Raw genomic sequence first — 56,790 nt, 5'->3', positions numbered from 1 at the left:
GCCACAGGCGAATCAGGCGTGACGGCTGGTCACTCCCCCATCCACGACGAGTTGCGTACCGGTGATGAACGACGCCTTCGGTGACATCAGGAACGCCACGGCTGCCCCGATCTCGTCGGGCTGCCCGAGCCGGCCCAGCGGCGCGGCCTGCTCGAAGCTCGCACGGATCTCCTCGACGTCCAACGCGATCTGCAGCATCGGGGTGTGGATGAAGCCGGGGCACACGGCATTGACACGAATTCCCAACGGGCCCAACTGCGCAGCCATCGACCGCGTCATACCGAGCAAGCCCGCCTTGGAGGCGCAGTAAGCCGGGATGAACGGGTTGGCGGCCAGACCCTCGATGCTGGAGATTCCGACAACTGCGGGCGATCCACCGTCTTTCGCGGAGCTCTCCAGGTGAGGTAACAGCAGCTGCACCAACAGCGCCTGCGCGCGCAGATTCACGTCGAGCACCGCGTCCCAGGAATCCTCGGTGTAGGCACCCACCGGTTCGGGGAGCACGCGGCCCGCGGCATGCACCAGGCCGTCGATACCGCCGAGCGCCTGGGCCGCCTCCTCGACTGCCGCCGACAGAGCAGCGGTGTCGCACACGTCGATCACGGCCGAGGGCATACCCAGGCCGTCGGCCACATCGCGGACCTCGGGGGCTATGTCCCACAACGCAACCCGCCGACCGTCTGCGATCAGCGCCTCCGCGCTGGCCCGGCCGATCCCCGACGCTGCACCTGTCACCACCACACCTGTCATGCCGGACAGGTTAGGGGCTGGACGGCGATCCGGGGCGATTTTGGTTATACCGGCTAACCGACGAGATCGGCCAGCGCCTGCGCGGTCTGCAGATCCTCGTACGCGGCCGAATATCGCTGCGCCAGCGCCAGTGCGATGTCGGGCCGCTGCCACAGCTCGCCTGCGCTGGCGGTGGCCAGCCAGGTCATCAGGCCGTGGGCCACCGAGGCCCGGTAGCGCAGCCAGATCTCATCAGGCGATGGCAGTTCGTCGGCGGGCAGGCCCAGCTCGTCGCGGTACTCCTCGAGCAACTGGCGTTCGGACACCCGGCGGTCTTCCGTGGTCAACGCGCCCTGCAGGAAGTAGCCGAGATCCAGGGAGAAGTTGCCGTGGCGGGCCACCTGCCAATCGAGGAACCCGACGTTCCCGTCGGGCAACAGGTAGGTGTTTCCGACGTGCGGATCGCCGTGCAGCAGGGTCTGGGCGGTGCCCGGCACGGTGAGGGTCTGGATGAAGGGCTTCCAAATCCCTTCCACCAGATGGTCGATCGTCAGTGCGTGAACCGATGCCGGGGCATCGTCACCCAGCCGCTCGAGCGCAGCGGGCAAGGGCGCCCACTGCATACCGTCCCACGGCACGAACGGCTCAAGCCACTCCAGACCGGGACGGCGCACGCGCTCGCCCCAGAACGCACCGTGCAGCCGGGCCAGACCGCGCACGCCGTGCGCGGCCTGTTCCACCGTCAGCGGGCGGGTGGCATCGCGCGGATCGGCGGCACGGGCGGTGAGGTCTTCCATGATCAACATGAAGTCTTCGTCACCCTCGTCGACCGGCGCGGCGTACACCGTCGGATGTTCCAGCGGGAGGTCGACTTTCGAGTTGAACAACCTGGGCTCGTGCAGCAGCCCGCTGGTGTACTTGATCATCTCCTTGTGGCCGGGGTCGACGGCCTTGGCGAACACCGTGGCAGGCCCGGTCGGCCCCGGCTTGTACGTGACCGACAGGCGCGCCCGGCGGTTGGTGCCGTCGTCACGCATGTCGATGGTCACGCGGTCCACCACCACATCCGGGTGATGATCGGCCAACGCTGCCGTCAACCACTCGGGCGTGACCTGGGCCCAGTCCTTGGGGACGGTCAGCGCAGCCGTCATGCGGTTGCCTCGCAGGCTCGACTTCCGCTTGTCCAGCTACGGTTCGCTCCGCAAGTGCCGCTCACGGGATCAACGCCGGCATCGAATCCCACCCGCGGACAGTCGAAGTCGGCGACAGCACGGCGCTGTCGAGATCGACTTCCCACTCCGGGAAGCGCTTGAGCATCTCCTCCAGCGCGATCCGGCCTTCGAGTCGCGCGAGCGCCGAGCCCAGGCAGTAGTGGGTGCCGACGCTGAACGCCAGGTGCTGGTGCTGCTCGCGGTGGATGTCGAAGACCTCGCCGTCGGGTGGGAACTGACGGCTGTCACGGACGGCCGCACCGATCAGCATCATCATCACGCTGCCCTCGGGGACCGTCTGGCCGTGGAGCTCGACGTCGCGGGTGACGTAACGGGCCACATGCGGGGCCGGCGGCTCGAACCGCAGCAGTTCCTCGATGGCCTGCGGGATGAGCGCGGGGTTCTCGACCAGCTGGCGCCGCTGGTCCGGATGTTCGGCGAGCACCTTTGCCGCCCAACCGATCAGCCGCGTGGTGGTCTCGTTGCCCGCGCCCGCCACCACGTTGATGTAGATGAGCAGTTCCTCGCGGGTGAGCTTGCGGGTGACACCGTGTTCGTCGGTGAATTCGACATTGAGCAGATCCGTCATGATGTCGTCGGACGGATTGTCCTTGCGCCAGTCGATGTAGGTCTCGAAGATCGAGCCGTCGACCAGGCCATCCTGGGCTGCCTTCATCGGCTTGCCGGCCTCGGTCCGCAACTGATCGTTGCCGTGGTCGCGGATCATCTCCTGGTCATCCTCGGGGATGCCCAGCAGCGCGCTGATCACGCGCATCGGCATGATCGCGCCGAAATCCTTGATGAAGTCGACCTTGCCCGCGCCCACCAGCGGATCCAGGGACTGTGCGCAGAATTCCCGGATCTTGGGCTCCAGCGCATTGATCTTGCGCGGGGTGAACATCCGGGCCAACAGCTTGCGATGCACGGTGTGGATCGGTGGATCCTCGAAAATCAGGGCACCCGAAGGGATGTCGATGTTGGCCTTGATCAGTTCGATGATCGCACCGCGAGCCGAACTGAAGGTCTCGTGGTCGACCAGGCCCTTGTTGACGTCGGCGAAACGGCTCAACGCGTAGAAGTCGTGCTGCTCGTTGTAGTACAGCGGCGCCTCGTCGCGGAGCCGGGCGAACGTCGGATACGGGTTGGCGTTGATCTCGACGTCATAGGGATCGAAATACACGTCATTGGTGGTGCTCACACTCACGGCGGTCCGCCTCTCTGAGGGCTGCGGAGAGTTACTTACCCGCGTAAGTTACACGTCGGGGCCACCCCCGGACAAGGTCCGTACGGGTTACGGTATGCCGTTCGCGTGTGGTGCTCAGGTGCTGTCGCGCACGATGAGCCCGGCAGGGTCGTTGTCCTCGACGTCGGCGACCGTGGGGTATCCGAGTTCGGCCATCATGGCCGGCACCGCGGCATCGACGATGGTCTTGGCGTCGAATACGACAGAGGTCAACGGCGGGGAACTCACCGCACCCAGCGGTATCGCGTCAACTCCCATGACCGCGAGATCGTCAGGGCAGCGCAAGCCGGCCCGCCGTATCCCGTGCAGGACCACGAACGCCGTCTCATCGCTTTGCGCACACACCGCCGTCACCCCCGCGGACACCCATCTCGACACGACAGCGGCCGCATCGGACCCGTCGGTGGCGATGCTGTCGACCTTGATTTCGGGCAGGCCTTGCGCGTCGGCGGCAACCCGAAGACCCGACAACCAGTAGTCGCCGAGCGGCCGCAGCACCTCGGCGCCGGAATAGGCGAAGCCCAGGCGCGTGTGTCCCCGCGACATCAGATGCTCCACCCGCATCGCCCCGACCGTCAGATGCAGAGACCCGAGTGCGCGTAGCTTCTCGCTGCCCAGGTAGATCTGCGGGATCCTCGCCGCTTCGACTGCCGCCGCAGCGGCCCCGGTGAGCGGGAACACGCCGGCAACGGCCACCGGGTTCAGGTTCGCAACCGCGTCGACGATGTTCTGACCGTCGTCGGTCTCAAGCTGCATCGACAGAACGATCCCGTGTCGGCCGAGCGCGGTGGTGAGCCGACTGCCGACCTCCAGGGGCAGTTCGCCGAGATCGGTGCGCGGCACGATATAGAGCACCACACCGCTGGCGCCGACCGCGAGGTTGCGGGCCGCCAGGTTGGGCCGGTAACCGAGTTCGGCCGCAGCCTTGCGCACCGCCGCCTGGGTCTGCTCCGAGATACGTTGCCCCTGAACATTGTTCAGCACATAGCTGACGGTCGCCGTGGAGACGTTGGCCAGCCTGGCAACGTCGGCTTTCGTCGGGCGGACCCCGGCCTTCGATCCTGCCGGGCGTCCCCTTGTCGTGCTCACGATGTCATCGTGGCACGTTGCTGCCCGGTTGGGTCGCCCACACCCGAAAGTGGTCGCCCCGCACTCTCGCGCAAGGTCAGCACGGCGACCAGCGACACGATGGCCGCGGCAACGAGATACAGCGCGGGCGCCAGGTTGTTGCCGGTCGCTGCGGTGAGCCAGGTGACCACATATGGGGTGGTGCCACCGAACAAAGCCACCGCGATGTTGTAGCCGATCGAGAAACCGCTGTAGCGCACGCGGGTGGCGAACAGTTCGACGCCGGCGGTCACCGCAGTCGCCACGTAGACCGATTCGATCGCGGCCAGCACACAGTGCCCGGCGATCGCCGCCGCTACCGATCCCGAATTCATCAGCAGGAAAAGCGGATACGCACACACTGCAAACCCCACCGAGCCCGCGATCAAGAGCGGCCTGCGCCCGATCCGGTCCGACAGCGCGGCCAACGGCAGGATCAGGATCAGCGCCACCAGGCTGGCCAGGGTGATGGAGACGAACGCCTGGGTCTTGCTGAAGTGCAGCGCCTTGATGAAGTAGGTCGGCAGGAAGGTGAAGACGACGTAGTAGCCGACGTTGAACACGATGAACAGGCCGATGACTTGCAGGATCGCCCGGCGGGCGCTGCCGATCGCTTCGCGCAGCGGCGACGTGGCCACCCGATCGGCCTCGTCGAGTTTGGCGAATTCGGGCGTGTCGTCGAGCCGCAGCCTGATGTAGAGACCGACCAGGCCGAGTGGCGCGGCCACCAGGAACGGGATACGCCAACCGTAGGTCTCCATCGCCTCCGGCGGCAGAAATGCCTGCAACACCGTGACGGTGACCGAGCCCAACAGGAAGCCCAGCACCCCCGACCAGGCGATGAACGTGACGGTGAAGCCGCGCCACCGGTTGGTCGCGTACTCAGCGAGATATACTGCGCCGCCGCCATATTCACCGCCCGCCGAGAACCCTTGCAGGCACCGCAGCAGGAGCAGCAGCAACGGCGCGGCCACGCCGATCGTGCCGTAGGTGGGCAACAGGCCGATGCCCAGCGTGGCAGCCGACATCAACAGGATCACCACGGCGAGTACGCGCTGCCGCCCCAGCCGGTCCCCCAACGGACCAAAGACGAAGCCGCCGAGCGGACGCATGAAGAACGCAGCCGCGAAGATCGCGAAAGTATTGAGCAGTGCCGCTGTTTCGTTGCCCGACGGGAAGAAGTTGGCGGCGATGTAGGTCGCCAGGAATCCGTAGATGGCGAAGTCGAACCATTCCACCGCGTTACCGATGGACGCGCCGGTGATCGCCTTGCGCACGGTGGCGTCGACGCGTGGGGTGCGGGTACTTCTCTCCGGTGCCGTCAACAGAAAACTCGCCTCTCGGATCGCGAGAGGCGAGTTTAGCTGTTGGGTTATGCGCTTAAGCCCCTTTCCGGGGCCTGGGCATCAGACCTCGGCGAGTGCGTCCGCGGTGAGCAGCGCCTGGGCCACCCCGGACACGATCGAAGCCAACCGAATGGCCTCGAAGATCGTCGTGCGGGACACCTCGGCGTCCCGCAGTACGGTCTCGTGCGCCGACAGGCAGTGCGAGCAACCGTTGATCGCCGACACCGCCAGCGACCACAGCTCGAAATCCTCCTTGGGCACACCGGGGTTGGCGATGATGTTCATCCGCAGGCCTGCCCGCAGGTCGTCGTAGCGACCGTCGAGCTGCCCCTTGGTGCGGTAGAAGACGTTGTTCATCCCCATGATCGCCGCAGCGCCGAGGGCGCCGTTGTAGGCCTCCGCGCTCAGCACGTCGAGGGCGTCCTCGGAGATCTCCTTCAGCAGCCGCTCCGACTTGGTCGCCGCGGCGGTGGCCACCAGGGCGCCCCACAGCTGCTGCTCGTTGAGCTCGGTCGACTTCACGATGCTGCCGAAGTTGAGCTTGAGGTCCTTCGCGTACTCCGGAAGGGCTTCCTTGATGTTGTCGATGCTCATCGTCAGACCGCCTCGGACAACAGCTCACCGGCGTTGAGCGTCGGGTCGCCCTTCTTCCAGTTGCATGCGCACAGCTCGTCGGACTGCAGGGCGTCGAGCACTCGCAGCACCTCGTCGACGTTGCGGCCCACTGAGCCGGCGGTCACCGAGACGAACTGGATCTCGTTGTTGGGATCGACGATGAAGGTGGCGCGGTCGGCCACTCCGTCGGCGTTCAGCACGCCGGCCGCCTCGGTGAGCTCACGCTTGAGGTCCGACACCATCGGGAACGGCAACTTCTTCAGATCCTCGTGCTGCGCGCGCCACTGGAAGTGGACGAACTCGTTGTCCACCGACACTCCGATCACCTTGGCGTCGCGATCCTCGAAGTCCTCGTTCAGCTTGCCGAACGCGGCGATCTCGGTCGGGCACACGAAGGTGAAGTCCTTGGGCCAGAAGAAGATGATCCGCCACTTGCCCTCGTCGTCCTTGTTGGTGACGCGGGTGAAATAGTCATCGGGCTGCTTGGCGTCGACCTTGGACAGATCTCCGCCAACCACGGCCGTCAGGTCGTATTCCGGGAACTGAGAACCAATCGACAAAAGTGCCATCGCAACCTATCCAATCTCGCATGTTTTTTCTGGAATGATTCCAGATTTACAACTCGATTCTGGCCGCGGCTGATACTTATAGCAACTCCGTCAGGCGTGATTATCCACACAAACGACATCAGTGTGAGTCGGGCATCACGGAGTCGACGGATACCGCCAGATCGGCCCGCGCCGCGGTGCCTGCCACCAGCCGCGCATTGGGCTCGTCGACCTCGGCAACCCAACGACGTGCCTCGTCGGCCCGCTTGCCGAAAGTGATGTGCCGGGCCACCAGACGCGCGACGCGCACATCGTCTTGTATTGCGCAGTACCAGATTTCATCGATCTCGTGGGCTACCGACGACCACCCGGGGTCGTCCAGCAACAGGTAATTTCCCTCGGTGAGCACCACGGCCGCATCCGGGAGCACCGGGATCGCGCCGGCGATCGGCTGCTCGATCTCACGCTCGAAGCCGGGGGCGTAGACCAGCTCGGTGCCCGCGCGGATGCGGCGCAACAACGCCGCATAGCCGGCAACGTCGAAGGTGTCGGGCGCACCCTTGCGGCCGAGCCGGCCCAACCGGCGCAGTTCCACATCGGCGAGATGGAATCCGTCCATCGGCACGTGGGCCACCGCGCCTGCGCCGAGTCGCTCCCGCGCGGCCGCGACCAATGCGTCCGTCAATGTGGATTTGCCCGCGCCCGGCGCCCCCGTGATCCCGATGACGGACGTGCCCGGCATCGCCGCGCGGGCCAGCACCCGGGCCAGCAGATCGTCGAACGTGCACATAACGGGTGCCATTGTCGCGCAGGTCATCGACGGCCCGTGCCGCGCAACCGCACGAGCAGGTAGAACTGGCTGAGGCGGATCGCACGGAAGGCGGCTCAATTGGCGAGGCTTCGCTGGTGGTTCGGTCTGGTCTGTTGTGCGGCACTGCTGGCCGGCTGCGGGAACGCCACGGTGATCGAGGGCCGGGCGACCTCGATGCTGTTCCTGCCGGACCGCGTCGGCGGCCTCCCGGTGACCGACGGCCACAGCGGCATCCGGCCCGATGCCCCCGGACCCACCCGCCGGGCCGAGAACACCGACGGCGGCCAGATCGACGACCTGGCCCTGCTCGCCGTCGACGACATCGAGGACTTCTGGTCGCAGAACTACACCGGCGGCTCTCTGCCGGGGACCTTCACCCCGGTGTCCCGGCTCGTCTCGTTCAACTCCGACCTGTCCCCCGGCCTCCAGATCTGCGGGGAGGACACCGTCGGGCTGACCAACGCCTTCTACTGCCTCAAGAGCGACGTGATGGCCTGGGACCGCGGCGTGGCGATTCCCGTTGCGGCACAGTATTTCGGCCAGATGGGCGTGGTCGGGGTGATGGCCCATGAGTACGGCCATGCCGTCCAGCAACAGGCACGGCTGATCAACGAGAGCACGCCCGTACTGGTGGCAGAACAGCAAGCCGACTGCCTGGCCGGGGTCTACCTGCGCTGGGTGGCCGCGGGCAAGTCCCCGCGCTTCGAGTTGAGCACCGGCGACGGACTCAACCACGTGCTGGGCGGTCTGATCTACATCCGCGATCCGCTGATGACCCGGGTCGACGCCACGCTCACCGGCAACGAACACGGGTCGGCGCTCGACCGGGTCAGCGCCTTCCAGATCGGCTTCAGCGGCAACGTCGACCAATGCGCGGCCATCGACTCCGACGAGATCAAGAAGCGCCGCGGTGATCTGCCCAAGTTCCTCGACTTCTTCGGCGGAGCGCAGGGCGGCAACAGCACGATCACCGAGAATCTGCTCGACAACACGATGCAGTCGCTTCGAAGTGTCTACGCACCCGCCAACCCGCCGTCCTTGAGCACCGAGCCTGCCGCATGTCCTGACGCCGGGCCGTCGCCACCGGCGTCCTACTGTCCGGCGACCAACACCATCGTGGTGGATCTGGACGGGCTGAAAGCCTTGGGAGAGGCCAGGAACGAGAACGACGAGCAGGAGCTCCTACAGGGCGACAACTCGGCGATCTCCGTCCTTACGTCGCGCTACGCGCTGGCCGTGCAACACGAGAAAGGCCTGGCGCTCGACACTCCGGTGGCCGCCATGCGCACCGGCTGCCTCACCGGCGTCGGGCAGGCCAGGATGGCCGAGCCCGGTCTGCCGATCACGCTGTCAGCCGGTGACACCGACGAGGCGATCAGCAGCCTGCTCACCAACGGTCTGGCCGCCAGCGACGTCAACGGCCGGGTGCTGCCCGCCGGGTTCACGCGCATCCTCGCCTACCGGTCCGGCCTGCAAGGCGATGACGCGCAGTGCTACCAACGGTTCGCGTGAGCCGATGAGCCGAATCGAGGAGAGCCGATGAGCGGTCCCGAGCAACCGTGGTGGGCACGGCCGGGCGGCGCACCCCTGCCGGGCGGCACGCCGGCACCGGGACCTCGCCATCCGCAGTGGCCCGCGCGGACGTCACCACCCGGGCGACAGCCCCCGCCACCGCAGCACCAGGCACGACCGGCGACACCTCCGCCACCGCGCACACCGCAGCCGCCTTCGCGACCCACACCCACACCCACGTTCTCCGACCGGCGGTTGTATGTGGGTGCCGCCGTCGCCGTCGTGGCACTCGCCGTGATCGGCACCGGCGTGTGGGCGTGGAGCCGCTCGGACGCCACGGGCACCCGGCTCGACGTCCGTCAGGCCGAGGCCGGGGTGGCGCAGATCCTGTCCGATCCCATCAACGGCTACGGGGCCAACCGCGTCGTCGCGGTCGCGTGCAACGACGGGAAGAATCCGGTGGTGCGGACGGGAGCGACGTTCACGTGCGCGGTCGAGATCAACGACACACTGCGCAGGGTGATCGTGGAATTCACGGACAATAACGGGACTTATGCAGTTGACGGGCCCCGATAGAGAGACGCACGCCACATTTTCGGTACCCCGTGACAACCCACACGCGACCACGCTGCCAGGCTTTATTAGAGCCGCTATTAGTCTTACCGGTTATGGGTCGGGATCCCGCTGCAACCAGTGCTGTTGATTCGTCGGCGTCGAACATCGAGAACTACGTTCGCGACGACGGCACGATCGTCGTGCCCGACGGCGTCACACTGACGTCGTTCCTGGATCGCAACCGGTTCATCTACGGGGACGAGCCGTCATACCGCTTCCTCGACTACTCGACCGATCCGGATGGCCGTGCCGTCGAGCTCAGCTGGAACGCCCTGTGGGCGCAGGTGTGCGCTGTCGGCGCCCGACTGCAACAGGTCACCAAGCCCCGCGACCGCGTGGCGATCCTGGCTCCGCAGGGGGTCGAATACGTCGCGGCCTTCTTCGCGGCGGTGCACGCCGGCAACATTGCCGTCCCGCTGTTCGCGCCGGCCCTGGCCGGTCACACCGAGCGGCTGGCCGCCGTGCTGGCCGACGCCAGGCCCACCGTGGTGCTCACCACGACCGCAGCGGCCGAATCGGTCCGCACCTTCATCAAGACCCTGCCGGCCGCCGAGCGGCCCCGCATGATCGCCGTCGACGCCGTCCCCGACACCCTGGCCGAGATGTACGTCAGCCCCGAGGTCGATTCCGACGACATCGCTTACCTGCAATACACATCGGGGTCGACCCGGACCCCGGCCGGTGTGGAGATCACCCACCGCAACGTGTGTACCAACGTCATCCAGATGATCCTGGCCGGCGACCTGGACACCGGCATCCGCAGTGTCAGCTGGCTGCCGCTGTACCACGACATGGGCCTGATCATGATCATGTTCCCGGCGCTGTGCGGCGGCCACATCAGCCTGATGGACCCGATGGCGTTCGTCCGCCGCCCATACCGCTGGATCAAGCGGCTCGCTGAAGAGGCTGCCCACGGTCGCACCTTCGCCGCTGCCCCGAACTTCGCCTTCGAGCTGGCCGCCGAACGCGGCCTGCCGCCGCAGGGCGAGACCCTGGACATGACCAACGTGGTCACGCTCCTCAACGGCTCCGAGCCGGTGACCATGGGCGCCGTCGAGAAGTTCACCTCGGCGTTCGCCCCGTACGGGCTGCCCGCCACCGCGATCAAGCCGTCGTACGGCATGGCGGAGGCCACGCTGTCGGTGGCGAGCATCGCTCCGAGTGCGGCCGCCGGCGCGGTGTATCTCGACCGCGACCAGCTGAGCGCCGGGCGCGCCGTCACGGTCGCGCCGACCGACGAGGGTGCCGTGGCACACGTGTCGTGCGGCCAGCCGATCCCGAACCAGTGGGCGGTCATCGCCAGCCCCGACGGCGACGAGGTGGCCGACGGCACCGTCGGCGAGATCTGGCTGCACGGCAACAATGTCGGACAGGGGTACTTCGGCCGCGCCGACGAGACCGAGCGGGTGTTCGCCAACAAGCTGCAGACCCGGCTGACGACCGGTAGCCACGCCGAGGAGGTGCCCGACAACGGCCATTGGCTGGCCACCGGCGATCTCGGGGTCTACCTCGACGGCGAGCTGTACCTCACCGGCCGGATCAAGGACATGATCCTGATCGACGGGCGCAACCACTACCCGACCGACATCGAGACCACGGTCAGCGCGGCGTCACCCGCCGTGCGCTCCGGCTACGTCGCGGCCTTCTCCGTGGTCGGGGACCGCGGCGAGGAACTGGTGGTCGTCGCCGAACGGGCCGCGGGTGCGGGCCGGGCCGAGCCCGAACCGATCGTCGATGCGATACGCGCGGCCGTGTCACGGCACCACCAGATCCGGGTGGCCGACGTTCGGATGGTCGCCGCCGGCGTGATCCCCCGCACGACGAGCGGCAAGCTGGCCCGAAATGCTTGTCGCGTCGAGTATCTGAGCGGGAAGTTCAACAAGTAGGCGGCCGGTAGTTCGGCGACGGTCGACTCCGCCGAACTCCCCGCTCGGCTGCCTGCTCGCCGAAATCGACACCACGGTTGTTGCGAGCGACGCTCAGCAACCATGGCGTAGATCTCGGCGACGCGTGCGTTCTCGCGTCAGTCGAGTGATTCCCAGAACTGAGAAAGCGCAGCCGCACCTTCAGCCGGGTCTTGCACCATCCACCAGTGGTCCAAGCCGTCGAGCACGACCGTGGCGGCACCGGCCCGGTCGGCCGCGCGGCGCCGAATTTCCTCCGTCCCGACGTACGAATCCGCCGTCGCCAGCAGCGAGAGACCGGGGCGAGCAGCCGCCCGCTCCAACCCACCGCCGGTTTTGGCCATGTCGCCGGGATCCCCGGCCGAGCGGTACAAGCGCAGGGTCGCCTGCCCCATCTCCGGCCCCTGAGCTTGTGCCATCGACGCAGCAATGTCCTTCGGCAGCAAGGCGGCCCAGAGGGCCGTCCGGTCCTGGACCGTGCCACCCAGCATGTTCTCGACGAGACGCTCGCCCTTGCCGGGCGTCCGCCACGCCTGGGCCGTGTCAGGCCAGACGTAGTCGGGGTCGAATACTCCGACGATGTCACTTGCCCAACTGCGCACGAGGTCAGCTCGATGCATCATCACGTTGACCACATGCACACCGCCCCAGTCGTGCCCGACAAGGTCGACCGGTTCGTCGATGGCCTCGAGCTCGCGTTCCAGCCAGTCGCGGTAGGCCACGTACGTTGCCGAAAACCCGTCGGGCAACGGAGCCCCGAACCCTGGCGGCGACAACCGCACGACATCGTGGCGTCCGAGTGCGTCGACCAACGGGCCCCAAATCGCGTCAGACTCCGGATTGCCGTGCACGAGAACGATTGTCATGACGACATCGTGACACGGCCGACGCCGGTCTCAGCCTGCTGCCCACTCCTTGGCCGCGTCGAGCTCGCCCAGCCCGAAGACCTTCAGCTCCCCCGGAATCATCCACGCGAACGCGTGCATGGCGTGGGCGACCCACTCCATGTCGGATACCACGGCGATCCGTTTGAAGGCGGCGTGATGGCGCAACAGCACACCGAGGCCGAGCTTCAAATCCTCGACGAGCCCGCCACTTCCGAACCCCTCATAGTCCGGGGAGATGACCTCGACGATCCGGATCTCACCGGTCTCCAGCAATTCGTCCATCGTCGGCCGGAATTCGCGCAGATCGTCACCGCGCACTCGACCCGACACTCGGATACCGAACACACCCTCGGGCATGTCGGGAAGGACGTCGATCATCGGTTCTCCTCCCGTCTCACACCTCGAGTCTGCACCCGACCGACAGTGCCTTGACTCAGGATCGCGAAGACTCCCAGAGACCGGATATCTCCGACGGCACGTTCTCAGGTTTGACGGCGCTCCTCGTCCACCCGCCGTGGGTACCCGGAGCGATCCGGTAGACACCGCCGTCGCCCGAATACACCCACAGCTGTTGGGGTTCGGTGGGCAGCCAGGTGATCATCACACCGTCGCGTGGGCTGTAGGACGAATGGTCGTGGAAGACCTCTTTTCCGGCATTGTCCCGCACCACCGCGACCCAGGGCTTCACCCCGTTCTCCTCGGTACCCTCCTCCGCGAAGGCGGTGTAGGTGCCCGAAGGAGACGTCTGAGAGTGGCCGGGGGTGATGGTCTGCCCGGACGCTTCGTCGCCCTTACCGCAACCCGACGCGATTACCACCACTGCCGCGATCAACGCGACAATCCGCTTACTCACCTGTGTCCGATCCCCTTCCGCGCCACCCGCGCGTCGTACGCCTCCGCCGCGCCTCGGCGAGATGGAACGATACGGCGTCACCGGCGGGGTTGCGCGTGCCCGTCGCCGAGTGGTGCCGCACACTTTTGCGATGACGACGCAGCAGCGCCTCGACAGATGGGAAGCACGCGCCGAGTGGCCGCTGGCCTCGGTGGCGGCGGTGTTCCTCGCCGCATATTCGGTGGAGGTGCTGGTTCAGCCGCACGGGCTGGCGGCCCGGGCCGTCGAACTGGCGACCTGGCTCACCTGGGCGGTGTTCACCGCGGACTATGCGGCCCGGCTGTACCTGTCCGACGACCGCAAGCACTGGTTCCGGACCCACCTTGTGGATCTGGCGATCGTGCTGCTGCCGCTTTTGCGGCCACTGCGGCTGCTCCGCCTCGTGGTGCTGATCGGGGTGATCCAGAAAGCCGTCGGCCATGCGATCCGCGGCAAGGTCATCCTCTACACGATCTCGGGTGCGGTACTGCTGGTGTACGTCGCGTCGCTGGCTGTGCTGCAGGCCGAGCGTGGGCACCCCGACGCCCACATCACCGATTTCGGCCAGGCGATCTGGTGGGCGATCACCACCATCACCACGGTCGGCTATGGCGACATGTATCCGGTCACCACCACCGGACGAGTCATCGCCGCGCTGTTGATGATCGGCGGGATCAGCCTGGTCGGTTCGATCACGGCGACGATCGCTTCGTGGATCGTGCAGACCGTCGCGGTTGACGACGCTGCCACTGCGGCCGTCACGGCGGCGCACATCAATGACCTGCGGGCCGAGATCGCGTCGCTACGTGCGGAGTTGCGGGCGCCGGTCGCCGAGGGTTCGGTAACCGAGCATCGACCGTGATCACCACGTGAGTTGACGAGTGCGGGCGGTGGGACTCGAACCCACACGTTCTTTCGAACACCGGCACCTAAAGCCGGCGCGTCAGCCAATTGCGCCACGCCCGCGTGGAGCGCGCTCAGCCTACCGCAGGCGACCCGGGCCACCTCGACACATTCGTCGGCCTCAAGAGCCGCGCCGTACCATGGACGAATGTCCACTACACGGCGTAGGAGACCAGCGCTCATCGCACTGGTCTGTCTCGGCGCCGCGGGCTGCCTGGCGTTGGCCTGGTGGCAGTGGACCCGCTACGAATCGGCCTCGGGCACCTTCCAGAACCTCGGCTACGCCCTGCAGTGGCCGATGTTCGCCGGGTTCTGCTTCTACGCCTACTACAAGTTCGTGCGCTACGAGGACGCCCCACCGGAGCGGCCCAGCGACGAGCTCACCGAGATCCCCGCAGGCTTGTTGCCGGAGCGTCCCAAGGCCGCGGCCGCGGATGCCGGCGATCAAGAACTGTCCGAATACAACGCCTACCTTGCCGAGCTGGCCAAGTCCGACGCAGAGCCCGAGAAGAAAGACAGGACCGATAGATGACCGCACCAGAACCGGGCGCCGAGGTCACGCCGGTTGTTTCGACTCCCAAGGAGGCCATCCGCAAGGCCCTGCTGGGCTACCGCGTGCTGGCGTGGACGACGGGCCTCTGGCTCATCGCACTGTGCTACGAGATGGTGCTCAAGTACATCGTCCAGGTGGACAACCCGCCGAGCTGGATCGGCATCGTGCACGGCTGGGTGTACTTCATCTACCTGCTGTTCACAGCCAACCTCGCGGTGAAGGTCCGCTGGCCCATCGGCAAGACGATCGGGGTGCTGCTCGCGGGCACGATCCCGCTCCTTGGCATCATCGTCGAGCACTTCAACACGCTGGATCTCAAGAAGCGCTTCGAGCTGTAACCGCGGGCCGTCGAGGCCATCACCTCTTTGTCACGTTGGAGTGACGCCGGCGCTCCACAGCCACTCCAGCGTGACAATCGCTGCGCCGCGGCCAGTTCCGCGCACGCCGACGTGACACTCGACCTCGAGCGGTGCGCCAGCGTGACAAACCGCCGCCGGTGAGAGCCCTACGACCCCGCCAACTCGCGCAGCGCAGGCACCAACAACGCCAGCGCGCGGCCGCGATGCGACGCCGCGTCCTTCTCCGCCGGCGTCAACTCGGCTGCGGTACGGGTCGATCCCTCAGGCAGGAACACCGGGTCGTAACCGAACCCGCCGTCGCCGCGGGGCTCGCGGGTGACCGTGCCCGGCCACTCCCCGCGCACCACCGTGGAACCGGACGCAGACACCAGCGCACACGCCGACACGAACGCCGCGCCGCGCCGTTCGTCGGGCACATCGGCCAGCTGCCCCAAGAGTAAGGACGTGTTCGCCGGGTCGTCCCCGTGCCTGCCGGACCACCGCGCGGAGAGCACTCCGGGCATCCCGTTCAGGGCATCCACGGAGATCCCGGAATCGTCGGCCACACAAGCCAATCCGGTGGCACGAAAACCGTCTGAAGCCTTGGCCAGTGCGTTCTCCTCGAACGTCGCGCCGGTTTCGGGCGCCTCGTCGTACGCAGCGACGTCGGCCAGGGACACCAGGTCCAGCCCGGTGATCCCGGCGGCGTCCAGCACCCGGCGCAGCTCGGCCAGCTTCTTGGCGTTACGGCTGGCTACAAGAAGGGACGGCACTCAGCTTCCGAACGCTTTCTTGGCCGCGGGCCCTTCCGGCAGCACGCCCGGATACGGCAGTTCCAGTGCCTCGCGCTGGATCACGAACAACTGATCGCAGGCGCCCAGCGCCGCGTCGAGCATCTTGTCCAGCGTGGACCGGGGGAAGGTCGCGCCCTCGCCGGTGCCCTGGATCTCCACCAGGGTCCCGGTATCGGTGGCGACGACGTTCATGTCCACCTCGGCGCGGGAATCCTCGACGTAGGGCAGGTCGACCCGGACGCGTCCGTCGACCACGCCCACCGATACGGCCGCGATCGCGCACGACAGCGGGCGTGGATCGGAAAGCCGTCCCGCCGCAGCCAGATACGTGACGGCATCGGAGAGTGCGACGTAGGCGCCGGTGATGGCCGCGGTGCGGGTACCGCCGTCGGCCTGCAGCACGTCACAGTCGATGGCGATGGTGTTCTCCCCCAGTGCGCCGAGGTCGATGCACGCCCGCAGCGAGCGTCCGACCAGCCGGCTGATCTCCTGGGTGCGACCGCCCACGCGGCCCTTGACCGATTCCCGGTCCGAGCGGTCGTGCGTGGCGGCCGGCAGCATGGCGTATTCGGCGGTCAGCCAGCCCTGCCCGGAGCCCTTCCGCCAGCGCGGCACACCCTCGGTGACCGAGGCGGTGCACATGACGCGGGTCTGGCCGAACTCCACCAGTACCGAGCCTGCGGGATGCGATGTGAAACCGCGGGTGATGGTTACCGGGCGCAGCTCGTCGTCAAGACGACCGTCTTCTCGCTTGGACACCCGCCAACCCTAGCGGGTCAGCCCCGGGTGACGTCGAAGGTCTCGCCGCACACCACGGCGTGCACCGGGCCGTCGAACTCGGCCTTGGCTTCGCTGATCACGTCCTCGCGTGAGGTCCACGGCGGAATGTGGGTCAACAGCAGCTCACCGACGCCGGCCTCTGCCGCCGCGCGCCCCGCCTCGGTGCCCGACAGGTGCAGATGGGGCGGACGCGAAGGATCGTGCGTCCACGACGCCTCGCACAGGAAGACGTCGGCTCCCCGAGCGAGTTCGACCAGCGCGTCGCAGTAGCCGGTGTCGCCGCTGTAGACCAGGGTCGCCCCGGACGGATCGGTGAAGCGCATGCCATAGGACTCGGTCGGATGACACACCAGCCGCGGCGTGATGTTGAGCGTGCCCATCTGCACCGGGGAGCCGTCCTCCCAGTGCCGCACCTCGAAGATGTCGGTGAAGTCGTCGATCTCGCCGCCTTCGGGCGACGACGCCGCACCCAACCGGGCCCACGTGTTGGCCGGCCCGTACATCAGGCCGCGCTCGGTGGCCGGGATCGGGTGATACCGGCGCCAGACGAACAAGCCGGGCAGATCCAGGCAGTGATCGGCGTGCAGATGCGACAGCAACACGTTGACCGAATTCGGATCGGCGTAGCGCTGCAACGCACCGAGAACGCCACCACCGAAGTCGACGACCATCGGAATCGTGTCTGGTGCGGTGACGAGATAACCGGAGGCTGCCGAATCCGGGCCGACAACGCTGCCGGAGCATCCCAGGATGGTCAATCGCACAGTGTCTAGCTTGCCATGCCCGATGTGCGCGTTGCCAAGACATCGCCGGTTTGGGCGACGGAGATCATTTTCGGACGCCCGCGTGACGCCGCACCTGCCGCGCCCCGTCCAGTCCCGGCCCCAGGAATCGGGTGGCGAGCGCGGTGAATGCCTCCGGATCTCCGGTGGCCTCGAACACCCGCTGCGCAGGCCCGGATTCGTGCGGCTTCAGCAAATCGAGCTCGGTGAGCACCCGGAGCAGGTCCTTCGCCGTCTCCTCGGCCGAGGACACCAGGGTGACGTTGTCGCCCATGGCCAACTGGATGAGCCCGGACAGCATCGGATAGTGCGTGCAGCCCAACACCAGGGTGTCCACCTCGGCGCGCTGCAGTGGCTCCAGATAGCCCTCGGCCAGACCGAGCACCTGACGCCCGCTGGTGACCCCGCGCTCGACGAAGTCGACGAAGCGCGGGCAGGCCACCCCGAACACCTCGGTGTCACGTGCGGCCGCGAACGCGTCCTGATAGGCGCCCGAGGCGATCGTGGCGGCAGTGCCGATCACCCCGATGCGTCCGTTGCGGGTGGCGGCCACCGCGCGCCGCACCGCGGGCAGGATCACCTCGACCACCGGCACCGGCGAGTAGCGCTCGCGGGCGTCGCGCAGGCAGGCCGACGACGCCGTGTTGCATGCGATCACCAGAGCCTTGACACCACGGGCCACCAGATCGTCGCCGATGGTCAACGAGTGCGCCCGGATCTCGGGAATGGTCAGCGGCCCGTAGGGACCGTTGCCGGTGTCGCCGACGTAGATGATGTCCTCGTCGGGCAGCTGGTCGATGATCGCGCGGGCCACGGTCAGTCCGCCGACGCCGGAGTCGAAGATGCCGACGGGGGCCAGGCGGTCGTTCATATGTTCATGCGCTCAGCCGGGCGGAGTTCTTCTTCGCTTCCCGCGACTTGCGTTCCGGTCCGGACAGCAGATAGGCGGCGATGATGCCCGCAACAGCCCCGCTCAGGTGGCCCTGCCAGGACACCCCCGCATTGCCGGGCAGCACTCCGAACAGGACGCCGCCGTAGACGAAGAGCACGACGACGCCGATCACGATCTCCCACACATTGCGGGTGAAGAACCCGAACACGATCAGGAACGCCAGCCAGCCGAAGATCAAGCCGGATGCGCCGATGTGAGTGCTCGTGCACTGCACGCTCACGTAGGGGCAGTGCAGGCCGATGTTGCCGATCAACCACGTGCCGAACCCGCCGAGGATCCAGATGATGGCGGTCGCGGCGATGAATCGCCCCATCCCGGCCAGCGTCATGAGAAAGCCGAGCACCAGGGCGGGCACGGTGTTGGCGATCAGGTGCGGCCAGCCGCCGTGCAGCAGCGGCGCCCACAGGATGCCCCACAGTCCGTCGGTCTGCAGGGGCCGGATGCCGTCCTGGTCGAGCCGGTGGCCCATCGCGGTGTCGACGATCTCGATCACGTACAGCAGCGCGACGAAGCTGACGATCGTGACGCCGCCGACGATCCAGGCCGGCCGCTTTTTCGGTGCCGTCGAAGGGAGGTTGGTCATCCCTGCCCGCTCACGCCCATAGCTGCCCTTCCAACGCATCCTCTGCGTCATCAAGGCTACCGGCGTAGGCACCCGTGGACAGATACTTCCAACCCGCGTCGGCGACGACGAACGCGATGTCGGCGCGCTGGCCGGCCTTTGCCGCCTTGGCCCCCATCCCCAGCGCCGCGTGCAGGACCGCGCCCGTCGAGATGCCGGCGAAGATGCCTTCGCGGGTCACCAGATCGCGGGTGCGTTTGACCGCGTCGTAGGAGCCCACCGAGAACCGGGTGGTCAGCACGTCGGGGTCGTACAACTCGGGGATGAATCCCTCGTCGATGTTGCGCAGCGCGTACACACCCTCGCCGTAGCGCGGTTCGGCGGCCACGATCTGCACACCCGGCACCCGCTCGCGCAGGAAGCGGCCGGTGCCCATCAGGGTGCCGGTGGTGCCGAGCCCTGCGACGAAGTGGGTGATCTCGGGCAGGTCGGCCAGCAATTCCGGGCCGGTGCCGTAGTAGTGCGCATCGCTGTTGGCCGGGTTGCCGTACTGGTACAGCATCACCCACGAAGGGTTCTGGGCCGCAAGCTCTTTCGCGGTCGCCACGGCGGTGTTGGAGCCGCCCTCGGCAGCGCTGAAGATGATCCGCGCGCCATAGAGTTCGAGGATCTGACGCCGCTCGATGGAGGTGTTCTCGGGCATCACGCAGATCATGTTGTAGCCCTTGAGCATCGCGGCCATGGCCAGCGAGATCCCGGTGTTGCCGCTGGTGGGCTCCAAGATCGTCGCGCCGGGGCTCAGCAGCCCGTCACGCTCGGCCTGCTCGATCATGCGCAGCGCGGGCCGGTCCTTGATCGAGCCGGTCGGGTTGCGGTCCTCGAGCTTGGCCCACAGCCGCACATGCGGCCCGTCGGCCCCGTCCTCCCACCGCGGCGACAGGTGCTGCAGCCCGACCAACGGGGTGTTGCCGAGGGCTTGCAGCAGCGAGTCGTATCTGGTCATGGAGCGTTAGGCTCCACCCGCGACGGCGGGCAGGATGGTCACCGAGTCGCCGTCGGCGATGGTGGTGTCCAGCCCACCGGAGAACCGCACGTCCTCGTCGTTGACGTAGATGTTGACGAAGCGGTGCAGCTTGCCGTTGTCAACCAGTCGGTCGGAAATGCCGGAGTAGTTGGCCTCGAGGTCGGCGATCACCGCCTGCAAGGTGTCGCCGGAGGCGCTGACGCGCTTCTGCCCGTCGGTGTGCGGACGCAGGATGGTCGGGATCGAAACGGTTACTGCCATGAGTGCTCCTTATGTGTACTGCTCGACGATAGTGACGGGTTCCTCGGTGACGACGCCGTCGACGATTCGGTAGCTGCGCAGCTCGTGCTCTTGGGGGTCCCGCGTGGAGACGAGCACATAGTGCGCATCCGGCTCGGAGGCGTATGAGATGTCGGTGCGGCTCGGGTAGGCCTCGGTGGCGGTGTGCGAGTGGTAGATGACGACGGGTACCTCGTCGGCTTCGTCCATCGCGCGCCACACCTTGAGCTGCTCGCCCGAGTCGAAGCGGTAGAAGGTCGGGGAACGCTCGGCATTGACCATCGCGATGAACCGGTCCGGCCGATCGGAGCCCTCTGGCCCGGCGATCACCCCACACGCCTCGTCAGGATGGTCGGCGCGGGCATGCGCCACCATGGCCTCGACGAGATCCCGGCGGATCACCAGCACAGCACGACTCCCTTCATTCGAACGCTCCCGGCAACATGTCACGGTAGGTCGGTATTCCGGCCACCGGCTCGGCGGCCAGCAACCCGACCATCACAGCGCGGGCCAGCACGTCCGCGGCGGCCGCCCCGACCCGGGTGACCAGTGCCGTCTCCGGCGACATCGCCACCGGCGTTTTCTCGTCGGGTTCGACGGTCACCGCGCCGGTCGCCAGCGCAAACACCGTATCGCCATCCAGCGGGGTGTGACACGGCGAGATGGTCCGGGCCAGTCCGTCGTGCGCCGCGACGGCCACCCGACGACACCCGGCCGGGCTGAGCTCGGCGTCGGTGGCGACCACCGCGATGGTGGTGTTGAGTGGCCCGATCTCGCGGTGTCGATCGCCATAGGCGGCGAGCTGGTCGGCGGGCGGGGCGATCAGCCCGAACTCCTCGATCAGCGATGCCATCCAGGGCAGACCGGTGCCTGGATCCACCACGTCACCTGCGGCGTTGAGGACGACGAGGGCACCCACGGTCACCCCACAGTCCAAGGTCACCGAGGCGGTGCCGACACCGCCCTTGAGGACTCCGGCCCGCGCACCGACACCGCCGCCGACGGTCCCGAGCGCGAACTCCGTGGAGGCGGCCGAGGCGGCCGCGTAGCCGAACTCCGCAGTCGGCCGGTTGGCCCAGCCGCCGACGGGCAGATCGAAGATCACCGCGGCGGGCACGATCGGCACCACGCCGCCGTCCATCGCCACCCCACGGCCCTGCTCCTCCAGCCAGGTCATCACCCCGTCAGCGGCAGCCAGACCGTACGCACTGCCACCGGTCAGCACCACGGCATCGACGTGGCGCACGGTGTTTATCGGGTCGAGCAGGTCCGTCTCGCGGGTGCCGGGGGCGCCTCCGCGTCCGTCGACGGCACCGACGGTCCCCGGCGGGGCCAGCACCACGGTCGATCCCGACGCCCATCCCGAGCCCCGCGTCGCGTCGGGGTCGATGCGGTGGTGGTGGCCGACCAGGATGCCGCCGACGTCGGTGATCGAACCCATCAGTCCTATCTCCCCATCAGGCTGAGGACGAGGTACTCCTGCAGCACGGTCAGCCACTGATAGACGTCGAGGTGCCCGGCCATCGGGTGCTCGGGGGGCAACTGGTCGGGGCCCTGCGCACCGATGTCGAGCATGGTGCCCAGTGCCAGCCGGATGTCGTTGACCGCCGCGGCCCATGCCTCCGCATCTTCCTCGGTCAGCTCGAACTTGCCGCCGCCGTCGGGAATGGTGTCCAACAAGCGTTGGGCCGCTTCGCGTTTGGCCTCGATGATGGCGGGCTCGTGCAGCCCGCGCAGCGCACTGTTGAGGCTCTCGGCGGTGCCCGAGCCGGCGGGATGCTCAGTCTGCGGCCGATAGAAATCCGGGAGCAGGCGTTTCATCGTGGCATCCTCGGGCGCCTGCGGATTGCCGGTCTTCATACCGGTGATCATCTCGAGTTCGTCTGTGGGGCCGGACGATCCGCGTTCCTCGAGCATCCCGAGCATCGACGTTCCCAGGCTCGACAGCAGCGCGGCCTCATGGGCCTCCAACGCCGAGCGCAACCGCTGACCGCCGGCGGTCTCGACCCTTTTCCATTTGCGCACAGTCGATCAGCGGTCCTGTTGCATGGTGGCCCACAGCCCTGCGGCGTGCAGTTTGGACACGTCGGTTTCCATCGACTCGCGGCTGCCCGCCGAGACCACGGCCTTGCCCTCGTTGTGCACCTGCAGCATGAGTTTGGTGGCGTGTGGCTCGCTGTAGCCGAACAGTTTCTGGAACACGTAGGTGACGTAGTTCATCAGGTTGACCGGATCGTCCCAGACGATGGTCACCCACGGGCTTTCGGTGGCCGCATCTTCCCGTGGCGCCGCCTCGACGCTGCGCTCTTCACGGGTCCCCGGACGGGCCTTCGCCGGTGTAACCATGGGCCCACAATACCGGCCGGGGTGCCGCGATATTGAAGCAGCCGCGAACAGCTACGGTTGCTGGTGTGACCGTCGCGTTGCTCACCGACAAGTACGAGCTGACGATGCTCGCCGCCGCGCTTCGCGATGGCACGGCGCACCGCCGCACCACATTCGAAGTCTTTGCCCGCCGCCTGCCCGAAGGGCGGCGCTACGGAGTGGTCGCCGGCACCGGACGGTTCGTGGAAGCGTTGGCAGAGTTCACGTTCACCTCCCTCGAACTCACCGCACTGTCGGAGTTTCTGGACACGGCGACCCTGGATTTCCTGGCGAGCTACCGGTTCAGCGGTGACGTCGACGGCTACGCCGAGGGCGAGCTGTACTTCCCCGGCTCCCCGGTTCTGTCAGTGCACGGGTCCTTCGCCGAATGCGTGGTGCTGGAGACCCTCGTGCTGTCAATCCTCAACCACGACACGGCGATCGCCTCGGCAGCCGCCCGGATGGCCAGCGCCGCGGCCGGCCGGCCGATGATCGAGATGGGCTCACGCCGTACCCACGAGCTGGCCGCCGTGGCCGCCGCCCGCGCGGCCTATCTGGCCGGCTTCACCGGATCGTCGAATCTGGCTGCCCAGCAGCGTTACGGGGTACCCGCGCTGGGCACCGCGGCGCATGCCTACACGCTGGTGCACACCACCGAGTCCGGACCCGACGAGCAGGCCGCGTTCCGCGGTCAGGTGGCAGCCCTTGGCGTCGGCACCACCCTGCTGGTGGACACATATGACATCACCGCGGGCGTGGCCAACGCGATCGCGGCGGCCGGCCCGGAGCTGGGTGCGGTGCGCATCGATTCGGGCGATCTGGGTGTGCTGGCCCGCCAGGTGCGCCAGCAGCTCGACAGCCTCGGCGCCACCAACACCAAGATCGTGGTCTCCGGCGACCTGGACGAGTTCGCCATCGCCGCCCTTCGCGCCGAGCCCGTCGACAGCTACGGGGTCGGCACCTCGGTGGTGACCGGGTCGGGCGCACCGACCGCGGGCATGGTCTACAAACTGGTCGAGGTCGACGGCATGCCGGTGGCCAAGCGCAGCAGCCGCAAGGAGTCCCACGGTGGCCGCAAGCAGGCCGTTCGGCTCGCAAAGGCCTCGGGCACGATCGTCGAAGAAGTGGTCCACCCGTACGGTCAGGAGCCGCTGGAGACATCTGGGCTCACCGCACGGAGACTCACCGTCCCGCTCATCGCCGGCGGAGTCCCGGTCGAGGGACACCACCCCGCAGCAGACCTGGCCGCCGCCCGCGAGCGGGTCACCGCCGGGCTGCACAGCCTCCCCTGGGACGGCCTGAAGTTGTCCCGCGGCGAACCGGCCATCCCCACCCGGGTCGTGCCTGCCCGGACATGACGACCAAATCGAAGCCATCCCGCGAGGTGGCCAACGTGGTGACCAACCTCCTCAAGATCGCCGTGAAAGGCCTCGGCGGTGCCGGCCGCCCGGGTCAGGTGGAGATGGCCGAGGCGGTCGCCAACGCATTCGAGTCCGGTGAGCACCTGGCCGTGCAGGCCGGCACGGGCACGGGCAAATCGCTGGCGTATCTGGTGCCGTCGATCGCCCGCGCCCTGCAGACCGAGCAGCCGGTGGTGGTCTCGACGGCCACCATTGCCCTGCAGCGTCAGCTCGTGGACCGCGATCTCCCCCGGCTGGTGAACTCGCTTGCCGACGCACTGCCGCGCAAGCCCACATTCGCCTTGCTGAAGGGGCGCGGAAATTATCTGTGCCTGAACAAAATTCACAACGGCGCTGCGGAGGAGCCGGCCGACCGCCCCCAGGACGAACTGTTCTCGCCGATGGCGATCAGCGCCATGGGCCGCGATGTGCAGCGGCTGACGGAATGGTCCTCGGACACCGAGACCGGCGACCGCGACGAGCTGGCCCCCGGTGTGCCGGACCGGTCCTGGTCGCAGGTCAGCGTGTCGGCACGCGAGTGCATCGGGGTGTCGCGTTGTCAGTTCGGCACCGATTGCTTCGCCGAGCGGGCACGGGAGAAGGCCGGTGCCGCCGACGTCGTCGTCACCAATCACGCACTGCTGGCCATCGATGCACTCTCCGACTACTCGGTGCTACCCGAGTACGAGCTGCTGGTGGTCGACGAGGCCCACGAACTCGCCGACCGGGTGACCGGGGTGGCCACCGCCGAGCTCTCGGCGACGTCCATGGCGGTCGCCCACCGCAGGATGGCGCGACTGGTGGATGACGAACTGGCGCAACGCTTCGAGGCCGTCGTCGCGACGCTGTCCTCGCTGCTCCACGAACTCGACGCCGGCCGCATCGATGTGCTCGGCGAGGAGCTGGGTACCTACCTGACGGCGTTGCGCGACGCGGCCAACGCGGCGCGCACGGCGATCGACACCACCCCCAGTGACCCCCAGGCCGCCTCGGCGCGCACCGAGGCCGTCACCGCACTGAACGACGTCAGCGACACCGCCACCCGGATCCTCACCTCGTTCGTGCCGCCCATCCCCGATCGCGTCGACGTGGTCTGGGTGGAGCAGTCCGAGGGACCGAACGCCGGAAACACCGGCGCTCCTCGGCCCGGGCGGTCCCTGCTGCGGGTGGCCCCGATGTCGGTCTCGGGCCTGTTGCGCACCAGATTGTTCGCCAACACCACCGCGGTGCTGACCTCGGCGACGCTGACCCTCGGCGGCAACTTCGACGCGATGGCACGCAATTGGGGTCTGGGCGGCTTCGCCGACGCCGGCGAGCCGGCCAATCCGGGCAGGGCCGGCGAGCCGGCCAAACCGGGTTGGGCGGGCGAGCCGGCCAATCCCGGCAGGACCGGCGAGCCGGCCAAACCGGGTTGGCGTGGCCTTGACGTGGGGTCACCGTTCGACCACGCCAAATCGGCAATCCTCTACGTGGCCAAGCATTTACCGCCGCCCGGGCGCGACGGCACCGATACTCGCACCCTGGATGAGATCGAGGCACTGATCACCGCTGCCGGTGGCCGCACCCTGGGCCTGTTCTCGTCGATGCGCGCGGCCAAGGCCGCCGCCGAGGTCATGCGCGAGCGGCTGTCCACCCCCGTGCTCTGCCAGGGCGAGGACACCACTTCGGCTCTGGTGCAACAGTTTTCCGATGATCCCGAGACCTCACTGTTCGGCACCCTGTCGCTGTGGCAGGGTGTGGACGTCCCGGGGCCGTCGCTGTCGTTGGTCCTGATCGACCGGATTCCCTTTCCCCGCCCGGACGATCCGTTGCTGACCGCGCGGCAGCGGGCGATCAGCGCGCACGGCGGCAACGGTTTCATGGCGATCGCGGCCAACCACGCCGCACTGTTGCTGGCCCAGGGCACCGGCCGGCTGCTGCGTCACACCGACGACCGCGGGGTGATCGCCGTGCTGGACTCCCGGCTGGCGACCGCCCGCTACGGCGGCTACCTGCGTTCGTCGCTGCCGCCGTTCTGGTCCACCACCGACCCTGAGCGGGTGCGACAGTCGCTCAAGCGGCTTCGGGGCGCGGGCTGATATCGCGTCCTGTGCGCGCTGAGTTAACTAGTGTGTGCGGCATACCCGCGGACAGCTGGCCGCCAGAGTGCACCGGAAGGCATCCATATGAGCCGACGCGCCCTGTTCGGCATCGCGTTCGCGGTGTGCACGGCGTTGCCGCTGGCCGCCTGTTCATCCCTGGTGGGTGGCACGGCAGTGTCGGTCTTCAGCGATCCCTTCTCGGTGGCCGGTATGCCCGCAACAGACGGGTCCAGCGGGCTGCGTCCCGATGCCGAGAAGCCCTCGCGCAAGGTCACCAACACCGACGGCGGCAAGATCGACAACCTCGCCGCCAGTGCCGTCAGTGACCTCGAAGAGTTCTGGTCGGGTGCCTATTCAGAGGCGTTCGACGGTGAGTTCCAGCCGGTCCGCGCGCTGATCTCCTGGGACGCCGAGAGTTTCGACGGAGAGTTCTGCGGGATGGAGACCTACGGACTGGTCAATGCCGCGTTCTGCAAACCGGATCGGACCATAGGCTGGGACCGGGGCGTGCTGATGCCCGGCCTGCGCCGGCAGAACGGCGACATGGGTGCCGTCATGGTGCTGGCCCACGAGTACGGCCACGCGATCCAGCAGCAGGCCGGGCTGATCGACCGCAAGACACCCACCCTGGTCGCCGAACAGCAGGCCGACTGCCTGGCGGGCACCTACATGCGATGGGTGGCCCAAGGCGATTCCCAGCGATTCGCGCTCAGCACCGCCGACGGGCTCAACAAGCTGCTCGCCGCCGTCATCGCGTTCCGGGATCCGCTGCTGACCGAGGCGCAGGCCCAGGTCGGGATCGACGAGCACGGCTCGGCGTTCGAACGGATCTCGGCCTTCCAGTTCGGGTTCACCGACGGCCCCGCGGCCTGTGCCGCGATCGACCTCAAGGAGATCAACCAACGGCGCGGTGACCTTCCCGTACTGCTGCCCGAGGACCAGAGCGGCGACCTGGACATCACGGAACGCTGGGTGCGTTCGATGATCGACGCGCTGAACACCATCTTCAGACCCGCCGATCCCCCGCAGTTGGACTTCCGGGCCGACGCCGCGGTGGACTGTCCGAGCGCACGGCCCAGCCCGCCGGCTTCCTACTGCCCTGACAGCAACACCATCGTGGTCGACCTGGCCGAACTGCAAGCGCTCGCAGCGCCTTCCGACGAGGTCGACGTCGGCGACCTGGCCGGCGGGGACAACACCGCCTTCTCCGTGCTGATCTCCCGCTACGCGCTGGCCCTGCAGCACGCCCGCGGTCTGGTGCTCGACAACGCCGAGGCCGCCCTGCGCACCGCCTGCCTGACCGGGGTGGCCACGGCCAGGATGATCAAACCCGTGAACCTGCCCAACGGCGACACCATTCTGCTGACGGCGGGTGACGTCGACGAGGCGGTATCGGGAATCCTCACCAACGGATTGGCAGCCAGCGACGTCAACGGCGAGTCGGTGCCGTCGGGCTTCGCCCGGATCGATGCCTTCCGGGTCGGCATCCTCGGAGACGAGGAACGCTGCCTCAAGCGGTTCGCCTGAGCGGTCAGACCACCTTCGTGGTGCCGTACCAGGCGAGCACCGCCTCGGACTCGTCGGTCGAGCGGGTCAGCACCGCATAGGACCGGATGAACGACTGCCCCACGCAGCCGTCGATCTTGACCCGGAAGTTGCTGATCATCACCCACGGGTCAGTGCCCTTGAACTCCTTCTTGGCCACCGGGATGAGGTTGATGATGCCGGGTTTGAGCCCGATCGTGATACCGCCGCCGATGTTCGCGCCGACCCCGGGCAGGATGCCCTCCGGCCAGGGCGAGACCACGTCGGTGCCCAGAACTCCGATGGACGAGTTGAGCCCGGCGGTGCCGGTCAGGGAGACGCCGTTGGAGGTACTCATGTCGATGCCGCAGCCGATCTGATAGCCGGCCTCCAGGGTGCCGCGCGGGTCATCGTGGTCGGGTCCGGACATCGCGCCGCGGTAAGTGCCACCGACCACGTATTCGCGCGAGGAAATCGCGGTGGTCAGCGGCGCCACCACGGCCTGCGTCTCGTCACCGGCCGACACCGTCAGGGTCCAGCCGTCGGGGGTCTTGAGGTTGGCCGGCGGGGTCGACTCGACCAGGTCGGCGGCGGCCGGTTCGCCCGGTGCGGGCACCACGTCGGCGACGACCTCGACTTCGGGTGCCACGACGGGATCGGCCCAGGCCGGAGCCACCGACGCCGCGCAGGCCAGGGAAACGGCAGTGAGCAGTCCGGCGGAGCGAATCAACACAGGCGGCCTCCCAGTACGGTTCCCCGCGGGAACAAGACTGCCTATGTACTTACCGGACCGTCAGCGCCCCTGCGCACTCAGGTGGGCATTTTCAGGACGAACCCACACTCCAGTGCCACCCAGCAGGCGCCGTCGGGACCGATCGCCAACCCGTGCGGTTCGCTGCCGGAGGGCAGGTCGATGGTCACCACATCCCCGTCGCCGCTGATTCGGGCGATCTGATCTGCACCCCACAGACTGACCCACACCCCGTCGGTCGGGTCGGCGACCACCGCATGCGGTTTGCCGGGCAGGTCCAACTCCTGGATCGCATCGTTGACCGGGATCCGGCCGATCTTGTCGGCACGGATCTCGGTAAACCACACGGCGTCATCATGAGTGGCCGCGATACCGACGGGACCCGCTGCGGCAGTGGGTAATTCGCGCACCTTGAGGGTTCCGTCGACAGTCAGCCGGCCCACCGCGCCGGTCTCGTTCAGTGTGAACCACAGCGCGTCGTCGGGCCCCTTGGTGATCATCGACGGCATCCCGCCGACCGTGGCCGCGGTGCTGATCTGACCATCGGTGCCGATCCTGCCGATCTCGCCCGACGACATCGTGGTGAACCACAATGCATCGTCGGGGCCGGCAGTGATCCCGAAAGGTGCGCTGCCCCCAGGTAATTCGAAGGAGCTCAACTCCCCCGCGGTGCTGATCCGGCCGATGCGGTCGTCGCCGGACCGGGTGAACCACAGTGCTCCGTCCGGTCCGGCAGCAATGATCGACGGGCGCGAACATTCTCCGACCGGGTACGTGCTGACCTCACCGGCGGGCGAGATCCGGGCGACGGCGCCACCATGCACCAGGGTCACCCACATCGCGCCGTCGCTTCCTGCGGCCAGCGCGTACGGTCCACCGTCGAGCTGAACTTTGAGCGCTCTACTCAAGCCAGCGCCACCAAGCCGAGCTCGTTGTCGGCGGTGAGCAGCCGATGGTGCGGCAACACCCGGACGGTGTAGCCCACCGGCCCGGCCACCGGCAGCGGTGTGCAGGTCGAGAACACCTCGGTACCGCCGTCGGCCGAACCGGTGTGCGCCATCGGCACGGTCACCGGATTCAGGATCACGTCCCCGGTGTCCACCCGGCCCAGCACGGCCTGCACCGTCACCTCGTCGGGACGCAGGCCCGCCAGTTGCACCGTGGCGGTCAGCGTCAGCTGTGACCCCAGCAGCGGGGTGTCAGGCAGGCCGTAGCTGTCCACATCCGTGATCTGGATCTTCGGCCAGGCCTCCTGCGCCCGCCGCCGGTAATCGGCCAGTTCCCGGGCCGCACCGAACGGCTCTCCCGACGTGGCCTCGACGGTCTGCCGCAGCGACTGCGCCGCAGGCAGGTAGTACTTCTCGGTGTAGTCCCGCACCATCCGCGAGGCCAGCACCTTCGGCCCGAGGACCTGCAGCGTGTGTCGCACCATCTCGACCCAGCGGGTGGGCACCCCGTGTTCGTCGCGCTCGTAGAACTTCGGTGTCACGGCGTGTTCGAGGAGGTCGTAGAGAGCCGCGGCCTCCAGGTCGTCGCGACGGGCCTCGTCATCCAATCCGTCGGCGGTCGGGATCTCCCAACCGTTCTCGCCGTCGTACCACTCGTCCCACCAGCCGTCCCTGATCGACAGGTTCAGCCCGCCGTTGAGCGCACTCTTCATCCCCGAGGTACCGCAAGCCTCCAACGGCCGCAGCGGGTTGTTGAGCCAGACATCGCAACCCCAGTACAGCAACCGGGCCATCGACATGTCGTAGTCCGGCAGGAACGCGATCCGGTGCCGCACGTCCGGCCGGTCGGCGAACCGCACGATCTGCTGGATGAGTGCCTTGCCACCGTCGTCGGCCGGGTGCGACTTCCCCGCAACGATCAACTGCACCGGCCGCTTCTCGTCGAGCAGCAGTTTCTCCAGCCGGTCCGGGTCACGCAGCATCAGCGTCAGCCGCTTGTACGTGGGCACCCGTCGGGCGAATCCGACGGTCAGCACCGAGGGATCGAAAGCCGTTGCGATCCAGCCCAGTTCAGCCTCGGACGCACCACGCTCCAGCCAGGAACGGCGCAGCCGGTCACGCACGTCGCCGATCAGCGTCTCGCGCAACTGGGAGCGGATCCACCACATGTGTGCCGGTTCGACCTCCTGCAGCCGCTCCCACACCGCCGGTTCGGCCGCCTCGGAGCCGATCAGCTCGCGTCCCAGTGCCAGCCACTGCGGGGCGGCCCAGGTCGGGGCATGGACACCGTTGGTGATCGAGCCGATCGGCACCTCGGCCCGGTCGAATCCCGGCCACAGGTCGTTGAACATGCCCCGGCTTACCCGGCCGTGCAACAACGACACCCCGTTGGCCCGCTGGGCGAGCCGCAGACCCATGTGCGCCATGTTGAACTTCGACGGATCGTCCTCGGCGCCGAACGCGACCACCCGCTCCAGCGGCACCCCGGGAAGCAGGCGACTGTCGGCCGGGCCACCGGGCGGGCTGCCGAAGTAACGCCTGATCATCTCGACCGGGAACCGGTCGATACCGGCTGGGACCGGAGTGTGGGTGGTGAACACCGTCGAGGACCGCACCACCGTCAGGGCGGTGTCGAAATCCAGCCCCGCCGCGACCAGTTCGCGGATCCGCTCGACCCCGAGGAAGCCGGCATGCCCCTCGTTCATGTGGAAAACCTCAGGGGCAGGGAGATTTTCGATCTCGGTGAAGGCGCGGATCGCACGCACGCCGCCGATACCGGCCAGGATCTCCTGCTTGATGCGGTGTTCCTGATCACCGCCGTACAGCCGGTCGGTGACCCCGCGCAGGTCGTGCTCGTTCTCCGGAACGTCGGAATCGAGCAGGAGCAGCGGAATCCGGCCCACCTGCGCGATCCAGACCCGGGCCCGCAGGTCACGGGCATCCGGCAAGGCCAACTCCACCAGCACCGGTGCGCCGGACTCGTCGGTGAGCAGTCGCAGCGGCAACCCCTGCGGGTCCAGCGACGGATAGGTCTCGTGCTGCCAGCCGTCGGCGGTCAGCGACTGCCGGAAGTATCCCGAGCGGTAGTACAGGCCCACCGCGATCAACGGCAGCCCGAGGTCCGAAGCGGATTTCAGGTGGTCACCGGCCAGGATGCCCAGGCCGCCCGAATAGTTGGGCAATACCTCGGCGACACCGAACTCCATCGAGAAGTACGCGATGCCCTTCGGCATCTCCACCCCGTCGGTGATCTGCTGCTGGTACCACAACGGGCGGCTCAGGTAGTTGTCCAGATCCGCCGCCAGCTCGTCGAGTCGGCCCAAAAACGATTCGTCACCGGCCAGTTCGTCGAGCCGCTGCGGGTTGACCGCCCCCAGCAGCGCCACCGGGTCGCCGTTGGTCTGCTCCCACAGGTCGGCGTCGATGACAGCAAACAGATCCTGGGTGGGCTTGTGCCACGACCAGCGCAGGTTGATCGACAGCCGTTCCAGCGCCGCCAACCGCTCGGGAAGGTGCGCGCGGACGGTGAACCTTCTGAGGGCTTTCACGCGATCCAACCTTACTGACAATTCCGGTTCGCGCAGCGGTGAGCGGTATCCGTTCAGACGGTGTTATCCGTACAGGGCGGCCGTCAGGTCGTGCTTAACACCCGCGAGATTGGGCAGCCCATTACGGTGGGTATCAGACGCGACAAGGCGAGTGAACACAGACAGCCGCTTGATCGAGACGACGTGAGGAGTGGATGGGTGGCCGGTCGTATCGGAATCGACGATGTCGCGCCTGTGGTGTTCGGCGGGCAGTTCCCGGCAAAAGCCGTCGTCGGCGAGGTGGTGCCGGTACGGGCCACGGTGTGGCGCGAAGGCCATGACGCGGTGGCAGCCACCCTGGTGGTGCGGTATCTCGGTACCGACTATCCGCGGCTGGCCACCGGCCCAGGGACGGCCGCATCACCGGTCCCGATCGACACCGTGTTGCCCACCAACGCTGATGTGCGTCCTTCACAGCGCATCAAGCCGCAGGCCCTGCCGATGTCCACCGGACACACACCTGACGTGTTCCACGGCCAGTTCACGCCCGACAGCGTCGGGCTGTGGACGTACCGGGTCGACGGTTGGGGCGACCCGCTGGCGACCTGGCGTCACGCTGTCGATGCCAAGTTGCGCGCCGGCCAGAGCGAGGCCGAGTTGTCCAACGACCTGTTGGTCGGGGCGCGCCTGCTCGAGCGCGCCGCGGCCGGGGTGCCCCGCAAATTACGCGATCCCTTGATCGAGGCGGCCGCGGCCCTGCGCGTCCCCGGCGATCCGTTCATTCGTGCCGGCGCGGCGCTGTCCGACGAGGTCACCGAACTGCTCGACCAGTACCCGCTGCGCGAGTTGATCACCCGCGGTGAGCAATACGGTGTCTGGGTGGACCGGCCGCTGGCCCGGTTCTCCTCCTGGTACGAGATGTTCCCGCGGTCAACGGGCGGCTGGGACAAAGCCGGGCATCCGGTTCACGGGACGTTCGCCACCGCGGCCGAGCAGTTGCCCCGGATCGCCCGGATGGGTTTCAACATCGTCTACCTGCCGCCCATCCACCCGATCGGCAAGGTGCACCGTAAGGGCCGCAACAACGCGGTGACCGCCGCACCGGACGACGTCGGGTCGCCGTGGGCGATCGGCAGCGACGAGGGCGGCCACGATGCCGTGCACCCCGCGCTGGGCACGATCGACGACTTCGATGCCTTCGTCGCCGCCGCCCGCAATCAGGGCGTCGAGGTGGCACTGGATCTGGCGCTGCAGTGCGCGCCCGATCATCCATGGGCCGCATCGCATCCGGAGTGGTTCACAGTCCTGCCGGACGGCACCATCGCCTACGCGGAGAACCCGCCCAAGAAGTACCAGGACATCTATCCGCTCAACTTCGACAACGATCCCGCCGGCCTCTACCACGAGGTGCTGCGCGTGGTGCGGTTCTGGATCTCTCACGGCATCAAGATTTTTCGTGTCGACAACCCGCACACCAAACCGCCGAACTTCTGGGTCTGGCTGATCGCCGAGGTGAAGAACGAGGATCCGGACGTACTGTTCCTGTCCGAGGCGTTCACCCGGCCCGCCCGGCTCTACGGGTTGGCCAAACGCGGTTTCACCCAGTCCTACACGTACTTCACCTGGCGCACCAACAAGTGGGAGCTCACCGAATTCGGCAACGAGATCACCGCGAATGCCGACAGCGCGCGGCCGAGCCTGTGGGTGAACACCCCCGACATCCTGCACGAGTCGCTGCAGCACGGGGGCCCGGGCATGTTCGCGATCCGCGCGGTGCTGGCCGCGACCATGAGTCCGTCGTGGGGCATGTATTCCGGATTCGAACTTTTCGAGCACCGGGCCGTGCGCGAGGGCAGCGAGGAGTATCTGGACTCCGAGAAGTACGAGCTGCGTCCCCGCGACTTCGGGGCCGCACTGGCCGAGGGCCGATCTCTCGAACCGTTCGTGACCCGCCTCAACGAGATCCGGCGCCTGCACCCGGCCCTGCGCCAGCTGCGTACCCTCACCTTCCACCACGCGGACAACGAGGCGCTGCTCGCCTACAGCAAGTTCGATCCGATCACCGGGGACACGGTGCTCGTGGTGGTGACGCTCAACCCGTTCGGCGCAGAAGAAGCCATGTTGTGGTTGAACATGGAAGCACTGGGTATGGAATCACATGACCGGTTCTGGGTACGCGACGAGATCACCGGCGAGGAATACCAATGGGGGCAGTCGAATTACGTCCGCATTGATCCCGCCAAGGCAGTGGCGCACGTGTTGAACATGCCGCTCGTACCCTATGAGCAACGACTGGGCTTGCTACGCAGGGAATGAGAACGAGATGACGAGAAGCAACCACCTCACCGACCTACATCTGCGACCGGACCCATCCGACATCCAGCGGCTGCTGATCGGTCAACACCACGATCCGCATTCGGTGCTCGGCGCCCACGAATACGGCGGCCGGACCGTGATCCGGACCTACCGGCCCCACGCCTCCAAGTCCGTGGCCGTGATCGGCGGTGACCGATTCCCCATGCAGCACATCGACTCCGGGCTGTTCGCGGTGTCGGTTCCGTTCACCAATCTGGCCGACTACCGCCTGGAAATCGGCTATCCCGGCGCTGACGACACGATCTTCACCCACACCACGGCGGACGCCTACCGCTTCCTTCCCACGCTCGGCGAACTCGACCTCCACCTGTTCGCCGAGGGACGCCACGAGCGCCTGTGGGAGATCCTCGGCGCGCACCCGCGCAGCTTCACCACCCCCGACGGCGTCGTGGAAGGTGTGTCATTCGCGGTGTGGGCGCCGAACGCCAAGGGCGTCAGCGTGATCGGTGACTTCAATCACTGGGACGGCAACGAGGCGCAGATGCGGGTGCTGGGCTCCTCAGGAGTCTGGGAGTTGTTCTGGCCCGGCTTCCCGGCCAACGGTCTTTACAAGTTCCGCGTCCACGGTGCCGGCGGGATCACCACCGACCGCGCCGACCCGATGGCGTTCGCCACCGAGGTACCGCCGCAGACCGCATCCCGGGTCACCACCAGTACCTACACCTGGAACGACGGCAAGTGGATGGCCCGGCGCACCGCGCAGAACCCGGTGTTCGAACCGATGAGCACCTACGAGGTGCACCTGATGTCGTGGCGCCCAGGGCTCAGCTACCGGCAGCTGGCCACCGAGCTGACCGAATACGTTGTGGAACAGGGCTTCACCCACGTCGAGTTGCTCCCGGTGGCCGAGCACCCGTTCGGTGGTTCCTGGGGCTACCAGGTGACCTCCTACTACGCGCCGACCTCCCGGCTCGGCACTCCTGACGATTTTCGGTTCCTGGTGGATTCGCTGCACCGTGCCGGGATCGGGGTGATCGTCGACTGGGTGCCTGCGCACTTCCCGAAAGATGCCTGGGCGCTCGGCCGTTTCGACGGCACCCCGCTCTACGAGCATTCCGACCCGCGCCGCGGCGAGCAGCTCGATTGGGGCACCTACGTTTTCGACTTCGGCCGGCCCGAGGTGCGTAACTTCCTGGTCGCCAACGCGTTGTACTGGCTGAAGGAATATCACGTCGACGGACTGCGCGTGGACGCCGTCGCCTCGATGCTCTATCTCGACTACTCCCGTCCCGAGGGCGGCTGGACGCCCAACATCCACGGCGGCCGGGAGAACCTGGAGGCGGTGCAGTTCCTCCAGGAGATGAACGCCACTGTGCACAAGGTGACACCGGGGATCGTCACCATCGCTGAGGAATCGACCTCCTGGCCCGGAGTCACCCGCCCGACGAACCTTGGCGGCCTTGGTTTCTCGATGAAGTGGAACATGGGCTGGATGAACGACACGCTCGACTACGTCAGCCATGACCCGGTGCACCGCAGCTATCACCATCACGAGATGACGTTCTCGATGCTGTACGCCTTCAGCGAGAACTACGTGCTGCCGATCAGCCATGACGAGGTCGTGCACGGCAAGGGCACACTGTGGGGCCGGATGCCCGGCGACGACCACGCCAAGGCCGCGGGCCTGCGCAGCCTGCTGGCCTATCAGTGGGCCCACCCGGGCAAGCAGCTGTTGTTCATGGGTCAGGAATTCGGCCAGCGGGCCGAGTGGTCGGAAGAGCGCGGGCTGGACTGGTTCCAACTCGACGAGCAGGGCTTCTCCGGCGGGGTGCTACGGTTGGTCCGTGATCTCAACGGGATCTACCGTCGCCACCCTGCGCTGTGGAGCCGTGACACCAGCCCCGAGGGCTATTCCTGGATCGACGCGAACGACTCGGCCAACAACGTGTTGAGCTTCCTGCGGTTCGGTGCCGATGGTTCGGTGCTGGCTTGCGTCGTCAACTTCGCCGGCAGTGAGCACAGCGAGTACCGGCTGGGCCTGCCGCACGCCGGTGCCTGGCAGGAGGTGCTCAACACCGACGCGACCATCTACAACGGGTCGGGCATCGGGAACTTGGGCGCGGTGCAGGCCACCGACGACCCGTGGCACGGACGTCCGGCGTCGGCGGTGATGGTGCTGCCGCCGCTGGCGATGCTGTGGTTCGAGCCCGTCTGACGCGCTAGTACAGCGCGTTGGCCAGATTGCGACGGCCCGCGACCACCTCGGGATCAGCCGGGTCGAACAGGTCGAACAACTCGATGAGCCGGGTCCGCACCGCGGTCCGGTCATCCCCTGCCGTGCGCTTGATCAGTGCGATCAGCCGATCGAAGGCCGCCGACACGTCCTGGGCCAGGATCTCGGCGTCGGCCGCGGCCAAGGCCGCCTCGATGTCGTCTGGAGCGGCGTCGGCGGCAGCCACGGCATCAGGGCGCTGTGCGCTGGCCCGCTGCAGGAATGCGATCTGCCGGACCGCGCCCTTGGCCTCGGCGTGGTTGGGCTGGGCGTCGAGAATCGCCTGGTAGGCAGCGGCTGCGGCGTCGAAGTCGCCTTCGTCCAGGTGAGCCCTGGCGGCGGCCAGCTCGGGATCGACCTGCTCCGGCTCATCGTCACCAGAACCGGATCCGGTCAGCTTGCCCGCGGTCGCCTCAAGCAGTGAATCGACCCAGCGGCGGAGTTCGTCCGCGGGCTGAGAGCCCTGGAAGCTGGCGATCGGCTGTCCTCCGGCGAGCGCGACCACGGTCGGCACGCCCTGGATGCCGAACATCTGCGCCACCCTGGGGGTGGTGTCGACGTTGACCAGTGCCAGTGACCACTTGCCGTTGTCGGCCGCAGCCAGACCCGCCAGGGTGTCCCCCAGCGCAGCGCTGGAATCACTGCGCGGCGACCACAGCAGCACCACCACCGGTACCTGGCCCGAGCGGACCAGCACCTCGGCTTCGAAGTTGGCTTCGTTGACCTCTGTGACGTTCGGGCCGCCGGCGGCACTGGGGCTGCCGCCAGCCGTACCGCCCGCCGCGGGACGCTGCTTGAGTGCCGAGAGGTCAACCGCGCCGGCCAGCGCCGGCCCGACGGAAGGTCGTGGACGAGTCACGCCACCAAGTCTGTCACGTCGTTTCGGGCACCGCGCCGCCCGGTTGCGACACCAGGGCCGAACCGTCGACCGGGGCGAGTCGGACGGTCCGATCAGCCCATATGACGAAGATCACGCTGCCCAGTGGCACGATGCTGGCCAGCAACGCCAGAATCCAGGTGCCCACGCCCCACTTGTGGGCGATACCGACCAGCACGGCGGCCACCACGAAGGCGACGAAAACGCCGCCGTGGATCGGCCCGAACACCTTCACACCGATCTCGGTGCGTGGGCTGCCCAGGTACTTGAAGTACATGCCGACCAGCAGGCCGGCCCAGCTCACCGCCTCAGCGAGGGCGATGAGCCGGAACCAGCCGGAAACCGTGCGCAGGTCGAACGAGCGTGTCATGGCCGCCATTGTGCCGGACCGGACGGCCAGCTACTACAGAGCGTCGTTTGAGCGACGGTTGATTTGCTGTCAGCGACGCAAGATCAGCGCATCACCCTGGCCACCGGCACCACACAACGCGGCCACCGCGTAGCCGGACCCCTTACGGGCCAGCTCCAGCGCAGCGTGCAGCGTGATGCGGGCACCGGACATCCCGATCGGGTGACCGATGGCGATCGCGCCGCCGTTGACATTCACCTTGGCCGGGTCGACACCCAGCTCCTTGGTCGACGCCAGCGACACCGCGGCGAACGCCTCGTTGATCTCGAGGATGTCCAGCTGGTCGACGCTGATGCCCTCACGCTCGACAGCCTTCTTGATCGCGTTGGCCGGCTGGCTCTGCAGCGTCGAGTCCGGACCGGCAACCACGCCGTGCGCACCGATCTCACACAGCCAGTCCAGGCCGAGCTCCTGCGCCTTGGCCTTGCTCATCACCACGACCGCGGCCGCGCCGTCGGAGATCTGCGACGACGAACCGGCGGTGATGGTGCCGTCCTTGCGGAAGGCCGGACGCAGACCACCCAGCGATTCGGCGGTCGTATTGGCCCGGATGCCCTCGTCCTCGGCGAACTCGATCGGGTCACCCTTGCGCTGCGGGATCGACACCGGCACCACCTCGTCGGCGTACACCCCGTCTTTCCACGCCGCGGCGGCCTTCTGGTGCGACTGGGCAGCGAACTCGTCCTGCTCGGCGCGGGTGAACTTGTCGACGTCGTTGCGCTGCTCGGTGAGCGCGCCCATCGGCTGGTCGGTGAACACGTCGTGCAGGCCGTCGTAGGCCAGGTGGTCGACCAGCGTCGCATCGCCGTACTTGTAACCCTCACGGCTCTTGGGCAGCAGGTGCGGGGCCTGGCTCATCGACTCCTGGCCACCGGCCACGACGACGTCGAACTCTCCGGCCCTGATCAGCTGGTCGGCCAGCGCGATCGCGTCGATGCCCGAGAGGCACATCTTGTTGATGGACAGGGCGGGCACATCCCAGCCGATTCCGGCGGCCACCGCGGACTGGCGAGCGGGCATCTGACCGGCGCCTGCGGTGAGCACCTGGCCCATGATCACGTAGTCGACCAGCGAAGCATCCACCTTCGCCTTCTCCAGGGCACCCCGGATCGCGATCGCGCCCAGGTCACTGCCGGAAAAATCCTTCAGCGAGCCCATCAATTTGCCGACCGGAGTACGCGCTCCAGCAACGATCACAGACGTGCGATTCTCCGCAGTCATTTCCTACCTCCAAAGCCATGTCCAAGAGCTGTGTGGGCGATCACACATACGCAAACCTTCAGGTTGAGGTTACCGTTACGTTATGACCGCCGATCAGGTTGATGCCCGTCCCGCACTTGCTTCCGCGCTGGTGACGGCAATCGATCACGTCGGTATCGCCGTCCCCGATCTGGATGCCGCCGCCAAGTGGTACCACGACAACCTCGGCATGATCGTCCTCCACGAGGAGATCAACGAGGAGCAGGGCGTGCGCGAGGCCATGCTCTCGGTGCGCGGCGCAGCCAAGGGCAGCGCCCAGATTCAGCTGCTTGCCCCGCTGGACGAGAAATCGACGATCGCCAAGTTCATCGATCGCAGCGGCCCCGGCCTGCAGCAGCTGGCCTACCGGACCAGCGACATCGATGCGCTGAGTGAGCGCCTGCGCAGCCAGGGAGTCCGGCTGCTCTACGAGGCGCCCCGCAAGGGCACGGCCAACTCGCGCATCAACTTCATCCACCCCAAGGACGCCGGCGGTGTGCTGATCGAGCTGGTCGAGCCTGCCTCCGACGAGCACTGATTCAGAGCACTAGGACCATTTTCTCGTCGGACCACGATTGGCCCGATTCGCCCAGCAGGCGGTGTGCCAATGCCTGCGGTCATCGACATCGCCGACATCGACCGGCAACACCACCACATCCGCGGTGGCCACCCGGATCTCGTGGTCGCAGCCGGGGCATCGATAGACCTTCACCGCACGTGAGGCGGTGACCACCCGCACCTCGTACTCGTAACCGTCGGGCCCCACCTCGACGCGGCGTGACGGCGGCAGCGGCGCGAACCGCCGATCCTCACGACGCCGACGGCGCATCAGAACAGCCGGTATTCGTCGCTGTCCATACCCCGCATCTGGTCATAATCCAAAGTCACACAACGGATTCCACGGTCCGTGGCCAGCGTTCGGGCCTGCGGTTTGATCTGCTGGGCGGCGAACACACCCGCCACCGGGGCCAGCACGGTATCGCGGTTGAGCAGGTCGAGATAGCGGGTCAGCTGTTCCACACCGTCGATCTCGCCGCGGCGCTTGATCTCCACGGCGACCGAGCGGCCCAGCTCGTCACGGCACATCAGATCCACCGGGCCGATGGCGGTCGGGTACTCACGGCGCACCAGTGTGTAGCCGGCGCCCAGCAGCTCGACGTGTTCGGCCAGCAGCACCTGCAGGTGCGCCTCCACGCCGTCTTTCACCAGTCCGGGATCGACGCCGAGTTCGTGGCTGGAGTCGTGCTCGACGTCTTCGACCGTGATGCGCAGCTGCTCACCGGCCTTGTTCTCGACCACCCAGACAACGGCGGACACCCCAGCTGTGCCTTCTGCGGCCTCCTCTTTGAGCCAGCACGGCGGACTCATCCAGTTCAGAGGCTTGTAGGCGCGATCGTCGGCATGGACGCTGACCGAACCGTCGGACTTGAACAACAACAGCCTGCGGGCCGATGGAAGGTGGGCGGTCAGCCGCCCGACGTAGTCGACGGTGCACTGGGCAATCACGAGGCGCACCCGATCCACCTTAAGGGCATCCCGAACGAACTAGGCTGACGCCACAATGAACTCCGACAAATCGCTGGCACGACGGCTGGGTCGCGTCCTTGAAGGTGTCACCCGCCAGAACAGCCGGCTCCCGGCCACACCGGAATACGGATCGTGGGTACTGGGCCGGGTCTCGGAGAGCCAGCGCCGGCGCAGGGTGCGCATTCAGGTCATCCTGACGGCGTTCGTGATCCTGGGGAACCTGCTCGGTATCGGCATCTCGATGATCATCGTCACGCTGCTGTTCCCCACCCCCGGCGTGTTCGACCCGCCGGTCCGCTGGATCACCTTCATCGTGGCCCCCGCATACATGGCCACCGCGTTGATCGTCGGGGTGTTCTGGGCGACGACCCGGGTCATCGACAACGTGCGCTGGGCCATCGAGGAACGCCCACCCACCGTTGCCGATCAGCGGAACACCTTCCTCGCCCCGTTCCGGCTCACCCGGGTGCTGCTGATCCTGTGGGGCGTGGGCACCGCGTTGTTGACGACGCTCTACGGCCTGGTCGACACCAATTACATTCCGAAGTTCCTGCTGGGCATCAGTTTTCCCGGCATCGTCGTGTCGGTCAGCTGCCATCTGTTCACCGAGTTCGCACTGCGGCCGGTCGCCGCGCAGGCGCTGGAGGCGGGCCCGCCGCCGGTACGCCTGGCGCAGGGCATCATGGGTCGCACCATGGTGGTGTGGGCGCTGAGCTCGGGCGTGCCCATCCTGGGCATCATGCTGGCCGCGGTGTTCGCCGTGACGCTCAACAACCTCACCCCGGTCCAATTCGCCTACGCCGTCATCGGTCTCGGTTCGTTCGCGCTGGTGTTCGGATTCCTGCTGATGTGGATCGTGTCCTATCTGACCGCAACCCCGATCCGCGTCGTGCGCGCAGCCCTCAACCGGGTCGAGCAGGGTGATCTGAACACGAATCTTGTGGTGTTCGACGGCACCGAATTGGGCCAGCTGCAACGCGGATTCAACTCGATGGTGCACGGCCTGCGCGAACGCGAACGGGTCCGCGATCTGTTCGGCCGACACGTGGGCCGCGAGGTGGCCGCACTGGCCGAGCAGGAGAAGCCCGTCCTCGGCGGCGAGGAACGCCACGCGGCAGTGATTTTCGTCGACGTCATCGGTTCGACGCAATTGGTCACCACGCGGCCTGCGGTCGAGGTGGTCGATCTGCTGAACCGCTTCTTCGCAGTCATCGTCGATGAGGTCGACAATCACCGCGGCCTGGTCAACAAGTTCGAGGGTGACGCGATACTCGCCGTATTCGGTGCGCCGGTGTCGCTACCCAACGCCGAGGACGAAGCCCTGGGCGCCGCGCGGGCGATCGCGCGGCGGCTGCGTGCCGAGGTGCCTGAACTCAAGGCAGGAATCGGCGTCGCGGCCGGTCAGGTGGTGGCAGGCAACGTCGGGGCGAAACAACGCTTCGAATACACCGTGATCGGGGAACCGGTCAACGAGGCCGCGCGTCTGTGCGATTTCTCCAAGCAGGTGCCCGGACACCTGGTGGCCTCGTCGGACACCATCGCCAATGCGTCCGAAACCGAAAGGGCCTGTTGGTCGCTGGGTGAATCGGTCACTCTGCGGGGTCTCGGCGAGCCGACCCGGGTGGCCGTACCGGCCTAGCGGGCGCCCCTTTGCCGTGCCGCCTCGACCGCGTCGTCGAGGCTGCGGAAGACGATGGCGTCGTAGTCGTCGCGCCGGTCCTCCGGCACCACACGTCCGTCGGGGTCGACGAGGTAGGCATCCTTGCCTGCGGCCGCCAGGCTGGCCCGCATCCCGGTCAGCATGCCGCGCGCGGCATCGTCGATGTCATCGACCCGGGTCACGTCCAGCACGGCGACGTCATATGTCCCGCGATCGTGCTCAGCTGTCCGCAACACCTGCTCGGCCCCGGCGAACAACAGATCGCCCTGTACCTCGTAGACCCGAATGTCGGGGCTGACCTCGAACACCGCCCGCAACGTCGATGACGACTCACGGCCGACCGTGAGGAAGTGAAGCCCCAACTGCGAGGAAAGGTTGCGGCACACCTGCACCCCGCGCACGCTGTTGCCGCGGACATCCAGACGCGGTGAATAGACACCGATGCCGAGTTGGCCGGGCAGCACCGCGACGATGCCGCCGCCCACGCCGCTCTTGGCAGGCATGCCGACCGCGCTCACCCAATCGCCTGTCGCGTCGTACATTCCGCAGGTCACCATCACGCTGAGGGTTCGCCGGACCACCTTGGCATCGATGACACGCCGGCCGGTCAGCGGGTTGAACCCACCCCGGGCCAGGGTGGCGGCCATCCGGGCCAGGTCCGTGCTGGTCACCTTGACCGAGCACTGGCGGTAGTACACGTCCAGCACCTCGTCCGGATCGCCGTCCAGCACACCGAAACTGGTCAGCATGTACGCGATCGCCCGATTGCGGTTGCCGGTCGTCTTCTCCGAGGCGTACACCTCCGGGTCGATCTCGAGTCGTCGGCCCGCACACGCCGAATAGAACTCGTGGATGCGTTCGAACCTCTCGTCGGCACTCGCCCCGGGGACCAGCGAAACCGCCGCAATGGCACCGGCATTGATCATGGGATTCTTCGGAGTCTTGGTCACGTCGTCCACGCTGATCTCGTTGAACGCCTCACCTGAGGGTTCGACGCCGATCCTGGCGTCGACGGCGTCCTGACCGATCTGGTCCAGCGCCAGTGCGTACGTGAACGGCTTCGAGATGGACTGGATGGTGAATTCCACTGCAGTGTCGCCGGATTCGTAGACATATCCGTCCGAGGAGGACAGGCTCAGGCCGAAGCCCTCCGGATCGACTTTGGCGAGCTCGGGGATATAGCTCGCCAGGTCGCCATCCCGCAGGTCGATCTGCTCGGCACGGATCCGGTCCAGGTATTGCTGTACCAGCTCGGCCACAGGTCGCAGTCTAGCCACCACCGCTCCCACGACCATGTCGTTTTTCCGCTAGTGATGTGCCGGTTGCCGTGCCATCGTGGATGACATGCACGAAGATTTCGACCGCTGTTACCGGGCAGTCCAGTCCAAGGACGCACGGTTCGACGGCTGGTTCGTCACCGCCGTGCTCACCACAGGCATCTACTGCCGCCCCAGTTGCCCGGTACGGCCCCCGTTCGCCCGCAACATGCGGTTCTACCCGACCGCGGCCGCCGCCCAGGCCGCCGGCTTCCGAGCCTGCAAACGCTGCCGCCCTGACGCGTCGCCGGGGTCCCCCGAGTGGAACATACGCGGCGACATCGTGGCGCGGTGCATGCGGCTGATCGCCGACGGCACCGTGGACCGCGAAGGGGTGACCGGACTGGCCGCCCGCGTCGGCTACACGAGCCGGCAGTTGCAGCGCATCATGCAGGCCGAGTTGGGGGCCAATCCCCTGGCGCTGGCCCGGGCGCAACGCACGCAGACGGCCCGGGTGCTGATCGAAACCACCGAGCTGCCGTTCGCCGACGTGGCGTTTGCTGCCGGCTTCGCCAGCATCCGACAGTTCAACGACACCGTGCGCGCCGTGTGTGACCTGACGCCCACCGACTTGCGGTTGCGGGCCCGCAACCGATTCGCCGCCGATGCTTCTTCTGCTGCGCCCGGTGTTCTGTCATTGCGGCTGCCGGTGCGGACCCCGTTCTCGTACGAAGGGTTGTTCGGCCATCTGGCGGCCAGTGCGGTGCCGGGGTTGGAGGAGGTGCGCGACGGGCAGTTCCGGCGCACGCTGCGGCTGCCGCACGGCCATGGCGTGGTCGGCCTGACACCGCAGCCCGATCATGTCCGTTGCCAGTTGGTGCTCGAGGATTTCCGCGACCTGTCCGCCGCGATCGCGCGGTGCCGACGCCTCCTGGATCTCGATGCCGATCCCGAGGCGGTGGTCGAGGCGCTCCAGTCCGATCCGCGGCTCGCAGCGGTCGTCGCCAAGGCGCCGGGCCAACGCATCCCCCGCACGGTCGACGAATCCGAATTGGCACTCAGGGTGGTGATCGGCCAACAGGTGTCGATCAAAGCGGCCTGCACACACGTCGGACGCCTCGTCGCCGGCTACGGGTCCGCGCTCTCCGACGAGGACGGAGGGCTGACCCACGTGTTCCCCGGCATCAGCGATCTCGCCGGCCTGGACCCGAGCCATCTGGCGATGCCGGCGTCCAGAAAGAGGACGGTCACCGCTTTGGTGGCGGCCATCGCCGACGGTGAGCTGGTCCTCGATCCGGGCTGCGACTGGGAGCGGGCACGAGCGCAGCTGCTCGCACTCCCCGGGGTCGGGCCGTGGACGACGGAAGTGATCGCCATGCGCGGCCTCGGTGATCCAGACGCCTTCCCCGCCACCGATCTCGGCGTCCGCGCGGCCGCCGCCCTTCTGGACCTGGGCCCGGACGAACTCGTCGAACACAGCACGAGATGGCGCCCATGGCGCGCGTACGCGACGCAACACCTGTGGACCACACTGGACCACGCGGTGAACGAATGGCCCCCGACCGATCGACAGGAGAAGTCATGACGACACTGCACTACCGCACCATGGACAGCCCGGTCGGACTCCTCACGCTGGCGGGCTGCGACGGAAAGCTCATGCACCTGCGCATGGTCGATCAAACCTACGAACCGAGCCGCGAGGGGTGGGAGGCCGACGACACAGCGTTCTCCGATGCCGTCGATCAACTCGACGCGTACTTCGCCGGCGAGCGTACGGAATTCGACCTCGAGTTGGACATGGTCGGAACGCAGTTTCAGCGCCGGGTCTGGGACGCCCTTCGGACCATTCCTTACGGGGAGACCTGCTCTTACGGCGAGATCGCCCGTCAGATCGGTTCGCCGGCAGCGTCGCGAGCCGTCGGCCTGGCCAATGGACACAATCCGATCGGCATCATCGTGCCGTGCCATCGGGTGATCGGTGCCAATGGCAACCTCACAGGTTACGGCGGGGGGCTGGGCCGCAAGCGTGCATTGTTGGAATTGGAGAAAAGCCGCACGGTGCCGGCACTTTTCAATTGAGATATGACTGGGGCGCTTTTTCAATTACCTAATTGAAAAAGCGCCCCTATTGCCACTTGTGCCCACATACAAAAATGCCCGGGCCCTCCAATCGAAATTGGAGGGCCCGGGACTTAATTTGTGTTCGGCGGTGTCCTACTTTTCCACCCGAGAGGGTAGTATCATCGGCGCTGGCAGGCTTAGCTTCCGGGTTCGGGATGGGACCGGGCGTTTCCCTGCCGCTATGGACCGCCGTAACTCTATTCACTCGTTTTTGAGTGTAAACCTGTGTGTTTTGGTGGTGGGGTGCGGTGTGCACGCCCGACACAAGTGTCGTGTGTGTTTGTGGTGTGGTTGCGTAGCAGATGTGTGTCTTACTGAAACTCATCAAACATTTGGTGTTTGTTGGTTGTTGTAAGTTTTCGGCCGGTTAGTGCCAGTTCCCTGCACCTATTACTAGGCTTCCAGGTCTGGTCTATCAATCCCGTGGTCTGCGGGGGGCCTTATCCCTCTAAAAGGGTGAGAAGCCTGGTCTTGGAGGGGGTTTCCCGCTTAGATGCTTTCAGCGGTTATCCTGTCCGAACGTGGCTATCCAGCGGTGCTCCTGGTGGAACAACTGGTATACCAGAGGTTCGTCCGTCCCGGTCCTCTCGTACTAGGGACAGATTTCCTCAAGCTTCTGACGCGCGCGGCGGATAGAGACCGAACTGTCTCACGACGTTCTAAACCCAGCTCGCGTGCCGCTTTAATGGGCGAACAGCCCAACCCTTGGGACCTGCTCCAGCCCCAGGATGCGACGAGCCGACATCGAGGTGCCAAACCATCCCGTCGATATGGACTCTTGGGGAAGATCAGCCTGTTATCCCCGGGGTACCTTTTATCCGTTGAGCGACACCCCTTCCACTCAGAGGTGCCGGATCACTAGTCCCGACTTTCGTCCCTGCTCGACATGTACGTCTCGCAGTCAAGCTCCCTTGTGCACTTACACTCAACACCTGATTGCCGTCCAGGTTGAGGGAACCTTTGGGCGCCTCCGTTACATTTTGGGAGGCAACCGCCCCAGTTAAACTACCCACCAGGCACTGTCCCTGAACCGGATATACGGTCCGAGGTTAGAGGCCCAATACGATCAGAGTGGTATTTCAACAACGACTCCACCCACACTGGCGTGTGAATTTCACAGTCTCCCACCTATCCTACACAAACCGTATCGAGCACCAATACCAAGTTGTAGTGAAGGTCCCGGGGTCTTTTCGTCCTGCCGCGCGTAACGAGCATCTTTACTCGTAGTGCAATTTCGCCGAGTCTATGGTTGAGACAGTTGAGAAGTCGTTACGCCATTCGTGCAGGTCGGAACTTACCCGACAAGGAATTTCGCTACCTTAGGATGGTTATAGTTACCACCGCCGTTTACTGGGGCTTAAATTCTCTGCTTCACCCCGAAGGGTTAACAGGTCCTCTTAACCTTCCAGCACCGGGCAGGCGTCAGTCCGTATACATCGTCTTGCGACTTCGCACGGACCTGTGTTTTTAGTAAACAGTCGCTTCTCACTGGTTTGTGCCACCCCCTCCCGCTGCCGGCCGCAAGAGCCTTGACGATATGGGGGTCCCCCTTCTCCCGAAGTTACGGGGGCATTTTGCCGAGTTCCTTAACCATAGTTCACTCGTACGCCTTAGTATTCTCTACCTGACCACCTGTGTTGGTTTGGGGTACGGGCCGTGTATGTCCTCGCTAGAGGCTTTTCTTGGCAGCATAGGATCACCGAATTCGCCTCAAACGGCTATGCATCACCTCTCAGGAATATGAAACGCGGATTTGCCTACGTTTCTCCCTACCGGCTTACCCCAGTACAACCACTGACTGGTACGGCTACCTTCCTGCGTCACCCCATCGCTTGACTACTACCCACCGGGGTCCCACGCAGCCCCGTCAACGCCTCACCCCGAAGGGATCGGTCACGACGGTTTTGGATGGTTAGCACAATGGATTCATCATGGACGCACATACACGGGTACGGGAATATCAACCCGTTGTCCATCGACTACGCCTGTCGGCCTCGCCTTAGGTCCCGACTCACCCTGGGAGGACTGGCCTGGCCCAGGAACCCTTGGTCTTTCGGCGGGCAAGGTTCTCACTTGCCTATTCGCTACTCATGCCTGCATTCTCACTCCCACACCCTCCACAGCTAGATCACTCTGCTGCTTCACCGGATGCAGGACGCTCCCCTACCCAACGATAAATCGTTGCCGCGGCTTCGGCGGTGTACTTGAGCCCCGCTACATTATCGGCGCACAATCACTTGACCAGTGAGCTATTACGCACTCTTTCAAGGGTGGCTGCTTCTAAGCCAACCTCCTGGTTGTCTTCGCGACTGCACATCCTTTTCCACTTAGTACACGCTTAGGGGCCTTAGCCGGCGATCTGGGCTGTTTCCCTCTCGACGCACGGAGCTTATCCCCCGCCGTCTCACTGCCACATTCTTGGACTTGTCGGCATTCGGAGTTTGGCTGACGTCAGTAACCCTGTGGGGCCCATCGGCCATCCAGTAGCTCTACCTCCAACAAGAAACATGTGACGCTGCACCTAAATGCATTTCGGGGAGAACCAGCTATCACGGAGTTTGATTGGCCTTTCACCCCTACCCACAGCTCATCCCCTCAGTCTTCAACCTAAGTGGGTTCGGGCCTCCACGCGGTCTTACCCGCGCTTCACCCTGGCCATGGGTAGATCACTCCGCTTCGGGTCCAGAACACACCACTACACCACACACTGTTGTGTGGATACGCCCTATTCAGACTCGCTTTCGCTGCGGCTACCCCACACGGGTTAACCTCGCGACATGTCCCTGACTCGCAGGCTCATTCTTCAAAAGGCACGCCATCACCCCACCACAAAGTGGAGGGCTCTGACGGATTGTAAGCGCACGGTTTCAGGTACTATTTCACTCCCCTCCCGGGGTACTTTTCACCATTCCCTCACGGTACTAATCCGCTATCGGTCACTGGGAAGTATTCAGGCTTACCGGGTGGTCCCGGCAGATTCACAGCAGATTTCACGGGCCCGCTGCTACTCGGGAACACCATTAAGGTAGATGTCAGGTTTTCACGTACCGGGCTCTCACCGTCTACGGCAGGTCATCCCAAACCATTTCCGTTAACCACAACATTTTCTCACTACCCTCCAGTCAGGTAGAACTGGAAAAATAGGTCCCACAACCCCGCACACACAACCCCTACCCGGTATCACATGCATACGGTTTAGCCATCCTCCGCTTTCGCTCGCCACTACTCACGGAATCACTTTTGTTTTCTCTTCCTACGGGTACTGAGATGTTTCACTTCCCCGCGTTCCCTCCTGCACCCTATGTATTCAGATACAGGTAACACGACATCACTCGTGCTGGGTTTCCCCATTCGGACATCCTCGGATCAACGCTCGGTTGGCAGCTCCCCGAGGCATATCGCAGCCTCCAACGTCCTTCATCGGCTCCCAGTGCCAAGGCATCCACCATGCGCCCTTAAACACTTACAACACAAAAACCAAAAAATGAGTTTCAAAAGAAATTGCACATCAACACACAAAAAAGCGACACCCACCCGAAGGCCGGCGCCACACTCCTGCGTGCTAGATGCTCGCAACCACTATCCACAAATCAAACACCACACCCCACCACCAAAGTGAGGCAACAACACACCCCCTGCCCCCAACGGGACAGGACTGCGGGCCTGTTGTCTCAAAGCCCAATAGTGTGTCTGGCAGTTTCAGAAGTTTGTTGTGCACCAAGCCGGCGCCACTACAGCGCTCCAGCTCCTCACGGCTACATCCCCACCAATTGGAGATGTTTATCGTGGTGCTCCTTAGAAAGGAGGTGATCCAGCCGCACCTTCCGGTACGGCTACCTTGTTACGACTTCGTCCCAATCGCCGATCCCACCTTCGACGGCTCCCTCCACAAGGGTTAGGCCACCGGCTTCGGGTGTTACCGACTTTCATGACGTGACGGGCGGTGTGTACAAGGCCCGGGAACGTATTCACCGCAGCGTTGCTGATCTGCGATTACTAGCGACTCCGACTTCACGGGGTCGAGTTGCAGACCCCGATCCGAACTGAGACCGGCTTTGAAAGGATTCGCTCCACCTCACGGCATCGCAGCCCTTTGTACCGGCCATTGTAGCATGTGTGAAGCCCTGGACATAAGGGGCATGATGACTTGACGTCATCCCCACCTTCCTCCGAGTTGACCCCGGCAGTCTCTCACGAGTCCCCACCATTACGTGCTGGCAACATGAGACAAGGGTTGCGCTCGTTGCGGGACTTAACCCAACATCTCACGACACGAGCTGACGACAGCCATGCACCACCTGCACACAGGCCACAAGGGAACCAATATCTCTACTGGCGTCCTGTGCATGTCAAACCCAGGTAAGGTTCTTCGCGTTGCATCGAATTAATCCACATGCTCCGCCGCTTGTGCGGGCCCCCGTCAATTCCTTTGAGTTTTAGCCTTGCGGCCGTACTCCCCAGGCGGGGTACTTAATGCGTTAGCTACGGCACGGATCCCAAGGAAGGAAACCCACACCTAGTACCCACCGTTTACGGCGTGGACTACCAGGGTATCTAATCCTGTTCGCTCCCCACGCTTTCGCTCCTCAGCGTCAGTTACTGCCCAGAGACCCGCCTTCGCCACCGGTGTTCCTCCTGATATCTGCGCATTCCACCGCTACACCAGGAATTCCAGTCTCCCCTGCAGTACTCTAGTCTGCCCGTATCGCCCGCACGCCCACAGTTAAGCTGTGAGTTTTCACGAACAACGCGACAAACCACCTACGAGCTCTTTACGCCCAGTAATTCCGGACAACGCTCGGACCCTACGTATTACCGCGGCTGCTGGCACGTAGTTGGCCGGTCCTTCTTCTATAGGTACCGTCACTTGCGCTTCGTCCCTATTGAAAGAGGTTTACAACCCGAAGGCCGTCATCCCTCACGCGGCGTCGCTGCATCAGGCTTGCGCCCATTGTGCAATATTCCCCACTGCTGCCTCCCGTAGGAGTCTGGGCCGTATCTCAGTCCCAGTGTGGCCGGTCACCCTCTCAGGCCGGCTACCCGTCGTCGCCTTGGTAGGCCATTACCCCACCAACAAGCTGATAGGCCGCGGGCCCATCCCACACCGCAAAAGCTTTCCACCACACCCCATGAAGAGCGCGGTCCTATTCGGTATTAGACCCAGTTTCCCAGGCTTATCCCAAAGTGCAGGGCAGATCACCCACGTGTTACTCACCCGTTCGCCACTCGAGTACCCCGAAGGGCCTTTCCGTTCGACTTGCATGTGTTAAGCACGCCGCCAGCGTTCGTCCTGAGCCAGGATCAAACTCTCCAAACAAAAACTCCCCATCCAAAGACGAGGCAGAATTCAATCAGAAAAATCCGATCACAAACAAAAGACACCAACAATCTGGCATCAAAAAAACAGCCACCCATCATGATCGGAAGACGGGGAGTCCCCCAAAATGAGTGGCAAAAAACAACAAACAAAAACCACCAAACACACTATTGAGTTCTCAAACAACAGACTTTTTCTTCTTTGTCACCCTGTTTTGGGGCAACCCCACCAGCTTAATCGGAACCTTGCCGGCAAGTCAAGTTGCTTCATCCTGGCTTATTTCATCCGGTCTGAGGCAACCTCGCCAGCTTAGTACGTTCTCGGCTGGCTTGTCAAGTCGCTCTGGCCCCGGGGGTTTTCCCCGCTCCGCGGCGACTTCAAAAGATTAGCGCGCGTCAGCCTTCAAGGTCAAATCGGCTGGTCAGCGCGATTTCGAGGCTGAAAGCCAGGCTCGAACGTGCTGCCTAAGAGCCTACTCTTTCGATCTCGGCTCCGAGGCTCAACAGGTTTTCCACGAACAACGGATATCCGCGGTCGATGTGGAACACGTCGTGGACCTCGGTTTCACCGTCGGCGACCAAGCCGGCGAGCACCAGGCCGGCACCGGCCCGGATATCCGAAGACCACACCGGTGCACTCGAAAGCTGCGGGATCCCCCGCACAACGGCATGGTGGCCGTCCGTCCGCGCATCGGCACCCAACCGGATCATCTCCTCGACGAACCGGAAGCGGGCTTCGAACACGTTCTCGGTGATCATCGACGTACCGTCGGCGACCGCGGCCAGCCCGATCGCCATCGGCTGCAGGTCGGTCGGAAATCCCGGGAACGGCAGCGTCGCCACATTGACCGCTTTCGGGCGCTCGTACTGCACCACCCGGAAACCGTCGTCGTTCTGCGTCACGGTCGCGCCGGCGTCATGCAACTTGTGCAGCACCAGCTGCAGGTGTTGTGGGTCTACGCCGGTCACCGAGATGTCACCGCGCGTCATCGCCGCGGCTATCCCCCACGTCGCCGCGACGATCCGGTCACCGATCACCCGGTGTTGCGTGGGATAGAGCCGATCGACACCGGTGATCGTCAGCGTCGACGTGCCCGCGCCGCTGACCTTGGCACCCATCTGATTGAGCATCGCGCAGATGTCGACGATGTCAGGCTCGCGCGCGGCGTTGTGGATCGTGGTGACGCCTTCGGCCAACACCGCGGCCATCAGGATGTTCTCGGTCGCCCCCACCGACGGGAACTCCAGCTGGATCTCGGCACCGCGCAGATGGTCGGCCTCGGCCACCACACAGCCGTGCTCGATATTGCAGGTGGCACCCAGTTGGCGCAGTCCGGCCTGGTGCATGTCCAGCGGCCGCGACCCGATCGCGTCACCCCCCGGGAGCGCAACCTTGGCCTTCCTGCAGCGGCCGACCAGAGGACCCAGCACACACACCGACGCACGGAACTGACGCACCGCCGCGAAATCGGCGTCGTACTTGGGCTCGTCGGGCGACGTGATACGCACGGTGTCGCCGTCGAGCTCGACCGTGGCACCCAACCCCCGCAGAACCTCCGCCATCAGCGGAACATCCAGGATGTCGGGGCAATTGGTGATCGTGCTGGTGCCTTCGGCCAGCAACGAGGCGGCCATCAGTTTCAGCACACTGTTCTTCGCACCGCCGACAGCAACTTCGCCTGATAACCGGTTTCCTCCGGTCACCAAGAAACGCTCGCTCACGCCGGTCAGTGTAAACAGCCCGCCGTCGAGTTTCTGCCTGCTCGGACAGATCCGGCGGCCGCGGCCGGCCGGTTCTCAAGCCCGGTACGGTTCAGCTATGGCGGTTCATCTCACCCGTATCTATACCCGCACCGGCGACGACGGCACGACCGGGCTGAGTGACTTCAGCAGGGTTTCCAAGAATGATTCGAGGTTGGCGGCCTACGCCGACTGTGACGAAGCCAACGCCGCCATCGGCGTCGCGGTGGCCATGGGCGAACCCGGTCAGCAAATCCTGGCGGTGTTGCGTCAGATTCAGAACGACCTGTTCGACGCGGGCGCAGACCTTTCCACGCCGGTCGTGGAGAACCCCGAGTACCCGCCCCTGCGGATCTCGCAGCCCTACATCGACCGGCTGGAGAAGTGGTGCGATGAGTTCAACGAAGCGCTGCCCGCGCTGAACTCGTTCATCCTGCCCGGCGGCACTCCCCTGTCGGCGCTGCTGCACGTCGCTCGAACGGTGGCTCGCCGCGCGGAACGCTCGGCATGGATCGCGGTGCAGGAGCACGGGGATTCGGTGAGCGTTCTGCCGGCGAAGTACCTCAACCGGCTGTCGGATCTGTTGTTCATCCTGTCGCGGGTGGCGAACCCGGACGGGGACGTGCTCTGGAAGCCTGGCGGCGGAACCGAGAAATAGCTTCAGTAGTTGCGGCGGCGAGCTCGCGGTGAGGGCCGCGACTCGAGCCATGAGGTGAACGCCGTCAGGGCGCCCCGGTCCAGGGCGATCTCGTAGCCCTGCCGGCGTTCGGGACTGTTGTCGCGCAATTCGAGAATCACCGTTGCGTCGGTCATGATGTCGAACTCATCGCCCCGCGGGGCACGGCGCGACACCACTTCCAGCCCTCGCCGGCTCAATCGTCGATCAGGCCACCAGCGGATGCTGGACAGCCGGTAGAAGCCGGCCTCGCCACCGCGGTAGCGCATCACGCCGTGGCGCCAGCCACTGCCCCCGTCGGCCGGAACGTCGCGCAGGATCGCAGCCGTTCCACCAACCTGTCGCAGCTTCCACAGTCGGTAGCTCAGCGCACCGGCCAAAACGGCCAGAACGCAGACGAGCGCGACCATGACAATCATGGGCGCGCTCATCTGTCGTCTCTGTCGTCAGTCGATCTGGCCGAGAGCGCGCAGGCGCGCCCGACCCCATGCCGCTGTCTGCTCGTCGTCGGACTCCGCGTCCTGCTTGGCGGAGTCGGCGTCGATCTCGGATTCGAACTGAGCGTTCTCCACCAAGATCCGCACCGTCTCCTCCGTCACCGACAGGAAACCGCCATCGACGGCGATGCGCAGATCGTCCTCGCCTTCGCGCTCGACCCGCACCATGGCGTCGTCGACCAGCTGCGCCACCAACGGAATGTGGCGCGGCAGGATGCCGATCTCACCAGCGGTGGTCCGGGTGAAGACGAACGTAGCGGTGCCGGACCAGAGCTCACGCTCGACGGCAACGATCTCGACGTTCAAGTCAGCCATTCCACACCACCTTTCCGAGGGAAGAGACGAGCTCAACCCATTGGTTCTTCGCGCAAGCGCTCATCACAGCTTGGCGCCGAGGCTTTCGGCCTTCTTCGCCAGGTCGTCCAGACCACCGATGAGGAAGAACGCCTGCTCGGGCAGGTGATCGAACTCGCCCTTGGCCAGCTTGTCGAAGGCCTCGATGGTCTCCTTGAGCGGCACGGTCGAACCCGGCTGACCGGTGAACTGCTCGGCCGCCATCATGTTCTGGCTCAGGAAGCGCTCGATCTTACGGGCGCGGTACACCAGAACCTTGTCCTCTTCCGACAGCTCGTCGATACCGAGGATGGCGATGATGTCCTGGAGATCCTTGTAGCGCTGCAGGATCCGGATGACTTCCTGGGCGACGCGGTAGTGCTCGTCGCCGACGACGCTGGGGTGCAGGATCGTCGAGGACGAAGCCAGCGGGTCCACCGCGGGGAAGATGCCCTTCGAGAACACCGCACGCGAAAGCTCCGTGGTGGCATCCAGGTGGGCGAAGGTGGTCGCCGGCGCCGGGTCGGTGTAGTCGTCGGCGGGCACGTACACGGCCTGCATCGAGGTGATGGACCGGCCACGGGTCGAGGTGATGCGCTCCTGCAGCTCACCCATCTCGTCGGCCAGCGTCGGCTGGTAACCCACGGCCGAAGGCATACGACCCAGCAGGGTCGAAACCTCGGAACCGGCCTGGGTGAACCGGAAGATGTTGTCGATGAAGAGCAGCACGTCCTGGTTCTGCTCGTCACGGAAGTACTCGGCCATGGTCAGGGCCGACAGGGCGACGCGCATACGGGTGCCTGGCGGCTCGTCCATCTGGCCGAACACCAACGCGGTGTCCTTGAGCACGTTGGCGTCGGCGAGCTCGACCCACAGGTCGTTGCCCTCACGGGTGCGCTCACCCACGCCGGCGAACACCGAGGTACCACCGAAGTTGCGGGCAATACGGTTGATCATCTCCTGGATCAGAACCGTCTTACCGACGCCGGCACCACCGAACAGGGCGATCTTGCCACCACGCACGTACGGCGTGAGCAGGTCGACGACCTTCAGACCGGTCTCCAGCATCTCGGTGCGGGGCTCCAGGTCGGCGAAGGCCGGCGGCTTGCGGTGGATCGACCAGTGGTCGAAGTCCTTGCCGTAGCCGGGCTCGTCGAGGCAGTCACCGAGGGCGTTGAACACGTGGCCCTTGACGCCGTCGCCGACCGGCACCGAGATCGAGGCGCCGGTGTCGCGGACGTCGGTGCCACGCACCAGGCCGTCGGTGGGCTGCATGGAGATGCAGCGCACCAGGTTGTCGCCGAGGTGCTGGGCAACCTCAAGCGTCAGGGTCTTCGCGAGCGCACCGTAGGTGATGTCGGCGTGCAGCGCGTTGAACAGCTCGGGCACGGCACCGCGCGGGAACTCAATATCCACCACCGGGCCGGTGATGCGGACTACGCGGCCCGCGGTCTTTTCTGCAGTAGCAGTCATTCTCTCTTCGCTTTCCTACGAGGCTTTCGTCTTTGGTCCGGCTAGCGCGCGTCGGCCAGCGCGTTCGCGCCGCCCACGATCTCGCTGATTTCCTGGGTGATCTGCGCCTGACGTTCACGGTTGGCCGCGAGCGTGAGTGCCTTGATCAGATCGTCGGCGTTGTCGGTGGCCGACTTCATGGCGCGCCGGCGCGAAGCCGACTCCGAGGCCGCGGCCTCCAGCAGTGCTGCGTACACGCGGGTGGCGATGTAGCGCGGCAGGAGCGCGTCGAACAGGTCCTCGGCATTCGGCTCGAACGAATACAGCGTGTGCGGACCGGTTTCCGGCTCACCGACGTACTCGACGACCAACGGCGCGATCCGATGGGCCACCGCGGTCTGCGAGAGCATCGAACGGAACTCGGTGGAGACGATGTGCAGTTCGTCGACACCCAAGATGCCGTCGGCTCCCGCATCGTCGCCGTCGTCGTCAGCGCCGGACATGAACGCCTGCACCAGGGTGTCGGCGATCTCCTTGGCGTCCTCGTAGGTGGGCCGCTCGGAGAAGCCGGTCCACGACTGGGTCACCGTCCGCTGGCGGAAGCTGTAGTAGCCCAACGCTTTCCGGCCGACGACGTAGAGCACCGGGTTCTTGCCCTCTTCCCGCAGCAGCGAGAACAGTTCTTCGGCCCGGCGCAGCACGTTGGCGTTGTAACCGCCGCAGAGACCGCGGTCCGAGGACACCACCAGCACACCGGCGCGCTTGGGGTTCTCCCGCTGAACGAGCAGCGGGTGATCCAGCGCGCTGGCACCGGCCAGCTCGGTGAGCATGTTGGTGATCTCGGTGGAGTAGGGCCGGGCCGCGTCGACCCGGGCCTGCGCCTTGGCGATCCGCGACGTGGCGATCAGCTCCTGGGCCTTCGTGATCTTCTTGATCGACGAAGCCGAGCGGATACGCCCGCGTAGCTCGCGAAGTGTGGCTGCCATTGGTTACCTAGGCCTTCTTCGGAGCCGGCTTGCGGACCTTGACCGATTCCTTCTCCAGGTCCTCGGGGTCGAGTGCGTCGGCATCGGCCTCCTTGACAACCACGGAGCTGCCGTCGGTGGCGGCGAAGCCCTTCTTGAACTCGTTGATGACC

At 65.9% G+C, this 56,790-nt stretch carries 53 protein-coding genes, 1 tRNA gene and 3 rRNA genes (1 of these 57 running past the window's edge); 16 read left to right on the top strand and 41 right to left on the bottom strand.

The genetic code is table 11. The annotated features are described in order from the left end of the window. Window positions 1-12 precede the first annotated feature (12 nt). From ACNQR1_RS13255 to ACNQR1_RS13220, 8 genes are all read right to left on the bottom strand, one after another. Window positions 13-750 carry an SDR family NAD(P)-dependent oxidoreductase gene (locus ACNQR1_RS13255; protein WP_418046644.1) on the bottom strand — a complete coding sequence of 246 codons (738 nt, stop codon included), beginning with the start codon at window positions 748-750 and terminating at the stop codon, window positions 13-15. 53 nt (window positions 751-803) lie between these two features. Next, complete coding sequence (locus ACNQR1_RS13250) at window positions 804-1,880, bottom strand: phosphotransferase (protein ID WP_418046642.1); 1,077 nt, start codon at window positions 1,878-1,880, stop codon at window positions 804-806. A 61-nt stretch (window positions 1,881-1,941) separates the two neighbouring features. Further along, on the bottom strand, window positions 1,942-3,144 hold the full coding sequence (locus tag ACNQR1_RS13245; RefSeq protein ID WP_418046640.1) for a cytochrome P450: 1,203 nt from the start codon (window positions 3,142-3,144) through the stop codon (window positions 1,942-1,944). Window positions 3,145-3,258: 114 nt separating this feature from the next. After that, window positions 3,259-4,272, bottom strand: a complete 1,014-nt coding sequence (locus ACNQR1_RS13240) for a LacI family DNA-binding transcriptional regulator (protein ID WP_418046638.1) — start codon at window positions 4,270-4,272, stop codon at window positions 3,259-3,261. Further along, complete coding sequence (locus ACNQR1_RS13235) at window positions 4,269-5,615, bottom strand: MFS transporter (protein WP_418046636.1); 1,347 nt, start codon at window positions 5,613-5,615, stop codon at window positions 4,269-4,271. Before ACNQR1_RS13235 ends, ACNQR1_RS13240 begins: the two co-directional genes overlap by 4 nt. Before the next feature lie 81 nt (window positions 5,616-5,696). After that, window positions 5,697-6,230 carry an alkyl hydroperoxide reductase AhpD gene (gene ahpD / locus ACNQR1_RS13230; RefSeq protein WP_418046635.1) on the bottom strand — a complete coding sequence of 178 codons (534 nt, stop codon included), beginning with the start codon at window positions 6,228-6,230 and terminating at the stop codon, window positions 5,697-5,699. A gap of 2 nt (window positions 6,231-6,232) precedes the next feature. Continuing rightward, entirely contained in the window at window positions 6,233-6,820 is a 588-nt protein-coding gene (locus tag ACNQR1_RS13225; protein ID WP_418046633.1) for a peroxiredoxin, read from the bottom strand. Between the two features lie 118 nt (window positions 6,821-6,938). Next, a complete protein-coding gene (locus tag ACNQR1_RS13220) occupies window positions 6,939-7,601 on the bottom strand; it encodes a nucleoside/nucleotide kinase family protein (protein ID WP_418046631.1) in 663 nt (220 codons plus the stop codon). Between the two features lie 87 nt (window positions 7,602-7,688). On the opposite strand from ACNQR1_RS13220, the gene ACNQR1_RS13215 reads away from it, so the two are divergent. The 3 genes from ACNQR1_RS13215 (at window position 7,689) to ACNQR1_RS13205 (ending at window position 11,623) form a co-directional block, all read left to right on the top strand. After that, window positions 7,689-9,122, top strand: a complete 1,434-nt coding sequence (locus tag ACNQR1_RS13215) for a peptidase (RefSeq protein WP_418046629.1) — start codon at window positions 7,689-7,691, stop codon at window positions 9,120-9,122. 27 nt (window positions 9,123-9,149) lie between these two features. Continuing rightward, entirely contained in the window at window positions 9,150-9,698 is a 549-nt protein-coding gene (locus ACNQR1_RS13210) for a DUF4333 domain-containing protein (RefSeq protein WP_418046627.1), read from the top strand. A 92-nt stretch (window positions 9,699-9,790) separates the two neighbouring features. After that, window positions 9,791-11,623, top strand: a complete 1,833-nt coding sequence (locus ACNQR1_RS13205) for a fatty acyl-AMP ligase (protein WP_418046625.1) — start codon at window positions 9,791-9,793, stop codon at window positions 11,621-11,623. Window positions 11,624-11,760: 137 nt separating this feature from the next. On the opposite strand, the gene ACNQR1_RS13200 is transcribed toward ACNQR1_RS13205, so the two are convergent. Genes ACNQR1_RS13200 through ACNQR1_RS13190 form a run of 3 tightly spaced genes read right to left on the bottom strand, consistent with a single transcriptional unit; the run spans window position 11,761 to window position 13,381 of the window. Continuing rightward, a complete protein-coding gene (locus ACNQR1_RS13200) occupies window positions 11,761-12,507 on the bottom strand; it encodes an alpha/beta fold hydrolase (protein ID WP_418046623.1) in 747 nt (248 codons plus the stop codon). A gap of 30 nt (window positions 12,508-12,537) precedes the next feature. Then, entirely contained in the window at window positions 12,538-12,906 is a 369-nt protein-coding gene (locus ACNQR1_RS13195; RefSeq protein ID WP_418046621.1) for an STAS/SEC14 domain-containing protein, read from the bottom strand. A 55-nt stretch (window positions 12,907-12,961) separates the two neighbouring features. Continuing rightward, window positions 12,962-13,381, bottom strand: a complete 420-nt coding sequence (locus ACNQR1_RS13190; protein ID WP_418046619.1) for a hypothetical protein — start codon at window positions 13,379-13,381, stop codon at window positions 12,962-12,964. A gap of 130 nt (window positions 13,382-13,511) precedes the next feature. Between ACNQR1_RS13190 and ACNQR1_RS13185 the strand changes: the two genes are divergently transcribed. Next, complete coding sequence (locus tag ACNQR1_RS13185; RefSeq protein WP_418046617.1) at window positions 13,512-14,261, top strand: potassium channel family protein; 750 nt, start codon at window positions 13,512-13,514, stop codon at window positions 14,259-14,261. A 20-nt stretch (window positions 14,262-14,281) separates the two neighbouring features. On the opposite strand, the gene ACNQR1_RS13180 is transcribed toward ACNQR1_RS13185, so the two are convergent. Continuing rightward, window positions 14,282-14,365 (bottom strand) — tRNA-Leu (locus ACNQR1_RS13180). A gap of 85 nt (window positions 14,366-14,450) precedes the next feature. Between ACNQR1_RS13180 and ACNQR1_RS13175 the strand changes: the two genes are divergently transcribed. Next, on the top strand, window positions 14,451-14,834 hold the full coding sequence (locus ACNQR1_RS13175; RefSeq protein WP_418046615.1) for a hypothetical protein: 384 nt from the start codon (window positions 14,451-14,453) through the stop codon (window positions 14,832-14,834). Then, the gene (locus ACNQR1_RS13170) at window positions 14,831-15,193 is read left to right on the top strand and encodes a DUF3817 domain-containing protein (protein ID WP_418046613.1); all 363 of its coding nucleotides are present in this window, start codon (window positions 14,831-14,833) and stop codon (window positions 15,191-15,193) included. The genes ACNQR1_RS13175 and ACNQR1_RS13170 overlap by 4 nt, the downstream gene beginning before the upstream one ends. A gap of 167 nt (window positions 15,194-15,360) precedes the next feature. On the opposite strand, the gene rdgB is transcribed toward ACNQR1_RS13170, so the two are convergent. The 11 genes from rdgB to clpS all read right to left on the bottom strand — a co-directional run bounded on the left by rdgB (window position 15,361) and on the right by clpS (window position 22,712). Next, on the bottom strand, window positions 15,361-15,966 hold the full coding sequence (gene rdgB, locus ACNQR1_RS13165; RefSeq protein WP_418046611.1) for an RdgB/HAM1 family non-canonical purine NTP pyrophosphatase: 606 nt from the start codon (window positions 15,964-15,966) through the stop codon (window positions 15,361-15,363). Beyond that, a complete protein-coding gene (gene rph / locus ACNQR1_RS13160) occupies window positions 15,967-16,746 on the bottom strand; it encodes a ribonuclease PH (RefSeq protein ID WP_418046609.1) in 780 nt (259 codons plus the stop codon). 17 nt (window positions 16,747-16,763) lie between these two features. Next, a complete protein-coding gene (locus ACNQR1_RS13155; protein WP_418046607.1) occupies window positions 16,764-17,531 on the bottom strand; it encodes a cyclic nucleotide-degrading phosphodiesterase in 768 nt (255 codons plus the stop codon). 64 nt (window positions 17,532-17,595) lie between these two features. Further along, window positions 17,596-18,420, bottom strand: a complete 825-nt coding sequence (murI, locus tag ACNQR1_RS13150; RefSeq protein WP_418046605.1) for a glutamate racemase — start codon at window positions 18,418-18,420, stop codon at window positions 17,596-17,598. Between the two features lie 4 nt (window positions 18,421-18,424). After that, window positions 18,425-19,084: a rhomboid family intramembrane serine protease gene (locus ACNQR1_RS13145; protein WP_418046603.1), complete on the bottom strand. Its 660-nt coding sequence runs from the start codon at window positions 19,082-19,084 to the stop codon at window positions 18,425-18,427. Between the two features lie 10 nt (window positions 19,085-19,094). Continuing rightward, window positions 19,095-20,066 carry a cysteine synthase gene (locus tag ACNQR1_RS13140; protein WP_418046601.1) on the bottom strand — a complete coding sequence of 324 codons (972 nt, stop codon included), beginning with the start codon at window positions 20,064-20,066 and terminating at the stop codon, window positions 19,095-19,097. A gap of 6 nt (window positions 20,067-20,072) precedes the next feature. After that, window positions 20,073-20,348, bottom strand: coding sequence for a MoaD/ThiS family protein (locus ACNQR1_RS13135; protein WP_075923712.1), 276 nt, complete (start codon window positions 20,346-20,348; stop codon window positions 20,073-20,075). A gap of 9 nt (window positions 20,349-20,357) precedes the next feature. Beyond that, entirely contained in the window at window positions 20,358-20,816 is a 459-nt protein-coding gene (locus tag ACNQR1_RS13130; protein ID WP_418046599.1) for a Mov34/MPN/PAD-1 family protein, read from the bottom strand. After that, window positions 20,788-21,807 carry a P1 family peptidase gene (locus ACNQR1_RS13125; RefSeq protein WP_418046597.1) on the bottom strand — a complete coding sequence of 340 codons (1,020 nt, stop codon included), beginning with the start codon at window positions 21,805-21,807 and terminating at the stop codon, window positions 20,788-20,790. Before ACNQR1_RS13125 ends, ACNQR1_RS13130 begins: the two co-directional genes overlap by 29 nt. A gap of 5 nt (window positions 21,808-21,812) precedes the next feature. Further along, window positions 21,813-22,391 carry a DUF2017 domain-containing protein gene (locus ACNQR1_RS13120; RefSeq protein WP_418046595.1) on the bottom strand — a complete coding sequence of 193 codons (579 nt, stop codon included), beginning with the start codon at window positions 22,389-22,391 and terminating at the stop codon, window positions 21,813-21,815. A gap of 6 nt (window positions 22,392-22,397) precedes the next feature. Beyond that, window positions 22,398-22,712 (bottom strand): ATP-dependent Clp protease adapter ClpS, encoded by a 315-nt coding sequence (gene clpS / locus ACNQR1_RS13115; protein WP_044522132.1) that lies wholly within the window; start codon window positions 22,710-22,712, stop codon window positions 22,398-22,400. A 65-nt stretch (window positions 22,713-22,777) separates the two neighbouring features. On the opposite strand from clpS, the gene ACNQR1_RS13110 reads away from it, so the two are divergent. The 3 genes from ACNQR1_RS13110 to ACNQR1_RS13100 all read left to right on the top strand — a co-directional run bounded on the left by ACNQR1_RS13110 (window position 22,778) and on the right by ACNQR1_RS13100 (window position 27,738). After that, the gene (locus ACNQR1_RS13110) at window positions 22,778-24,088 is read left to right on the top strand and encodes a nicotinate phosphoribosyltransferase (RefSeq protein WP_418046593.1); all 1,311 of its coding nucleotides are present in this window, start codon (window positions 22,778-22,780) and stop codon (window positions 24,086-24,088) included. Then, the gene (locus tag ACNQR1_RS13105) at window positions 24,085-26,208 is read left to right on the top strand and encodes a helicase C-terminal domain-containing protein (protein WP_418046591.1); all 2,124 of its coding nucleotides are present in this window, start codon (window positions 24,085-24,087) and stop codon (window positions 26,206-26,208) included. Before ACNQR1_RS13110 ends, ACNQR1_RS13105 begins: the two co-directional genes overlap by 4 nt. Window positions 26,209-26,295: 87 nt before the next feature. Beyond that, the gene (locus ACNQR1_RS13100; protein ID WP_418046589.1) at window positions 26,296-27,738 is read left to right on the top strand and encodes a neutral zinc metallopeptidase; all 1,443 of its coding nucleotides are present in this window, start codon (window positions 26,296-26,298) and stop codon (window positions 27,736-27,738) included. Between the two features lie 4 nt (window positions 27,739-27,742). On the opposite strand, the gene ACNQR1_RS13095 is transcribed toward ACNQR1_RS13100, so the two are convergent. The 3 genes from ACNQR1_RS13095 to ACNQR1_RS13085 form a co-directional block, all read right to left on the bottom strand. Further along, window positions 27,743-28,468, bottom strand: coding sequence for an MspA family porin (locus ACNQR1_RS13095; protein WP_418046587.1), 726 nt, complete (start codon window positions 28,466-28,468; stop codon window positions 27,743-27,745). A gap of 77 nt (window positions 28,469-28,545) precedes the next feature. After that, entirely contained in the window at window positions 28,546-29,325 is a 780-nt protein-coding gene (locus tag ACNQR1_RS13090; protein ID WP_418050356.1) for a virginiamycin B lyase, read from the bottom strand. A 65-nt stretch (window positions 29,326-29,390) separates the two neighbouring features. Beyond that, window positions 29,391-31,982, bottom strand: coding sequence for a glycosyltransferase family 1 protein (locus ACNQR1_RS13085; protein WP_418046585.1), 2,592 nt, complete (start codon window positions 31,980-31,982; stop codon window positions 29,391-29,393). A 198-nt stretch (window positions 31,983-32,180) separates the two neighbouring features. On the opposite strand from ACNQR1_RS13085, the gene ACNQR1_RS13080 reads away from it, so the two are divergent. Further along, on the top strand, window positions 32,181-34,277 hold the full coding sequence (locus tag ACNQR1_RS13080; protein ID WP_418046583.1) for an alpha-1,4-glucan--maltose-1-phosphate maltosyltransferase: 2,097 nt from the start codon (window positions 32,181-32,183) through the stop codon (window positions 34,275-34,277). 7 nt (window positions 34,278-34,284) lie between these two features. After that, complete coding sequence (gene glgB / locus ACNQR1_RS13075; RefSeq protein WP_418046581.1) at window positions 34,285-36,492, top strand: 1,4-alpha-glucan branching protein GlgB; 2,208 nt, start codon at window positions 34,285-34,287, stop codon at window positions 36,490-36,492. 4 nt (window positions 36,493-36,496) lie between these two features. On the opposite strand, the gene ACNQR1_RS13070 is transcribed toward glgB, so the two are convergent. Genes ACNQR1_RS13070 through ACNQR1_RS13060 form a run of 3 tightly spaced genes read right to left on the bottom strand, consistent with a single transcriptional unit; the run spans window position 36,497 to window position 39,056 of the window. Further along, a complete protein-coding gene (locus ACNQR1_RS13070; RefSeq protein WP_418046579.1) occupies window positions 36,497-37,408 on the bottom strand; it encodes a tetratricopeptide repeat protein in 912 nt (303 codons plus the stop codon). A 13-nt stretch (window positions 37,409-37,421) separates the two neighbouring features. Then, the gene (locus ACNQR1_RS13065) at window positions 37,422-37,805 is read right to left on the bottom strand and encodes a DUF3817 domain-containing protein (RefSeq protein ID WP_418046577.1); all 384 of its coding nucleotides are present in this window, start codon (window positions 37,803-37,805) and stop codon (window positions 37,422-37,424) included. A gap of 60 nt (window positions 37,806-37,865) precedes the next feature. Next, on the bottom strand, window positions 37,866-39,056 hold the full coding sequence (locus ACNQR1_RS13060; protein WP_418046575.1) for an acetyl-CoA C-acetyltransferase: 1,191 nt from the start codon (window positions 39,054-39,056) through the stop codon (window positions 37,866-37,868). Between the two features lie 82 nt (window positions 39,057-39,138). On the opposite strand from ACNQR1_RS13060, the gene mce reads away from it, so the two are divergent. Continuing rightward, window positions 39,139-39,612 (top strand): methylmalonyl-CoA epimerase, encoded by a 474-nt coding sequence (gene mce, locus ACNQR1_RS13055; RefSeq protein WP_418046573.1) that lies wholly within the window; start codon window positions 39,139-39,141, stop codon window positions 39,610-39,612. A 9-nt stretch (window positions 39,613-39,621) separates the two neighbouring features. Here the strand turns inward: mce and ACNQR1_RS13050 are convergent, their stop codons facing one another. Beyond that, complete coding sequence (locus ACNQR1_RS13050; RefSeq protein WP_418046571.1) at window positions 39,622-39,903, bottom strand: hypothetical protein; 282 nt, start codon at window positions 39,901-39,903, stop codon at window positions 39,622-39,624. After that, window positions 39,903-40,589 carry an endonuclease NucS gene (gene nucS / locus ACNQR1_RS13045; protein ID WP_418046569.1) on the bottom strand — a complete coding sequence of 229 codons (687 nt, stop codon included), beginning with the start codon at window positions 40,587-40,589 and terminating at the stop codon, window positions 39,903-39,905. The genes ACNQR1_RS13050 and nucS overlap by 1 nt, the downstream gene beginning before the upstream one ends. A 46-nt stretch (window positions 40,590-40,635) precedes the next feature. Between nucS and ACNQR1_RS13040 the strand changes: the two genes are divergently transcribed. After that, the gene (locus ACNQR1_RS13040) at window positions 40,636-42,240 is read left to right on the top strand and encodes an adenylate/guanylate cyclase domain-containing protein (RefSeq protein ID WP_418046567.1); all 1,605 of its coding nucleotides are present in this window, start codon (window positions 40,636-40,638) and stop codon (window positions 42,238-42,240) included. On the opposite strand, the gene glsA is transcribed toward ACNQR1_RS13040, so the two are convergent. Then, window positions 42,237-43,520: a glutaminase A gene (gene glsA, locus ACNQR1_RS13035; RefSeq protein WP_418046565.1), complete on the bottom strand. Its 1,284-nt coding sequence runs from the start codon at window positions 43,518-43,520 to the stop codon at window positions 42,237-42,239. The two genes, ACNQR1_RS13040 and glsA, sit on opposite strands and share 4 nt — an antisense overlap. Window positions 43,521-43,605: 85 nt before the next feature. On the opposite strand from glsA, the gene ACNQR1_RS13030 reads away from it, so the two are divergent. Together ACNQR1_RS13030 and ACNQR1_RS13025 are read left to right on the top strand one after the other, a co-directional pair. After that, on the top strand, window positions 43,606-45,102 hold the full coding sequence (locus ACNQR1_RS13030) for a DNA-3-methyladenine glycosylase 2 family protein (RefSeq protein ID WP_418046563.1): 1,497 nt from the start codon (window positions 43,606-43,608) through the stop codon (window positions 45,100-45,102). Next, window positions 45,099-45,596: a methylated-DNA--[protein]-cysteine S-methyltransferase gene (locus tag ACNQR1_RS13025; protein WP_418046561.1), complete on the top strand. Its 498-nt coding sequence runs from the start codon at window positions 45,099-45,101 to the stop codon at window positions 45,594-45,596. Before ACNQR1_RS13030 ends, ACNQR1_RS13025 begins: the two co-directional genes overlap by 4 nt. A gap of 122 nt (window positions 45,597-45,718) precedes the next feature. Here the strand turns inward: ACNQR1_RS13025 and rrf are convergent. The 4 genes from rrf to murA form a co-directional block, all read right to left on the bottom strand. Next, window positions 45,719-45,832 (bottom strand): 5S ribosomal RNA (gene rrf / locus ACNQR1_RS13020). A gap of 153 nt (window positions 45,833-45,985) precedes the next feature. Next, window positions 45,986-49,107: ribosomal RNA gene (locus tag ACNQR1_RS13015) — 23S ribosomal RNA — on the bottom strand. Window positions 49,108-49,437: 330 nt separating this feature from the next. Further along, window positions 49,438-50,955: ribosomal RNA gene (locus tag ACNQR1_RS13010) — 16S ribosomal RNA — on the bottom strand. Together the 16S, 23S and 5S rRNA genes form the textbook arrangement of a ribosomal RNA operon. 464 nt (window positions 50,956-51,419) lie before the next feature. Next, the gene (gene murA / locus ACNQR1_RS13005) at window positions 51,420-52,676 is read right to left on the bottom strand and encodes a UDP-N-acetylglucosamine 1-carboxyvinyltransferase (protein ID WP_036395003.1); all 1,257 of its coding nucleotides are present in this window, start codon (window positions 52,674-52,676) and stop codon (window positions 51,420-51,422) included. Window positions 52,677-52,773: 97 nt separating this feature from the next. On the opposite strand from murA, the gene ACNQR1_RS13000 reads away from it, so the two are divergent. Further along, window positions 52,774-53,352 (top strand): cob(I)yrinic acid a,c-diamide adenosyltransferase, encoded by a 579-nt coding sequence (locus tag ACNQR1_RS13000; protein ID WP_418046559.1) that lies wholly within the window; start codon window positions 52,774-52,776, stop codon window positions 53,350-53,352. Between the two features lie 2 nt (window positions 53,353-53,354). On the opposite strand, the gene ACNQR1_RS12995 is transcribed toward ACNQR1_RS13000, so the two are convergent. The 5 genes from ACNQR1_RS12995 to atpA form a co-directional block, all read right to left on the bottom strand. Beyond that, window positions 53,355-53,801: a DUF2550 domain-containing protein gene (locus tag ACNQR1_RS12995; protein ID WP_418046557.1), complete on the bottom strand. Its 447-nt coding sequence runs from the start codon at window positions 53,799-53,801 to the stop codon at window positions 53,355-53,357. A gap of 15 nt (window positions 53,802-53,816) precedes the next feature. Next, window positions 53,817-54,182 carry a F0F1 ATP synthase subunit epsilon gene (locus ACNQR1_RS12990; RefSeq protein ID WP_090428637.1) on the bottom strand — a complete coding sequence of 122 codons (366 nt, stop codon included), beginning with the start codon at window positions 54,180-54,182 and terminating at the stop codon, window positions 53,817-53,819. Window positions 54,183-54,245: 63 nt separating this feature from the next. Beyond that, a complete protein-coding gene (gene atpD / locus ACNQR1_RS12985; protein ID WP_044519623.1) occupies window positions 54,246-55,673 on the bottom strand; it encodes a F0F1 ATP synthase subunit beta in 1,428 nt (475 codons plus the stop codon). A 41-nt stretch (window positions 55,674-55,714) separates the two neighbouring features. Beyond that, a complete protein-coding gene (locus ACNQR1_RS12980) occupies window positions 55,715-56,638 on the bottom strand; it encodes a F0F1 ATP synthase subunit gamma (RefSeq protein ID WP_418046555.1) in 924 nt (307 codons plus the stop codon). A 7-nt stretch (window positions 56,639-56,645) separates the two neighbouring features. Further along, window positions 56,646-56,790, bottom strand: the 3' portion of a protein-coding gene (atpA, locus tag ACNQR1_RS12975) for a F0F1 ATP synthase subunit alpha (protein ID WP_418046553.1). The gene runs 1,505 nt beyond the window's last position; the window shows 145 of its 1,650 coding nt (coding positions 1,506-1,650); the start codon falls outside the window, past its right edge; the stop codon is at window positions 56,646-56,648.

Origin of the sequence: Mycobacterium sp. 48b, assembly GCF_048282725.1 — a bacterium.
Lineage (GTDB): Bacteria > Actinomycetota > Actinomycetes > Mycobacteriales > Mycobacteriaceae > Mycobacterium.
Note: the sequence above shows the minus strand (reverse complement) of the source record. Positions and strands in the feature narration are given on the sequence as shown.

Excerpts from the sequence above, each read along its gene's own strand:
- ACNQR1_RS13170 (WP_418046613.1), top strand. The coding sequence starts at position 14,831 with ATGACCGCACCAGAACCGGGCGCCGAGGTCACGCCGGTTGTTTCGACT.
- ACNQR1_RS13030 (WP_418046563.1), top strand. The coding sequence starts at position 43,606 with ATGCACGAAGATTTCGACCGCTGTTACCGGGCAGTCCAGTCCAAGGAC.
- ACNQR1_RS13250 (WP_418046642.1), bottom strand. The coding sequence starts at position 1,880 with ATGACGGCTGCGCTGACCGTCCCCAAGGACTGGGCCCAGGTCACGCCC.
- ACNQR1_RS12980 (WP_418046555.1), bottom strand. The coding sequence starts at position 56,638 with ATGGCAGCCACACTTCGCGAGCTACGCGGGCGTATCCGCTCGGCTTCG.
- ACNQR1_RS13195 (WP_418046621.1), bottom strand. The coding sequence starts at position 12,906 with ATGATCGACGTCCTTCCCGACATGCCCGAGGGTGTGTTCGGTATCCGA.
- ACNQR1_RS13255 (WP_418046644.1), bottom strand. The coding sequence starts at position 750 with ATGACAGGTGTGGTGGTGACAGGTGCAGCGTCGGGGATCGGCCGGGCC.
- ACNQR1_RS13100 (WP_418046589.1), top strand. The coding sequence starts at position 26,296 with ATGAGCCGACGCGCCCTGTTCGGCATCGCGTTCGCGGTGTGCACGGCG.
- clpS (WP_044522132.1), bottom strand. The coding sequence starts at position 22,712 with ATGGTTACACCGGCGAAGGCCCGTCCGGGGACCCGTGAAGAGCGCAGC.
- ACNQR1_RS13125 (WP_418046597.1), bottom strand. The coding sequence starts at position 21,807 with ATGGGTTCGATCACCGACGTCGGCGGCATCCTGGTCGGCCACCACCAC.
- ACNQR1_RS13105 (WP_418046591.1), top strand. The coding sequence starts at position 24,085 with ATGACGACCAAATCGAAGCCATCCCGCGAGGTGGCCAACGTGGTGACC.
- ACNQR1_RS13050 (WP_418046571.1), bottom strand. The coding sequence starts at position 39,903 with ATGCGCCGTCGGCGTCGTGAGGATCGGCGGTTCGCGCCGCTGCCGCCG.
- ACNQR1_RS13040 (WP_418046567.1), top strand. The coding sequence starts at position 40,636 with ATGAACTCCGACAAATCGCTGGCACGACGGCTGGGTCGCGTCCTTGAA.
- ACNQR1_RS13000 (WP_418046559.1), top strand. The coding sequence starts at position 52,774 with ATGGCGGTTCATCTCACCCGTATCTATACCCGCACCGGCGACGACGGC.
- ACNQR1_RS13135 (WP_075923712.1), bottom strand. The coding sequence starts at position 20,348 with ATGGCAGTAACCGTTTCGATCCCGACCATCCTGCGTCCGCACACCGAC.
- ACNQR1_RS13225 (WP_418046633.1), bottom strand. The coding sequence starts at position 6,820 with ATGGCACTTTTGTCGATTGGTTCTCAGTTCCCGGAATACGACCTGACG.
- ACNQR1_RS13205 (WP_418046625.1), top strand. The coding sequence starts at position 9,791 with ATGGGTCGGGATCCCGCTGCAACCAGTGCTGTTGATTCGTCGGCGTCG.
- glgB (WP_418046581.1), top strand. The coding sequence starts at position 34,285 with ATGACGAGAAGCAACCACCTCACCGACCTACATCTGCGACCGGACCCA.
- ACNQR1_RS13025 (WP_418046561.1), top strand. The coding sequence starts at position 45,099 with ATGACGACACTGCACTACCGCACCATGGACAGCCCGGTCGGACTCCTC.
- ACNQR1_RS13175 (WP_418046615.1), top strand. The coding sequence starts at position 14,451 with ATGTCCACTACACGGCGTAGGAGACCAGCGCTCATCGCACTGGTCTGT.
- ACNQR1_RS13200 (WP_418046623.1), bottom strand. The coding sequence starts at position 12,507 with ATGACAATCGTTCTCGTGCACGGCAATCCGGAGTCTGACGCGATTTGG.
- ACNQR1_RS13140 (WP_418046601.1), bottom strand. The coding sequence starts at position 20,066 with ATGACCAGATACGACTCGCTGCTGCAAGCCCTCGGCAACACCCCGTTG.
- mce (WP_418046573.1), top strand. The coding sequence starts at position 39,139 with ATGACCGCCGATCAGGTTGATGCCCGTCCCGCACTTGCTTCCGCGCTG.
- ahpD (WP_418046635.1), bottom strand. The coding sequence starts at position 6,230 with ATGAGCATCGACAACATCAAGGAAGCCCTTCCGGAGTACGCGAAGGAC.
- ACNQR1_RS12990 (WP_090428637.1), bottom strand. The coding sequence starts at position 54,182 with ATGGCTGACTTGAACGTCGAGATCGTTGCCGTCGAGCGTGAGCTCTGG.
- ACNQR1_RS13145 (WP_418046603.1), bottom strand. The coding sequence starts at position 19,084 with ATGACCAACCTCCCTTCGACGGCACCGAAAAAGCGGCCGGCCTGGATC.
- ACNQR1_RS13210 (WP_418046627.1), top strand. The coding sequence starts at position 9,150 with ATGAGCGGTCCCGAGCAACCGTGGTGGGCACGGCCGGGCGGCGCACCC.
- murI (WP_418046605.1), bottom strand. The coding sequence starts at position 18,420 with ATGAACGACCGCCTGGCCCCCGTCGGCATCTTCGACTCCGGCGTCGGC.
- ACNQR1_RS13060 (WP_418046575.1), bottom strand. The coding sequence starts at position 39,056 with ATGACTGCGGAGAATCGCACGTCTGTGATCGTTGCTGGAGCGCGTACT.
- ACNQR1_RS13185 (WP_418046617.1), top strand. The coding sequence starts at position 13,512 with ATGACGACGCAGCAGCGCCTCGACAGATGGGAAGCACGCGCCGAGTGG.
- atpD (WP_044519623.1), bottom strand. The coding sequence starts at position 55,673 with ATGACTGCTACTGCAGAAAAGACCGCGGGCCGCGTAGTCCGCATCACC.
- ACNQR1_RS13220 (WP_418046631.1), bottom strand. The coding sequence starts at position 7,601 with ATGGCACCCGTTATGTGCACGTTCGACGATCTGCTGGCCCGGGTGCTG.
- ACNQR1_RS12995 (WP_418046557.1), bottom strand. The coding sequence starts at position 53,801 with ATGAGCGCGCCCATGATTGTCATGGTCGCGCTCGTCTGCGTTCTGGCC.
- ACNQR1_RS13065 (WP_418046577.1), bottom strand. The coding sequence starts at position 37,805 with ATGGCGGCCATGACACGCTCGTTCGACCTGCGCACGGTTTCCGGCTGG.
- ACNQR1_RS13090 (WP_418050356.1), bottom strand. The coding sequence starts at position 29,325 with ATGTGGGTGACCCTGGTGCATGGTGGCGCCGTCGCCCGGATCTCGCCC.